Consider the following 57,671-nt stretch of genomic DNA (forward strand, 5'->3'; position numbering starts at 1 on the left):
GGTTTGTTTTCATGGTTATTTGGGTTTTTAGTTTAGTTCCTTTTTCAATAGGTGGATCAAGGCTGCGCAGTTACAAATAGCACGCGTTTGTCCCGGGCTTTAACAAGTTCAAAACGTAGTCCCCCCTCGGCAAGTACCTCCAGCACTTCCCCTAGCGGCTTGTCACGCTTTATGCGACCATAAAAATGAGTTTGTGGTACAGAAGAACTGTATTTCACCTCAACATCGTACCAAAGTCCGATTTGCCGCAATGCTTCGGCCAGCGGTGTTTCATCAAAATAAAATAGTCCCTCTTTCCAGGCGGTAAAAGCAGCGGGATCCACCTGTGCGACCCGAATGATACCGGTGGCGTTGGTGCTGGACTGCTGCCCTGGCTGTAGGTAGACCGCCGCGATGGCCGGATTCTCATTGGATAATTTAATCCGTCCGTTGACTAGGGTCGTTTTGATCAGTTTATTATCTGGATAAGCATTGACGTTGAAAGCAGTCCCAAGTACCTGCACTTCCTGTCCCTGACTCAACACCTTAAAGGGTCGTGCGATATCTTTCCTTACCTCAAAGAAAGCTTCACCTTTCAACGTCACTTTGCGTTCATGCTGTGCAAATCGCGCTGGATAGTGCAACGAGGATGCCGCGTTGAGCCAGACCTTCGTTCCATCGGGCAATGTAATCTGGTACATTCCCCCGACTGGCGTGCTCAGTTCCAACATCACCTTGCTCAGGTCATTTGTTTCTTGATTTCGCCCCATCTTTCCGCTCTGCAACGGTTGACCATTGGCATATGTAATTTCATCGCCCATAATGATACCGGATTGCTGATCGTTGAGTTGAACGAGAGAACCATCCGCCAAACGTAATGTTGCCCGATTACCGCCCGGCGGCAGTTCTTCAGGCAATATCTGTTGCCGTACAGTATGCTTGGTGAGCTGCTGCACCGTATCTGGGTATTGATTCCGGATCAATAGGGTGAAGAGCGAAAGGAAAAGAATCCCTGCAGCTGCCCAATAGGGCCATCGCATGAGGCGCAGCGATCTTTTTTTCACCTGCTGCCCAGCGATCTGCCTTTTAATATTCTCAAGCGTTTTTTCCAAGTGGGATTCACTTGCATTCAGCCCGTCGACAGGCTGTAGCAGGCTCTCGATGATAGCCTGGTCCACATCGGCTTCGGGATCGGCTTCGGCTAAAGCCGTCCGCAGCCAGGTCATTTCCTCGACCGTACAATTTCCCGCTTTATACTTTTGAAGTAATTGGTCTATTTTAGATTTACGATTATCCACCGTGCTGTAATTTTAGGTAAATACACACGAGATAAAATTAAGGTCTGCTCGATCGGCAATTTTTTTTATTTTCCTGAAAAAAGCAGTAAGGCAAACATGAATGCAGAAAAACCATTGTCCTGTAAGGCAGCATTGCGGATAAATTTGTTGGCTTTGACGATATGGTCACGGACTGTGGAAACCGAAATCCCCATTTCCTGGGCGATCTCCTGATAGCTCTTTCCCTCTAGTTTAGAAAGTCGAAATATTTTTTGCCGCTGCTGCGGTAATTTGTGCAGGAGTTGTTCGACCCATTGCTGCGCTTCCTTTGAATCCAACATCCGGTCGATGGAATTTTCCCCTTCCACTGCCTCCTGCGCCAGCTGAATGGCTGACTCCAGCTCCAATTTTAGCCTTCTTCTAAAATTAAAGGTGATATTGCGCGAACAGGTGTATAAAAAAGCGGCAAATGACTGTTCGGGATCTATTTTTAACCTATTCTCCCATATCCGGACAAACACATCCTGAAGCAGATCTTCGGCAACAGTTTTATCCTTGATGAATTTAAGGATATTGGCGTAAATGGTATGGCTGTAACGATGGTACAAGACATCAAAGGCCTGCATATCCCCACAACGGAGTAGGCGCAAGAGTTCATTCTCAGGCATGCAGTGATAGGTGTCCATAATTGATTATTTCAACATGAAGTTAGCGACTTCAGCGCAATAATTCAAATCATTTTATGAAACGTTTCCTATACACTATTTTCTGAGAGCCTTTCTGATTACGCAGAAAGGCTCATTAAGTTACAACGCTTATTTATCCTTAAATGCCGCGATGTCTATATCCTGGAAGATTAAGTTATCCTCTCCTACAATACGTAGCCGGGTCATTGGCTCCTGCGGAAAAAACAAGCCGGTCATTGCCGTTAATCCACCATCAGCAAAGAGCTCTACAGAACTAACGTCAATATATAGACTTAAGGATAATGATTCATTATTGGATAATCTTTTCGCCGTACTTGTTTTTGGGAAATCGGCATTGAAAGCAATTTCTCCGGATTTTGAGCGGTCAATATAATATGCTTTTTGATCTTTGTCATACCCTACAACAAGCTCATTTCCAATAGTATTTGACAAAATCACCTTAAAATTCTGTTGTTTTAACTTATTGATGTCCAACCGAAAAGCTTGCGGCAACTGTTCCTGTATACTGAGCTCTTTGGATTGATTTGCCCGATATTTTTTTACCGGCCGAAATGCTTTGGCCAACTCCGGTGCCGCTGAGCTGCTCACATAATATTTCTGATCTACTTTTTGCAAAGCTAGATCACGCGGAATTGTGGAAGATGAACGCCAACGTGTCGTCGGCACCACATTGGCATATTGCCAATTACTCATCCAGCCGATCATCAGCTGCCGCCCGCCGAGATTACTCCAGGTTACTCCCGCATAGTTATCAGGTCCCCAATCTAACCATTTAATTGATGTGTCTGCCGGCTGAAATTGATGCCCATCAAAATCACCTACAAAATACTGTGTCACCGAACCACCATTGGGACCTCCCGGATTGATGCTCACCAATAGTACCCATTTCGTCTCCCCTTTGTATTTCATTGGAATCAGGTCAGGACATTCCCAGACTCCGCCATGTGCGCCCACTTCCTTGCCGAATTCGCTCTCCTTTTTCCACTCTTTTAAGTTTTTGGACGAATAAAAGGTAATGCAATCTTTGGTTGCCAGCGTCATAATCCAGCTTTTTGATTTTTCGAACCACATCACCTTGGGATCGCGAAAATCCCAAATCCCGGGATTTGGTAGCACTGGGTTACCTTTGTATTTGGTCCAGGTTGCGCCCTGATCCAGGCTATAGGCCAAACTCTGATTTTGGTGCAGGCCGGTTTTCCGCTCTTCCTCCTGATGATTGTGGTGTGTAAAAATAGCGACCATAGCCCCCTTTCCAAAACCAGCGGTATTATTTTTATCAATCACCGAACTTCCCGAAAAGATCGTCCCCAAACTATCGGGATACAAAGCAATTTTTTGCTCGTCCCAATGAATCAGATCTTTGCTGATAGCGTGCCCCCAGTGCATTGGCCCCCAAACTGATTTTTCAGGGTTATGCTGAAAAAAGAGGTGATAATTTCCATTGAGATATACCATGCCATTGGGATCATTCATCCAACCCTGTTTGGGTGTAAAATGGTAGCTCGGCCGGTATTTTTCCAGCTGGTCATTACTGCCCTGCTGTCCTACCTGCGCAAAAGCTGAGCTCAGCATGCCCGCAAAAAGCATGGCGGCTCCGTATTTCTTCATTCTATTCATAGCTTAATTAGTTTAATATCATTTATCCCATTTCACCTGAGTTCTTAAAATAATGATAATTCTTATGATTTTTCGATTTTCATCGCATTGACTTTAATTGTTCCCTGATCGGCATAAATGGTTTAAGAAAACCTTATTGGAAGGCACAATCAGCGGAGTAAAATTAAGTTCTGTTATAAACAGGACTATGGGTCCCAATCCGATCGTATATTTTAATGTTCCCATTGGTATAAATTGGTTATTGTGTTAGTTAATATCCCGGATTCTGTTTGTAGAGGTACTTACTCAGTCTTATCTGCGCTTCCGGGATCGGCAGATATTCATTCTTATCTGCTGTAAAATGAGCTGATGCGTAATAAGAACGACGTGATTTCTCAGTTTCATAATATGCATTCATATTCTTATCCGCTATTCCCCATCTGACCAGGTCAAAGAAGCGGCCGTTTTCCATCGCCAGCTCCAGGCGACGTTCCCATCGCAAAGCCTTACGGGCGTTTTCCTCGTTCCATATGATGTTGTCCCCATTTTTATAGGTTTCTATCAGCATCTTATCCGTAGCGTAACCGGTCATTGAAGCGCTATTTTTTGCACGCAAACGTACCTGGTTGATCAGTGGTAAAGCTTCGGCCGACCGGTGCAGTTCAATCAGCGCCTCCGCGCGCATCAATATGAGGTCAGCAACACGCAAGACAATACGGTTTTTTGTATTCGCAAAGAATGGAGCCATTGGGACAAAGCAATCGCAATCCGGATCAACATTCTCCTTCAACGAAGCATACACCGAATAATCCGCAGGATTACGGTTCCAGCTCTCCTCATAGATACGTTTGCTGTTATATTTATAAGGCAGCCCCGGAATTGCCACCGTATGGAATAACCTGGGATCATATTTTTCCGATGCATTGAAGGCATTCAAGCTATTGTAATTATCGAGTGGCACTCCCTTTCCTGTTGTGCGGAATGCATTCACGAGGTTCTGGCTGGGTTTGTTGAAATCACAACAGCCCAAGCCCATTGGTACAGAAAGCAGATCCGAGAAATTCACACGTCCGAATTTTGTTCCGTCATCTTTTGAAAACTGGATGGAAAAGAGTGCTTCCGTACCATTCTCATATTTTCCGGGTAGAAAGTTGAATGCAAAATCTGCTTCAAGGGCATGGTTCGAGGCAAGTACGATCTCTGTATTTTGTAAGACTTTTTCGAGATCGCCCGAGTTGATCCCGGTTACGGTATGCCGTTCTTCGTTGTCCTGGCGATAGGCTTTGTACAGGTATGTTTTCGCCAGATAGGCTGCTGCGGCAATCCGGTTGGCACGGCCGACTTCAGCTTGTACAGCAGGCAAATGTTCTACTGCATATTGAAAATCATCAACAATCTTTTGCCAGAGCATGTCATTGTTCAATGCCCTGTTCGATACGGTTTCATAACTATCTACTGGTACAGTTTCATCGATATAAGGGACATACTTAAAAAGCGTTTTGAGCATGAAATAGAAATGGCCTCTTAGGAATCTTGCTTCGGCCAATTTGCTTTCTTTACCCTCAAAATTATCCATTTCCTGGATTGTTTTTATTGTCGTATTGGCACGCGAAATGGCTACATACAACTGAAACCATAACTTATCTATCTCTGCGAAATTGGTCATCACATTGCTGGAAACTTCCAAAAAATGGAATGTCTGGATATCCTGTGGTCCCGAACCGCCTTTATAGGCATCATCGGACCGTACCGTACCATAGGGCCATAAGCTAAAAGGCACATCATAATGGTCATTGCCTAAAGCTGCATAGGTGGCTGTGAGTAATCGTTCCGGTTCCTTGACCTGATCGGAGCTCAGAACGCCATTCGGTGTCTGGTCCAAGAACTTGGTACATCCGGACAGCATACCGGCAAGTACCATCATTATCGCTATTTTATTGGTTATTTTTTTCATTGGAATTCTATTTTTTAATAGTCTATATTTCCATGGATTTATTGTTTTCGTTCCGCTTCTTATCCTTTAAGATTTTCGATCCTTTCTATTCGATCCCACTATTAAAAGCCGATATTTACACCTGCAGTCCATGTCGTCGGAATCGGGTATCCCCAGCCTACATTCTCAGGATCCACACCTGTGAAATTCTTCGATTTTACCGTAAACAGGTTCTGTCCGGTCACATACACGCGTAAGCGGCTCATCCGCAAACGGGAAGCTGTAGCCGTTGGCAAAGTATAGCCAAGAGACAGGTTGCGAAGTTTCATATAGGATCCATTTTCTATAAAGTAATTGGATAGACGTCCTTCATCATTATTGTTTGTTGTCTGCAAAGCTGGGATGGTCGAAGCGGGATTCTGTGGTGTCCAGGCATTGAGCAGACGTACACCTTTATTGGAATTTACATCATCGACACTCCAGAAATCAGTCTGTTTTTTCAGCCAGTTTTCAACATCTATCCCCTGTACCCCCTGAAAATAGGCCGACAGATCAAATCCTCTGTATTTCAAGGCAATATTCAAACTATAAGAAAAATCAGGATGCGGGTTGCCGATCCAAGTGCGGTCCATGTCCGTGATCTGCTGATCTGCGGCATACACGTTGACATAACGCAAACGGCCAATACCTTTACCGGCCTGATTGACGTGATCGTCAACTTCCTTTTGATTCTGAAAGATGCCATCTGTTACATAACCGTAAAATGAACCCAATGGTCGGCCGATAATATTATCACCCTGGCGGCCTCCGTAAGAGTTTTCCACGGCTTCAGGCAGGTGGGTTACCTTATTTTTATACGACGAAAGGACAGCAGTTATATCATAATCCAGTCCAAAAGAAGTCTTATTGCGGTAACCCGCGGTAATATCCAGACCCTTATTTTCCATGGAAGCTCCATTGGCCCAGCGGTAACCACCCTCACCTAACACGCCGATATAAGCCGGATTGATCAGCATATCTTTTGTCGCTTTAATATACCAGTCTACGGATCCGTAAAGGCTTTGGCCAAATAGCGTAAAGTCCAGACCGATATTGGTCTGTGTCGTTGTTTCCCACTTTAGGTCGTTATTTTCAGTTTGGATTTTTCGGTATCCTGAAGGAAGCGTCCCTGTTCCTGCGCCCGAAAGATCATAAGCGGTACCATCCACAATATTCCATGTAGGATCGCCGACGCCATATTCAGGAACGTAAAGAGCATAGGTTGCCAGATTGCCGATCCCCTGGTTACCGGTCTGCCCCCAACCTGCACGCAGTTTAAGATCAGTGATAAAGTCTTTGGTACCGGCCATAAAACGTTCGGATGAAATCCGCCATCCAGCCGTTACCGCCGGAAAAGTGGCAAAGCGATTGTTTTTCCCAAAACGGGAAGAACCATCATGTCTCACGGTGAAGGAGGCCAGGTAGCGTTCATCGTAGGCGTAGTTAGCCTTTCCAAAATAGGAAAGGAGTGAAAATCCGGTGGAGCCACCGCCCACAGCAGCCGTCCCCGTACTTACACCGGGCCACATATATTCCGGTGTTTCAATGGAAAAAGCGCCATCACCGGCTGTATATGCGTTAAAATTGATGTCGTTCTGACGATTCATTTCTATTCCAGCCAGTAGGTCTATGGTATGTTTTTCAATCTCTTTTCTATACGTCGCAGTATTCGACCAGGTCCATTTTAACCCTTGGGTCTGTTCCATATTCACAGCGCTTCTACTGCTGCTCATAAAACCCGAACGATAGGAAACTTCAAGGTTGCGTTTGTAGAAATTACTGTAATCTATACCGTAACTCGTGCGCAGGTGCAGGTCTTTGATCAGCTGCAAATCAGCGTAAGCATTTCCAAATAAGCGCCAGTAATTGTTTTTATTATTTCTGTTATCATGCAACAGGCGCATTGGATTATGACGGTCATTCATTCCTAGGGCAGGTCCGCCCCAGCCTATTCCGTCTACGGTATGTACCGGTATGATCGGTAATGCCTTCAACGATAGATCGAGCACATCTCCGGGAACCTGTACCTCCCCCGTGTTGTTCACCGTAAAATTCTCACCGACGATGAGTTTCCCGTCAAACAGTTTATAATCGGCATTCATCCGGGCCGATATACGTCGGAAATCGGTATACCGCAGTGTTCCACTATTGTCCAGATAACCCAAAGAAAAATAAGAACTTGACTTTTCTGTCGCCGAACTTAAGGTTGCATTGTACGATTGAAGCAAGCCCGGTTTAGATACTTCATCAAACCAATCGGTATCCGCTGCATACATGGTATGTTCGCGATCAATATATTTCGATACAGACACATTGTTAAGCTGTGGCAGACCATTGGCATCATTGTTCCATTCAAATTGATAGCCGATATTATTGCTGTTCGGATTACCGCCACTATTGATTGTCGCCCGCCAAAGTGCCTGACCATATTGCTGTGCATTGAGCACTTTCATGCGATTATTAAAATGCGTGCTGGTCACATAGGCGTCGACCGTAAGCTTCGGAGCACCAAGTTTTCCTCTTTTTGTTGTGATCACAATAACGCCATTTGCCGCACGCGAACCGTATATACTTGCCGAAGAGGCGTCTTTTAGCACCTGAATGCTTTCGATATCATTGGAATTGAGCTCATGCATGCCCCCTTGGGTGGGGATACCATCGATGACATAGAGCGGATCCTGGCTGCTGTTGATCGAACTGATACCGCGCATGCGTACTGTGGCCGCACCGCTTGGGCTACCATCGGAAGTCACCGTCATGCCCGCTACGCGGCCCTGAAGGGCTTTCATTGGGTTATTTTCCGGAGCTTTCATCATTTCGCTTACATTCACGACACTGACGGCACCGGTCAGATCCTTCTTACGCTCGCGCTGATAACCCGTGACAACCACCTCATCAAGTCCTTTTTCGGTACTGACCAGCCGGATATCCAAAAACTTTCTGTTCCCCAAAAGTACCGTTTGGGATTCGTAGCCAACATTAGAGATTTCTAAGGTACCGTTACTGCCGGATAACTGCAGCACAAATTCCCCTTTTTCATTTGTCTTTGTTGCCTGGCTGGTTCCCTTGACCATCAACGATGCCCCCACAACTGGGGTTGCTGTCGCACTGTCCGTGATCCGCCCCCGAATTTCTGTCTGCTGCGCAAAAGCAACAACCGAAAAGAGAGCCAAAGACGGAAGCAACATAGCTTGCTGTCTTGTAAACATAATTGGTTATTATAAGTAGATTATTAATTGATTATTTTTCCTCTTTTTGCCTATACCGCATTTTCCCTCTTTGCGGTACAGGCAGCTATAACTTCATCTTCTGTTCGTTATCGCGGAAGATGGGGTTCAGCCAATGGAAGCGGTTGATATCCGCTTCATTATAAGCGGGACATGCCCCCCTGCTCTGTGTCACAAAACCACTTAAGGTAGCCGCAAACTCAAGCACCTCCTCCAAGGCGATCCCTTCTGCCATCTGAAAGCGTTTGGTCAAAAAAGCCGCTAAAAACGAATCACCACTTCCGATGGTATCTTCCACCTGTACTTTCAATGCAGGAAAATGATAACTGATATTTGCTTTTTTATGATGGTACACTGCTCCAGCCGCGCCATAGGTAACAATAGCTTCCTGAATGGCAAAGCAATCCAACAGCAGATCCACCCGCTGCTGGTCGGTATAGGTTGCCGGCGCACCGCTCCATTCGGCAATGATATGCAATTCCTCTGCATTCATTTTAACGAGATCCGCATAACGCAATAATTCATGCAAGCGATTCGGATCAAAAAAAGGAGCGCGCAAATTAACGTCCATCACCCGAAAAGGGGCTGCCTTTAACAAGGTCAACAGACTTTGGAAGCTCACATCATCGCGACAGGCCAGACTGCCATACACCAAAAAATCCGCTTTGGAAACCGCTTCCAGTACGGCTGGTCCTACTTCAATTTTGTCCCATGCCACAGGATATACAATGTCGTATTGTACATTACGGTCTGCATCAATCGTCACTTCAACCGTGGAGGTTGGTAAACTGTCGTCATACTGAAAAAATGTGGTCGGAACTCCCAACTGTTGACATACTGCCAGCAATTCTTTACCATTTTCATCTCTTCCGATACGGGTTAGCATCTGTGTAACAACACCCAGCTTATTGAGATGATAAGCAACATTTAGCGGAGCACCGCCCAATTTCTTTCCGGTTGGCAGATTATCCCAAAGAACCTCTCCGAAACAAACTCCCTGTATTGATTTATTCAGATTTTTCATTGTCATCTTTATTTGTTCACCGAAGTGATTGGATCTATAATAGCGCTATTTTAATGCAGATTGATTGTCTGCCCCATATCCTCCAGTGAGCGCCCTTTCGTTTCAGGCATAAATTTCAGGACATAAATAAGTTGCAATACCATAAATAGCGCAAAGATCAGAAAGGTACCACCACCGCCGACCATTTCTGTCAGTGCGGGAAAGCAAAAAGTAATAATTGCAGCCATTACCCAATGTGTCAAACTGCCAAATGTCTGCCCTTTGGCACGCACATCATTGGGAAAAATTTCGGAAATAAATACCCAGATCACTGCCCCTTGAGAGAATGCGAAGAAGGCGATAAAACTCATCAGATAGATCGTAATGGCAAAACCTGTTGTCTGCCCTGTATAGAAAGCCTGTGAAACCAGTGCGAGCGATACGATCAAACCGATCGAACCTACGAGCATTAGTTTTTTGCGGCCTATTTTATCTATAAAATTAATGGCCACCAGCGTGAAAATAAAATTGATCACACCGATCCCTACTGTCGAAAGCAGGGAGCTCTGTGAACCTAGGCCGGCCATTTCAAAAACACGCGGTGCGTAATAGATAATCGCATTAATACCCGAAAGCTGATTGAACAGCGCAAAACAGAGGGCCAGTAAAATTGGCCGGGCATTTTCCCGAATAAATAATTTACCCTCACCCGCCAACTTATCTTTTGATTCCTGAATTTTCTGGATTTCAAGTTCGTAGCCTTCCGAATTGATTCGTTGCATGATCTTTGTCGCTTCAGGTAGGTTATTCTTGTGCAATAACAACCATCTGGGACTTTCTGGAATAAAGAAGATCAGCACAAAAAACAGCAAAGACGGAAAGCACTGCACTCCCAGCATCCAGCGCCAGGATTCCTCCCCGCCCTGTCCGATAAAGTAATTGGATAAATAAGCGATCAGAATGCCCAATACCACATTAAACTGAAAGAGACCCACCAGCTTGCCGCGTGAAGCTGCGGGTGAAATCTCCGAAATATAGATAGGTGCTGTCACGGATGATACACCGACGCCAATACCACCCAAAAAACGAAATAGAATAAATACTGTCCAGTCACTGGCCAACGCACTTCCGATCGCTGAAATAAAATATAAGGCTGCGACAACGAATAATGTGTTCTTTCGGCCCAGTTTATCGGATGGCCAAGCGCCCAATGCTGCACCAACGACCGTACCTATTAATGCAATGGCCATCGTAAGCCCATGCTGAAACTCGCTCAAATGCCAATGTTCCTGCACGGCTTTTTCAGCGCCTGAAATAACAGCTGTATCAAAGCCAAATAAAAATCCGCCTAATGCTACTACAAAAGACCATGCTAATACTGTGTTTTTGTTCATCTTATGATCTACAATTGATTAACTCAAATTTAACCCTAGCTTCACGCTTACTTAAATTTGGAGAGCGCAAAAACATTTATTTATGTAACATTTTTAGAAATAGCACAAACATTTATATACCAACCACTTAAGCGAAATCAAAATTTTCAAACTTTCAGTTTTTAGACATATCTTATAGAAAATGATACATATTTCATCGATCTGTTTTTAGTGTAAAGAATACACTAACAGGGTGCTTATTATCTAAAAAAAACGAAATAATGTATATTCGGAATGTAAAGGGGAAAAAAACATGGGAAAATATACCGTTTATGGCATGTTGGTCCTGCTGCTTTTATGGGGTTGTCAATCGGCAAGCCAGAAAAAGAAGCGGGTCATTGCTTTTTCACAGTGCATCGGAAATGACGCATGGCGGCAAACTATGCTCGAGGAAATGAAACGGGAACTCTCCTTTAATCCTGATATTGAGTTCTTGTACCGCGATGCCCAGGGCAATAATGCGAAACAGATTGATCAAATACGCGAACTGACCAAAGCGGGTATCGACCTGTTGATAGTTTCACCCAATGAAGCCGAACCGCTTACACCGATTGTTGACTCTGTATTCCAGCGCAAAATACCCGTAATTGTTACCGATCGTAAAACCTCTTCAGGCCAATACAACGCTTATGTTGGGGCCGACAACCTGGCCATTGGAAAACTTGCTGGTCAATATAGCCAGACTATCCTCCAAGGTAAAGGAAAGATCGGATTAGTGACAGGATTATCGGGCACCTCTGCGTCAATCGAACGTGAAAAGGGATTTATGCAAAGTATAGCAGCCGTAAGCGGTATGCAGGTCAACGCCATTATCCATGGTGGATGGGAAAAGAATACAGCATACACTGAAATGCGCAAACATATCGCTCAAATGGCACAAAGTGATGTTATCTTTACCTTCAATGATCAGATGGCCATGGGCGTAAAAAAGGCCCTGGACGAGGTGCAACTTCAAAAAGAGATTAAAATCATCGGAGTAGATGCGCTTCCCGGACGGGGTAATGGTCTTGAGCAGATTATGCAAGGTCATATGTACGCCTCTATGCTCTATCCTACCGGTGGAACTGAAGCCATCCGAACCGCACTGGCAATTATTAACAATCAGCATTATAAACGCGAAAACATTCTCGCTACCGCCGTTATCGACCGGACAAATGCCGAACTATTGGCCCTACAGTCACAAAAGATCCAACAGCAACAGGCCGACATTGACAAAAGGCAGGAATTTATCACCGAGCAGAACCGGATTTACCAAAATCAAAAATCTGTCCTCAATGTGCTCGTTGTCAGTTTGGTGCTCGCCGTGGTATTTGGGGGCATTTCCATTATCGTTATCAAAAGCAACTGGGAGAAAAACAAACATCTCGAAATCCAGAACGGAGAGATCCTTTCCCAGCAAAAGCAGATCGTGGAGATGAACAGCCAGATTCAGCAGGCTGCAGAAATCAAAAACAATTTTTTCACCAATATCTCCCACGAGTTTAAAACCCCGCTAACGCTTATCCTGGCCCCTATCGAGGAGCTCGAAATACGGAAAGATCTATCAGAAGATGTCCGAGAGCAGTTGTCGCGTGTCAAAAGAAGTGCGAAAAAATTGCAGCGGCTTGTCAGCGACCTGATCGATATCCATCGGATCAGCAAATCGAAAATCAAGCTCCAGGTATCGGCCGTACATATCGATCCTTTTATACAGCAGGTTATCAACAGCTTTAAACCCTTGCTCAAAAAAAGTAGGATATCAATCAGCTACATCAATAAAAGTATGCTCAAAGAGGTCTGGATCGACGAATATCTGATGGAACAGGTCCTCTCCAATCTTCTTTCCAATGCCATAAAGCACACCGCAACCAGTGGCCGGATTGAAATTTCACTCGAAGAAAATAGTTTCAAAGATTATTTCTATTTGCGCGTACTGGACAATGGTCTTGGGATAGCACCGATTGATATCGAGCATATATTTGATCCTTTCTATCAAGGAACAGGCAGCCGTAGTGGATCCGGAATTGGCCTGGCCTATGTCAAACAGATTGTCGAACTGCACCATGGACAGATCACGGCCAGCAGTAAATTGGGCCATGGTTCGATCTTCACCCTAAGGATGCCTATCGGTAATACCCATTATGAACAGGAGGAGATCCTAACGGCTATATCCGATGTAAAACCTGTGTTCCGGCAACACGAGTTATTGGATACTGAAGTAAAATCTCCTGATAGGAATCTCTCTTTTCATTCCAATAAATCGAAGAGCATTATGATTGTTGAAGATGACGATGAAATCAGAGATTACCTCAGATCCATTCTGGAAAACGATTATAATCTCTTCTTAGCAAGAGATTCGGGGCAGGCCAGCGCTTTGATGAAAACACATTTTCCGGATCTGGTGCTCACCGACATCATGCTCCCTGACGGCAGTGGTCTGGATATACTCAAGGACATCAAGACATTTTACCAAACGGCCCATATTCCAGTCATTCTGTTGAGTGCATTAGCGAACGAAGAGACCATCCTTGAAGGAAATCTACTGAAAGCAGATGACTACATGACCAAACCATTCAATGCCGCAGTCCTTCGGGCAAGGATTGCCAATATTCTACAATCACGGCATCAGCTTAAAGAAAAATATAGTAGTAATGTCGAGCAATTTGAAGCACAGCAATCGGATTCCATCAACGAGAGCAACAGAAGGTTTCTCAATAGCTTTTCGGCTATAGTCGAATCGAAGCTGTCCGATCAGCGGCTGAGCGTGGACGATATCGCCGGTGAACTCAACTTATCGCGCGTACAGCTGTATCGCAAAGTCAAACAGTTGCTCGATTGCAGCATCAGTGAGTATATTGTTGAGAGAAGACTCAAAAAGGCAAAAAGCCTGATGGCTGACGGACTCCATATCAATGAGATCTACAGCCATGTCGGTTTCTCTTCGGCCTCCTATTTTGCCTCAGCGTTTAAAAAGAAATACGGCCAGTCACCGAGCGCATATAAAAAAGAACTGGACAAGAAATAACCGATCGACTATCTAAAAAGTCCTTTCTGCCTAAAAATGTAAAAACTGAGCAGCATAAATAAGAAGATCATGGCGATATTACTATAATCAAGTCGTCCAAAGTCATCGTTTTCATTCATTATATCCAGAAAGGCTTTATAAGTACCTGTATAAGGAATAAAGTCCGAGAAGCTCTTTTGCGCTACAAATACCGAAAACACCAGCATGAACATGCTTATTCCAATGGGATAAATAAAGCTTTTGAAGAGCAGGCTTAAGGCCAATTGGATCATCGAAATAGCCGATAGCGTAATCAAAAGCTTCAGAAAGCTGAAGAAAATCACCAGCCTATAATCGTGATTCTGAAAGCCAAGCACCGGGTAAATCAAACCCAGTATATAGCCGCTGATTAAGAATGCTGCGTAAGCAAACAAGATAGAAAACAGTATGGTTAGCAGGATAAACACGGCCTTTGAAAAGAATATCTTTGACTTATCAAGCGGCAATGTAAATAGTACCTTATAATTGTTATTCCTATACTCCACATCACAACAGGCATAAACAAACAGTGCGATCAGAATAGGGTACAACAAATAAAAAAACTGAAATACATACCTTCCCAACAATACCTTCCAGGGGTTAGGTACTCCAGTTGCTCCTCCCGACCTGATGATATCGTAGATAATATAAGCATCGATCGCGAAAATGAGCAATACCGGAGCGATAAGGACGCCAAAAATCTGCCGGTTTCGAAGCAGTTTAAATTTTTCAGACAAGAAGGCGGTATAAAATGTATTAGTCATTTGATCGGGCAATTAAGTTTATAAAAATCTGTTCAAGATCTGCATTATGGGACTCTAGTCCATAAATTTCAATCTGCTGTTGTACCAAGCATTTAATCATCTGATCAAAGTGGTTGTCACCTGATATTTTCACTACGACCGTCTGTCCCTCAGTTCTTAATACCGAAAATTCGGCATTATTTAAAACCATGGCCGCTCGTGTAGCATCAGAAGTCCGCAGTCGTGCCTCCCTTTCCACCTGACCCAGCAGCTCATTTTTGGTGCCCTGAAATATCATTTTTCCACCCTCAATAATGCCTATATGCGTGGCTATTTTTTCGAGCTCGCTTAGTATGTGACTTGACAGAAATATCGTCTTCCCCTGCTCATTGAGCATGCGAAACAAATTTCTCATTTCTACAATTCCCTGCGGATCGAGTCCATTTAGCGGTTCATCCAAGATCAATAATTGGGGATCGTGAAATATAGCCATGGCAATTCCCAGCCGCTGCTTCATCCCCATAGATAGGGTACTGGCTTTTTTCCTTTTCTCCTTCCGGAGGTCTACCATTTCGAGCACGGCATCGATCCGTTTATTTCCCTTTTTGTGGATGATATCCAAATATTTTAAATTCTCAAAAACCGTTAATTTGGTATAATAGCATGGCGCTTCAACGAGGTTGCCCACATTTGCATAAATAGCGCTTCGATCGGCTTTTAAACTTTTCCCACGAATAAAAATAGCATCAGCACGATCCTCCAGAAGCCCTAGCAGGAGTTTGATGGTGGTAGACTTTCCGGCACCATTCCGCCCAAGATAACCATAGACACTTTTGTCCGGAACATGGAGGTCTATGTGATCTAGAATGGTTTTTGGACCTATTTTAAAGCTAAGCTGATGTGTTAGGATACTTTCCATTAGCGTTTGAGATTTGTTGGTCTTTTATTTAAATCGATATAAAAAATGCCATCAATATAGTCAGCCCATTTTCTTTCCTCCGCAATACCCTGGTTAATGACTGAAACAAATGAACGTTTGAGCGGGGCGGTATCAGGTAGTCCCCGTAGATCCAAAAAGAAATAAGGTACTCCTGTTTGATGGAAAATATTTTCAATGGCTAATTTACCGGCTTTACCCACTATTTGACCTACATCATTTTTCTTTCCATAGGAACTAAAGTCAAGCATATAAGCCTGAGGGCCATATTTCTTTTTAATATAGGTGCCCAAAGGAATGTATTCTTTGTTATAAGCAGTTGAAAAGGTATGGATATTGGCACACCATACAATGATTTTTTTTCCGGCATATAAGGAATCTATTTGATATTGGAGATTTTGGGCCATCAGTGAGTCGCGAAGATGCATACTCGCCATGGATCCAGCTGCATACGACCAGGATTTTTCATAATTAGCTTTTATATCCGCTAGGTATCGACTATAAATCCGGTGTTCCTCACCTCTGCCAGAGGCCCATAAAGCATATTTCAATTTCCCGATTTCATGTAATAACTGGTTTTTAGCTGTAGAATCAAGCTTTCTATTGGCATATCGAGCTAGGGTCAGATACGCTAGATTATTAAGTTCTTTTTTTAATAAGGGATAATTTTTTAGATCGATCTCATTTTTAAGGCAAAATTCCTCCAGCAGCTTTGCACGATTATCGCCAAGTAAACGACCGGAAAACTGAATATCAAATCCACCGAGTGTGATTGGCTTGTCTGATAATTTGGACTTTTGATAGTAAGTTATCAAAGGAGCCGTTTCTTTATTCCGCCACCAGAAATCAAATAATCCCAGGCCAGCCAATGACTGTTTAGGAAGTTGCAACGTCGGGCGATCCATTTCCTTATTCATGACCCACATATCATATTGTCCAGCTTCATACAGCACAATATGATAATCCAACTTCTCATGGAGATAACGGATCAATCGGGATTTGGCCCGAAAAGTCTCTCCATCGTCGTGCGTCATTTCCCCCAACATCAGTATCCTATTATCCTTTAAAATACGGTCGAATACTTGAAGATCGGAAAAGTTACTATCCATGATGGAAATACTATTGATTACCGCTTTATTGCGATTTACATCTACTCGCAGGGCTTGATAATTCGGCGGAAGCCGATCATTGTAAATAAGCTTATTAAAAACTAAAATAATAACAATAAGAGCCGTTAATGCGAAAAGTATACGCTTCATTCTGCACGATTAATTCGGTTTATATTTCCGGAAATAGGTAATTAAAGATACACTATTCCGAACAGTTTCAATTATAAGATGATAATTTTTGTCATTTCCATAAAAATCACCTATGATTTCGAAAATAAAAAACGGTTAAGCATTTACTGCTTAACCGTTTTTACCGAGCCTTGTTATCGTGCATTACGCCTGGATTGTGCTTATTACGCGATTAGTAACCAGGATTTTGTTTCAGGGTTCCTTTGCTGTTGTCGATAACAGCTTGTGGAATTGGCCATAATTCATTTTTTCCGGCTTTGAATGTTCTGTTCTCGGAGAAAAAGCGGTCAGTCAAAGACGTGTAGGTTACTTTTCCTGTTTTGGGATCGACCGTTCCTTTTGACAAAGCACCATTTACCGGACCGTTCATCACATCTTTGGCAATCCCCCAACGGATGATGTCAAAACGACGGCGTCCTTCACCAGCTAGTTCCACACGGAGTTCACGACGTACCAGTTCGCGTAATTTATTCTGTGCAGCATAAACAACTTTATCCACTTTTGGCATTTTTGCACGCTGGCGTACCAGATCGATATTTTCATATACGCTATTATCAACCTTGCCCAGCTCAATTTTTGCTTCAGCATTTAATAACAAGATCTCCGCATAACGCATCACAATAATATTGGTTCCTACATTCCATATATTCGTGTAACTGCTCGGGTCTTGAATGTATTTCCTATAATTGTATGCTGTGCTGGAAGCATTATCAGCAGCAGAAGGATAATCTTTTGAATCTGGATTTAGTGGATCAAAATACTTTCCTTTATATAATGCTCCCGGATAAACGATCGTTGCTGCTAGACGTGGGTCCCTATTTTCATAAGGATTTGCCGGATTATAATTTGTCGACTCTCCGATTGTTTTTCCTTCAGCCGTTTCGTAAGCATCAACTAAACTTTGGGTAGGCACAATTGATCCCCAGCCTCCCATAGAATTTGGTATCATGATGCCCAACATCGTATATGGCTGATCATTCGCTAGATATTCGATGTTCATCATTACTTCACTATTATTTTCATTTGCCTCTTCAAATAAAGTCGCATAGTCCTTAAAAAGCTTATACGTTCCTGAAGAAATAATTTCCTGTGTCGTATTAATAACGTCCTGATGTCTCTTTTGGAAGGCATAACAGCGCGCCAATAAACCCAAGGCAGCCCCCTTGGACATTCTAGTTCCCCCAGTTACAAAGCTTAAATCAGCAGCAGCTTCCTTTAGTTCTTTTTCAACAAAATCCAACACCTCTTTTTGAGTATTTGCCGGAACATAAGCATCCTCTTTCGCCAATGTTTTAGTGATAATTGGCACTCCGCCAAATAAGGTTGCCATATCAAAGTATCGATAAGCGCGAATCACACGAACCTCAGCAATCAATTTCTTTCTTTTCTCCGTCGCCATAGGAGCTTTGTCAATATTCTCTAGTATATAGTTCGCCCGACGAATATGTTCATAAGTATACCTTGAATCAGCATTTCCAGAATTTGTTGGCGTTGCTGTACCATTTCCTAAGGCCTGGAAACCCTCCCATGGAAAATCGCTGTTGGAGTTATCCGAGGTGCAATCCATATAAAAAATCTGTGTTCCATCTTCCCAGGCGGATCCCTCGTTAATTTTTCCATCCGAATTGCTTGTACCACTATACAGACCAGTTACAGCGAAATCTGCTTCCGCTTCTGTTTTCCAAAAATTATCGGCATTAAAAGCATCTAAAGGTTCCTGATCAAGTTTTTGACAGGAAGCCATGAATGCAACTACAGCCAATGCGATTGTTATATTTCTAAGTTTCATGATTTACAATTAAAAGTTTACGTTAAGACCAAAGACATTTGTTTTTACCTGCGGATAGTAATTACCACGCGAATCTGCCGGCGCTTCCGGATCAAATCCTTTTGCAAAGCCCGTAAACGTCAGTAGGTTTTGGCCGCTGTAATATAGTTTTGCGCCCTTGATTCCGATTCTATCTGTAAACGTTTTTGGTAGCGTATAGCCAAAAGTGATATTTTTTAAACGTACATAACTCGCATTTTGAATCCAGAAGTCCGAAGGAGTACCCGAAGGGCTATTTTGTGCCCAGCTGGTCAATGCACGTGGCATAGATCCATTTGGATTTGTTTCGGCATTAAAGCGATCCGCATAGATGGTTGTTGGCTTATCTGACCCAGAGATTCCACCGATAGCTTCGCCCCATAGGTAGCCACTCACTTTGGCTGCACCTTGGAAAAATAGGCTTAGATCAAAATTTTTATAACTCATATTTGACGTCAAGCCAAAGATGAATTTTGGATCTGGCGAACCTAAATACACCCGATCATTACCGTCAATTTTCTTATCACCATTTTGATCTTTGTAAATAATATCCCCGGCACCTATTTCCTCATTTACACCTTTTATTCCACTATTTTTATACTCTTCATTTGAACGATAGATTCCAGCAGATTCATAACCATAAAACGAACGGATCGGTCTCCCTTGTTCATAGACATAAAATGTTCCATTCACCTGTGGTTCATCGCTTGCCCATTTTTTAATCTGGTTATTGATGTAGGAACCATTGGCAGCAATACTGTATTTAAAGTCACCAACGCTATTTTGATAATTGATCTGTAATTCAACCCCATTATTTTGTACTTTACCTGCATTTTGGTATGGAGAAGGAAGGCCGTATAGCTCTGATACAGGTAGTTTTAGCAATACACCATCTGTACGGCGATCAAAATATTCAAAGACAAAACCTAAATTATTCTTTAAGTTCAGATCCAAACCGATATTTGTGCTTGTGGTCGCTTCCCAGCGCAATAACGGATTGGCAGATTGTACGGTTGCCCCACCAGAAACAGGTTTGGTCCCAAACGGATAATTAAATCCAGGAGAAATGGTGAATATGCCTGGATAGAAAGCATCGCCCGTCGGGTATAAATTGTCCGAGGTTGCAGACAACTGCTGATTACCCAATTTACCCCAGCCCCCTCTTAATTTCAATTCTGATATTCCATCAGCTAACGCAGATTCTTTGAAAAAATCTTCCTGTGAAATACGCCATCCTGCCGAAAACGAAGGGAAGGTACTCCAGCGATTATTTCCCAGGAAACGCGAGGTTCCGTCACGTCTTACATTGGCTTCCAGAAGATATTTATCCGCAAAAGCATAATTGATCCGCCCAAAGAAAGAACGCAAAATTAATTTCTTTGCACCGCCATCCACCTTCATGCCGTCTCTGCTTCCTAAATTAAGTTCTGGAAATTCTTGATTCAAAAAACCTTGCGCGTAGGCACTGGAATAGTCAGCCTTGAACGTCTCATCCATAAATCCACCTAAGACATTAAATTGATGATCAGCAATTTTTTTATCATAAGTCAGCAAAGTCTGAAAAGTTAACCGCTCCGATTGGAAATTATAGACTGTTAAGTTATTCATTCCTTGTTTAGGCCCTAGACCACCATTTTGGTCCTGGTATTGAATTTCTTTAACAAATTTGGAAGACATATTATCGATGGGTTGAAATCCAATGACTTGTTTAATTTTCAAACCTTCCAAGATTTTAAATTCCCCCGAAAAATTGACCTGCGTATGCTTATAGATCATATTGTCTTTCGATTCCATATCCATCCAGGCGATAGGGTTACCATCACTACCACGACCGTATACACCATTGCTATATTTGTATGGAATAAAGCTTGGAATCCGATTGACCTGTCTAAAGATCTGCGCCATATCACCTGTATATGGATTTACCGCTTCGGTGATCCGTTGGTAATTATAGGCCAATCCCAGATCAAAGCGCAATCTTTCTGATACTTTAGCACCTACATTGGTCCGTAAGTTATACCGATCAGAGCTCGCTACTTTAATCACACCTTTCTGGCCCAAGTATCCACCGGAAGCCATATATTGTACATCCTCCGTTCCGCCTGTTACCTGCATGTTATGGGACTGTTGAAATCCCGAGCCTTTATACAACAAACCTAACCAATCTGTATTGGGATGCCCATCCGGATCGGAGCCATTTTTGAAAAGCTCGAGATCTTGAGCTGAAAAACGAATATCTTTTCCCTCGTTCTTTAGCGCTTCATTTAAGATTACAGCATGATCATAGGAATTCATATATTCCGGCAGACGCGTTGGATCCTGAATACCGGCGTATCCTGTATAATTTAATTGCGGTTTGCCACTACCGCCTTTTTTTGTTGTAATTAAAATCACGCCATTGGCTGCCTTCGAACCATAGATTGCAGCACTCGGACCATCTTTCAATACGGATACACTTTCAATATCATTTGGATTGATATTATTCATCGAACTTTCGATCCCATCCACAATCACCAAAGGATTGGCGTTGTTGATAGTCCCTAGACCACGAATGCGTATAGTACCATTGTCTTTACCCGGCTGACCGGAATTCTGCGTGATGGTTACACCGGAAAATTTACCTTGAATAGCTGATGATACGTTCGTCACGGGGCGATCTTGTAAGTCTTTTGAACTAATTGCCTGTACCGCACCCGTTAGATTCACTTTCTTTTGCTTGGCGAATCCGACCACGACGACCTCTTCCAACGCCGAATTGTCACTTTCCAATTGAATGGAAACCGTATTCCCGCTGACGGTCACTTCTTTGGATTTATAGCCCACACTGCTTACGACCAAAATATCACCGGTTTTTGCCTTAATTGAAAATGCACCTTTCGCATCCGTGGATGTTGATACCGAGCTACCCTTCACCGAAACCGTCGCTCCTACCAATGGCCCATCCGCTGCCGTGACCTTACCTCCAATCGGATTTTGTTCAACGACAAGCCCGGCATTTATCAATACAGCTGGCCGATCTGCCGCAAATGTCTGTTGCGAAGACGCCACAAGAAGAGCAATAGCAAGTAGGCTTACCTTTTGGTTACTTGTAAATTTTGAAATCATAATTAAATAGTTAGTTATTATTGTGTCAATCAGTTTTTCAGTTTAAGATTGACAGGTTTAGTCCCTTAAATTAGAGGGATAATCTTTGGGAACAAAGTATTGGACAAACGAAATCGATTGCGTGAATAGCGCAATCGATTGTGTTGATAATAAAAAATATGCTTATGTCACCTTCTTATTCAAAAATCGCATGCAACCGATAGCATAAACTAATGTCAAAAAAAGGGGATCTCAAAATACAACAAGGTCCGTTAGTCGATAGACTAACGGACCTTGTTTTTGTTAAAATCAAACAGGAGATCTTATAATTTAAAAGTGTATCTTCAAAATTTAAAGGCGTATCGTCCCACTGTAAGATAAACAATTATCACGCTAATTTCCCCAATTTTTATTGGCCTTATCTCCCATCACAAACTCAAGCGTGCCACCTTTCAGGATATCGGCATGGTTTAATTGTGTGCTATTCAACGGTTTTCCATTAAGGGTAGCCGACTGAATATATTTATTTTTGGACGAAGCGTTCTTTCCGATAATTACAAAAGATTTTCCATTTGGCAGGCTTAACGTTGTTTTCTCGAAAAATGGAGATCCGATACTATAGGAAGCCAGCCCCGGAGTAACCGGATAGAAACCCATCTGAGAGAAAACGACGAAGGCCGACATACCACCGCCATCCTCATCCCCGGGTACCCCCATCAGGTCATTTCTGAACCACTCCCCAATCAGCTTATGGATACGTTTTTGCGTCATCCAAGGTTGTCCAGCGTAGTTGTATAGGTAAGGAATATGCAGCGCCGGCTCGTTTGCCATTGAAAACTGACCTACATTGCCGGTATGATCTGGCAGCTGCGCATAGAAATCAAATTTAGAGCGACCGAGTGACTGCTGGAACATTTCATCCAGATACTGTACAAACAACTGGTTACCCCCCATCAATTTGATCAGATCCGGAATATTGTGCTGCACATCCCAACGGTATATCCAGGCATTATTTTCGCCATAATATTCACGGGCACCCTGTCCCCCGGAAAAAACATAATCAAAAGGCATGATAAAATTACCTTTTTCATCCTTCGGGTGGAAAAATTTGGTCTGCTCATTGAATAGGTTTCTATAATTGAAAGATTGCTTCATAAACAGGTCATAATCTGCTTTTATGCCCAATTCATTGGCCAGTTGCGCCAGACACCAGAGGTCATAGGATGTGCCCAGTGTAACAGCCACCGGTTGGCGTCTTTCAAAGCCATGTACTTCGGGATACGTTTCCTTTTCGCCCGGATGCAAGGCCGGGATATAGCCTTTTTCTTTGAAAAAATCATCCATTTTTCCAGCAGGTTTATCCGACCATGGTGCCAAAGTCTTTTCGGTGATCGCTCCTTTTGCCGCTAGATAAGCCTTCTGAATATCAAAGCCACGGATGCCCTTACGATAGGCATCCAGCAAGGTTGCAACCCCGTGGTTGGAATTCATCCTTCTGCTATCTCCGGTAATTTCTGGAAAGGTCGGCAACCAAGGTTTGTCCATCTGCTCTGACATCCGTACAAAAGAATTGAGGATATTGGATTCCGTCCCCGGCTCCAACAGTACGCGTAAGGGATGGTGCGCACGGTAGGAGTCCCAGATCCAGTCATCTGTAAAAAATGGCTTTCCTTCGTCCGAATGAACCTTGCCATCAAATGCGCTAAAATAACGTCCGCCTTCGGAAATGTTTACCGGACGCTCATAAGTTCTGTATAAGGAAGTATAAAACACGTTTTTGTCGGATTCATTGCCTCCTTCAACAGCGATTTTTCCCAAGGCCTGATTCCAGATTTTACGTCCATTTTCCGCTAGTTTCTTTTGATCGAAATCAGCAATCTCACGGTTCAGGTTTGCTTTGGCCTGCGCGGCATCAATAAATGAAACTCCGTATTTCATTTTTAAATTAGCTCCCGGCTGGTCAAAGTGTAGTACCAGGCAAGCATTCCGTCCTTTGGCCTCTGTTCCTTTTTCCAGCTGTTGCCCCTGCAATTTGCTTACTGCACTAGGCTTGATCTCCGGAACCGCATAGATATATACACGTGTTCCATTGCCAATTTCCTGTATTCCCGAAAGTGCCTGACCATCCCATTGCAGTTCCCCTTCACGTGAATTGAATTGCAGATATTTTGTGGATGTATTCGGGAAAGTGAAAGTATACATACCCGACTGGTGCGATAGTGCATAATCCACTTTAATATCTTCCTGATCCAAAATAACGGAATAACGATAAGGCTTGATTTCCTCCTGATCATAACTATACAATTGTACCGGACTGAGTTGATTTGGCAAACGCAACATTGGACTTAGGTTGAAGGCCGACGAGCCACGGTGGCTCGTTACGATAAGCGGCAGACCATACAAACGGTCCGAGGTAAAATCCCCTCTTTCGGGGTATACCCGTAATATACTGTTGGGCAGGTGGACCGTCGGATAAGTCGGCACCAGTAAATGACTGATATTTCCCATGTATGGATTGACATAATCCACGAGTTCTTTCGCGTTTTTGGCCTGGGAAAAACCTTTTAGCACAAAAATCGAAAAAAAAGTACAGCAACAGATCGTGCGTACAATTGCCTTAGATTTCAATTTAAGATTCTTATTTAGCATTATAATTAATTAAGTAATCAATGGTTTATGAGGAAACTGAAGTTTCGCCTCTAAAGTTAGTTTTTTTTGATGAAATAAAAGGCGGTAAATTTGGAACTTACCCGATAATGCCTATATTCGATAAGCTAAATTCCAATACGAGCAGTAAACCTTTAATATAACCCTATGTTAATTTCAAAAAACAATAGTCCCTTTGTTTTAGCGCTATTATTCAGTTGCCTAGGATCTTGGCTTCATGCCCAAAGCGTCGACAAGGCGCAGCAGCTCAGCCCGAACGATCGGCCCAATATTGTGGTATTCTTTGTCGATGACCTCGGTTGGCAGGACATGTCTGAACCCTTTTATAAAGTCAAAACAGCAATTAACAAAAAGTTTCATACGCCCCATCTGGAACTGCTGGCCAACGATGCAACCAAATTCACGAATGCTTATGCGACTCCGGTGTGCACACCTTCTCGGGTGAGCTTTCTAACAGGGCTGAATGCAGCACATCACCGGGTCACCAACTGGACAAACCCCAAAGCCAATACCGCTACGGATAGTAAGGATGAACTGCTCAATCCACCGGACTGGAATATCAATGGCTTGAGCCCCGTACCCAATATTCCCCATACGATCTATGCGACGCCATTTCCAAGCATACTCAAGGCCAATGGGTATTACACCATTCATATTGGTAAAGCGCACTGGGGTTCTGCCGGCACTCCGGGTGCCAGTCCACTCAATCTGGGCTTTATGGTCAACGTTGCCGGACATTCCGCCGGACATCCTCAGAACTACTATGGGGAGCAAAACTATGGCAACCTGCCCGGCAAGGCAAGTTACCAAGCCGTTCCAGATCTAATGGAGTATCATGGTACATCCACTTTTCTAACCGAAGCACTGACGCAGGAAGCATTGAAAGCGCTTGAGGAGCCCATCCGCCGTAAGGAACCTTTCTTCCTTCATTTCTCCAATTATGCCGTGCATGTACCTATTCAGCCTGATCCCCGGTTTGTACAAAAATACCTTGACCGTGGCCTGGACTCAACAGAAGCGGCATACGCCTCGCTGGTCGAAGGCTATGACAAAAGCATGGGCGATATCGTCCAGTTCCTCAAAGACAAAAAACTCTACGACAACACCGTAATTATCTTTTTGAGCGATAATGGTGGGCTAAGTCTCAGTCCCCCACGGTCAGGCGAACCTCATACCCAGAATCTCCCACTCAAGGCAGGCAAAGGCTCCCTCTATGAAGGAGGCATCCGCATTCCGTTATTGATTAAACAGGCTAACATCCACCAAGCAAGCAACAACCCCATTCCGGTCATCGTCGAAGACCTGTTCCCGACTATACTCCAGATGGCCAAAGTAACAGATTATCAGCTCGTGCAGCAACAGCCTGATGGCAAGGATCTAACTCCGCTAATGGCGCACAAAGCAGACAACAGCTGGAACCAGCGTCCTCTCGTCTGGAATGTTCCCAACAAATGGACCGTTCCCGATGGGCCCGGTATCAATTTCTTTTCGGCCATACGCCAAGGTGACTATAAACTGCTTTACGATATGAAGCAAGGCAAATTGGAACTTTATAACCTGCGGGAGGATATTGGTGAGCTGAATAACCTTGCACCTCAGATGAAAGAAAAAACCAGTGCGCTTAGCAAGCTCCTTTCCGATCAGCTGCGAACATGGAAAGCCCAGTTGCCTACCTACAAGACTACCGGACAACAGATCCCCTACCCTGATCAGATAAAATCTGTTGACCAATAGCTTTTATTTTCAACAAAACTGTTTTTTATGTTGGCCTCAACTTGTATAGAAAGCCTTTGCGATTTGACCGCAAAGGCTTTTATTTTAAACCTTATAAAACTGATACCCCATTAATACGGATAAAGATACCGGACAGTCAGAAAAACCTATTACCTCTAGTCAGTCAGCTTCTGTAATCAGCTGAATAGGTCTACAGCGACGTTATCTCGAACAAGGCCCTGCCCTTGTGTAGGGACGTGAGCCGTACAGCACATAAAAATTGAGCTTTACACAAAAACAATAGGTAGCTGAGCGAGCTATTTTTGTATCGTAAAACAAGTAAGATGAAAACAAAACACCAAGCCAGAAGCTTCTTCCGATTTTTGAAATGGTCAGCCCTAACGCTTGTTGTTCTCATCGGATTAATCACAAGCTTTATGATGCATCCCCAATTTGGCAAAAGGCCCTCAGGAGAAAGACTTAAACGTATCGAGCAATCGAAGCAATTCAAGGACGGAAAATTTCGCAACAGCAGCCCAACACCACAGCTAACGCAAAGTTGGACGGTAGCCCTTTCCGATTACCTTTTCAAAAAATCAACCGAAACCAGCCCCAAGCACAAGATACCTTCGGTACCTGTCGATTGGGACAGTCTCTTTACCAAATCCCATGGTTTGGTCTGGTTGGGGCATTCCTCCTATCTGTTGCGTGCAGACGGGAAAACTATTCTTGTCGATCCGGTATTGAGCGGCAGCATATCGCCTATACCGGGCAGCGGCAAAGCCTTTGCGGGCGCTGATGTAACAACAGCGGATGCGCTTCCAGCCATCGATTACCTATTTATTTCCCATGATCATTACGATCATATGGATTACAAAACACTCAAAGCACTGCAGCCCCGAGTCGGCAAAATAATCGTTGGACTTGGTGTGGGTGAACATTTGGAATATTGGGGTTACCGTCAGGATCAGATTATAGAAAAAGATTGGTGGGATCAAGTAGATCTAGGAAATGGATTTCATGTAACGGTCACACCGGCACGACACTTTTCAGGGCGTAGCATTTGGTCGGCCAATACACTCTGGGCCTCCTATGTCCTGGAGACGCCAAGCCGGAAGCTGTACCTGGGCGGAGACAGTGGTTATGACAGCCATTTTAAAGAAATCGGCGATAAACTTGGCCCTTTTGATTTGGCGGTACTCGAAAATGGACAATATGACTTGAGCTGGAAATACATCCACATGATGCCCGAAGAGGTAGTGCAGGCCGCAAAAGATTTACGCGCAACAAAATTATTACCCGTACACTCCTCCAAATTTGTTCTTGCTAATCATGCATGGTACGAGCCTTTGGAACGTATTTCCAAAGAAGCATCCCTACAGCAACAAACCTTGCTCACCCCTCGCATCGGTGAAGTGGTTGATCTGGATGAGCTCCACAACAGCCCGAGTTACTGGTGGAAAAACTGATTAGGCGATTGAATTAATTGTCGCCGGAGTTATTCCAAATTTCTCTTTGAAGGAAGCGTAAAAATGAGAGAGGTTTTCAAAGCCAAGGTCAAGGTAAATGTCCACGGGTCTTTTCCGCTTGTTTTCAATCAGGTAGTAGGCCTCGGAAAGACGCTTCTCCTGCAGCCATTTCCGGGGTGAGGTGCGGAATATTTTTTCAAAATCACGTTTAAAGCTCGCCAGGCTACGACCAGATAATTTGGCAAAATTCTCCAAAGGAACATTATACTTATAATTTTTCAGCATAAACTCCTCTAGGTCAATCTTAAATGGTTCGGAGAAATCAAATAGCAAATTTTTTAAATCGGGGTATCTCTCCAATAGTAAAGTGATTAGTTCGTATATTTTAATGGTCTCCATCTTCGGGCTGACCCGCTCCGAAGCCTCAGCATAGGGCGTGAGCGACTCAAAATAACTTTTGATAAAGGCATCACCTTCCAAAATGATATTGGTATCGGCAGACTGTTTTTTATCCGAAGAGAGCTGATGATCCAACGCAAACTTCTTGAGTCGGTCGGTGTGCAGCAAGATTGAGATCGACTGATAGTCCTTATTTTGTGAGGGGTATTTAAATGCCTTTGCCAATTGATTTCTTCGGGCAAGCAGTAGCTGGCCCTCCTTGGTCACCAGCTTTCCCTTTTCATGGTCAATGTGTGTTTCACCGGATAGCTGGAACATGACTACATGTTCGGGAATAAATTGTTCATGACCAAAAGCCTTATCGACATAACACGAATATAGAAAGGCCTTCCCAAAATCTTTTTCATCGATACTCATAAAAATTTTCTTTAAACTGTGTTGACAACTATTTTTTTGCCGCGAGCCGCTTGCGGATGATGCTGACAAATTCGGGCGAAACACCGAGGTAAGACGCGATATAATATTGCGGCACCCGCTGTGATATCGTGGGATATAGGTCAATAAATTCAAGATAGCGTTCGGCAGCAGGTTTGGCCATGGTATGGATCAACCTATTTTGTAGCACGGCAAGCCGGCGCTGTACCAACATGCGAAAGACACGTTCAAACTTTGGAACAGTATCCAGCAGTTTTTCTTTCGTCTCCGGAGTCAGCATCAGAAATTCAGATTCTTCCAATGTCTCCATATACAGGCTCGATGCTGTATGATAATGGAAGGACGCAATGTCACTGATCCACCAGTCTTCGACCGCAAAGGCCAAAGTCACCTCAAAACCATTTTCGTCAAGATAATAAATACGGACACAGCCTTTCTGAAGGTATCCTTCAAATTGACAGATTTCTCCTTCCTGCAGGAGCATCGTCTTCTTGGGTACCTTCCGTACGGTCAGTAGACTGGTGAAGCGTTCGGTTTCTCCGTCCGTCAGCGTGATGCACTTTGATACATTCTTGAGGATATTTTCGTATAGCATACTATTGCATTAAGTCTGTTTTCGTGTAAAATTTATGCCAAAGCTAAATGAGCTATGACTTCGCTGAAGAAAACAGCATCCTGATATCAGCATGATATAGGGTTATTGAATTCGCTATTTTCACAGCAGCAAGTTAAAGATAAATGTAAATATAAAGCATACAGTCCACAAACTCCAGCATGAAATTCTTCTCCTGCTGTTTATCATACTTTTATTTCAGTACAGAGTTCTATAACAAAAAAAGCACCTCATTACGAGATGCTTTTTTTGGTAGGCAAAAAAACGCTTATTTTGCCCAGCCCGGGTTTTGAGCAAGATTGGGATTTTTGACAATTGCAGTAGCGGGTATCGGATAAAGGTATTGTTTATCTTCCCAGCTTCTTGGTACAGCCTTATACCATTCGAGGTGATTATCTGTTGTCATCGTCTGGAAATTTTTGCTACCCCCGCCGATCGCAACTTTGGCTACCCCGCTTGGTGCAGTAATGGAAGAAGCCGGTTTACTACCATCATAGAAAATCACATCCGGTTTGCCATCGTGATCCAAGTCCATCAGTTTTTCCAATGCTGGTACATAGATACCTGTCCAGGAAAGGTTGGCCATCAGAGAGCCCAGTTTCCATCTTTTCAGGTCATTGAAACGGAAACCCTCCAATGCCAGCTCAACCTGCCTTTCACGGCGGATTTCCAATAACACAGGATCATTGATATCCGGGAAGAATGTATTTTTCAAATAGCTGTCCACCTTGGTCGGCAGGCTATTGTTTCCTGAAGTAATTCCTGCTCTTGCGCGCAAGGCACCAATGGTTTTGGTCCAATCCGTTAGATCCAAAAGGCCAAGTTCCTGTCTTGCCTCTGCGTAGTTCAGTAAAATTTCGGCATACCGCATCAGGGGAACGGCATTGGTGTTATAAGCGCCGTTGTCGTAATAAGGGTCATCCAAGGTGTATTTAATCGGTTGATAACCCGTATACGTATAACTGGCAAAATTTGGAGGGGCAGCCTCTCCCGCGCGTTTATATCCTGGTGTGCGGATCAGTTGTGCCAATCGATAGTCACGGTTTTGACATTCTTCATAAAATTCTTCCGTCTGATAACCTGGACGATCCGTATAAGGTGTTCCGTCAAGGTTCAGAAAACTGTTAATAAAAGGTCTTACCAAACTCAGTCGAGGCCCATAGGTCGCCGAAGTCCACCACCAGTTGGCATCGTTCATCAAGGCTTGATCTTTGCTGAAAGCAAGCCCCAGCATAACCTCCTGCTTCAGCGGTTGGTTGCTCACAAATAATTGACGCTGCGACATCTTGGGATCGTTCGCTACATATAGACTATATGGGCCGGTTTCCATCAGGATTTTTCCGGCGTCAGCGGCCATTTTAAAGAAATCTGCCGCTGTTGTCGCCAGGTTCAATTTGTGGTATTTTCTAAATGTGCCCTCAAATAATGCGATACGTGTTTTTAGTCCCAGTGCCGTCCATTTATTGATCAGGGTGCCATCAGCGCCATCCCCGGTAATATTTGCATAGGCAAAATCCAGGTCTTCCATAATATGTTTCATCACGAGTTCACGGGAATCCCTCGGTGCGAGGAGGATATCTTTCTCATCCACGGTCAAGGGATGATCTACCCAGGGTACATCACCAAAGCGGACCACCTTATCGTAATAAAACCAGGCCCTAAAGAAACGGGCTATACCGATATAATTGTTTTTGACTGCATCGCTCAATTGCGGACTTGTGCATTTGGCAATCATTTGATTGATATTGCGTAAAGCTGTCCAGCTCCACCCAGTACTGATTTCGGCAGAGTATGCACCTTTTACCATGAAGTCATTCAAGCTGTTTACCGCAGCATAATCAGCCATAGCGTCCCCCTTAAAGGCATCACTTCTAGAGGTAATATCGCGGTAAAAGGAATTGCTATAATTTTTCAGGCCATTCTCCGTTCCGAAGATATCCTCTTCGGTTGCCGATGCTTTAGGGAGCTCGTTCAATTCACATGAACTGAATAAGAGCGCTATGATAGGTATAAATAAGATCTTTTTCATTTTGAATACAATTATAATCCAATCGATAAATTAAAACTGATGCTCTTCATCACGGGATAGTTAAACCCGTCACCACTATTGGAATCACTTATATCCGGGTCAGACTTCATAAGGTTGCCCACATCGAGGTCCTTTGTTTTTTTGTATAAAGGTGACCAGGTCCATAAATTCTCACCGGACAATCCCGCACGCAGGCTACTGATTTTGAGCTTAGTCGTGACAGATTTTGGAAAATTATAGCCAATCTGGATATTTTTCATGCGGATATAGGCGATATTTTGCAGGTATCGTGTCTGCGGTGTTGCCTTAATGGATTCATTGTAACCTGCATAACGTGGAAAATAGCCATTGGGATTATCCTCTGTCCAATAGTTATTGAGGTGCCATTCGGGCAAATTATTGTACGGCCTATTGTACTGTCCCCAAAAGATGGACTCATTGCTCGGATACCAGTTCTGCTTTCCTACACCCTGGAAAAAGGTAGAAAAATAGACATTTTTCCAGTCCATATTGATATTGAAACTGTAGATATAGCGTGGTTCGTAATTGCCGATAATGGTTTTGTCACCATGGTTATTGATTGTATTGGTTCCATAGTCGATAACGCCATCGCCATTGAGATCCGCAAAGCGCACATCACCCGGGTAGATAATTCCGGAATTGGAGGATCTAATGACTTTTTGTGTTGGCGCAGCATCGATTTCCGCCTGATTTTGGAAAAGCCCCTGAGTGACATACCCCCAGATCTCACCGAGCCGCTGTCCTTCATAGTAGCGATCCGTTTGATAGCGGTCAGTCTGTAGCAGACCAGCCTTATTTTCGTAACGGTCTATGTCCGAGCGATAGTCTGCCAAAGTCGCTTTTACCGACCAGTTAAATGGGCTATTGTTCCAGTCGAAACGGTCTTTATAGGCAATACTCAGTTCATAGCCTTTTGTTGTCATATCCGCATAGTTACCTTTGGGCGACTGTGCCCCGAAGATATCCGGCAGCTCCACGCTGAAGGTATACATATTCAAGGTCTTGCGCTGGTAAAGATCGCCTGTAAAGGTCAACTTTCCGTTTAGTGATGAAAAATCCATTCCAAAATTGGCGGTGCGGGCAGTTTCCCAGGTTAAGTTATCAGGGATAACCTTAGGTACCGAGGTATAGGAAGGTTTCTGTCCGTTCAAAAGGCGGTCCATGATCCTGATCTCATAGAGATCCATATAGGTATAAGGATCCACGTTACCATTTCCCAGTGAACCGTAAGAAGCCCGGAATTTCAGGTCAGAAATAATCTTTTTGTCAACGGTAAAGAAGGGCTCCTCAGAAATGCGCCAGCCCGCAGAAGCAGAAGGGAAAAATGCCCATTGCTGGTTGGTTGGAAATTTGGAAGAACCATCGTAGCGCCCATTGAATTCAAATAAGTACCGATCCTTGAAAATATAATTGGCGCGCATAAATACACCAACATTACGATACTTATTATAACCAGCGGTAGCGGTTGTATTTTGCCCGAGAGCCAGATTGATATTATCCACATTTTCGGTCAATAAGCCCGTTTTCGTGATATAGGAAGAATTATAGACACGTTGTTCGTAATTATAGCCCAGCAAACCTTTGACATAGTGATCACCTATTGTTTTTTCGTATTCGCCGTACAGGTTTCCAAATAGATATTTCCAATTTTGGTCCACCTGGTAAATATTGTTGTTCATATCTGTTTCCAGCTTCAGCATCTTACCCTCCTGCGTACTATAAGGGACCGGTACGCGTACCCGGATCGAGTTAAAATCGCGGTTTCTAAAAGTCAGATCCCCTTTGATGCGCAAGCTGTTGTTCAGGAATTTGGTTTCAAAAGAGGTCGTATTACGGAGATCCCGGTTTTCAGTTTCTGTTCTATTTTTACCATAGATAAAGTCACCTACAGAGTAAGCAGCCGAAAAACTTAGTGAACCGTCTGGATTGAATATCGGTGAAGATGGGTGGCCCTCATCTGCAATATTACGCCAGATATTTCCTCCTTCACCAGCTGTAGTCGGGTCGCGGTATTTCGCATAGTTATAGTCAATATTATTGGCGATACGCAACCAATCGTTTACCTGTAGACCGGCTTTTGCCCTTGTGTTGTAAGTTTTGTATTTATCACTATTATAACGGTACATACCATTGTAGCCATAGGCACGTCCGGAGAGGTAGTAATCCAGTTTTTCGGTATTGCCGCTTACAGAGAGATTATGATCCTGTACAAAGGTGTTGTCTTTGATCAGGACATCGTAATAATCTTCATTACCATAATAAACGTAATTTCCTTTATCATCCACCGTCACTTCATCCGTAATTCCCTGCTCTTTGCGACGTTTGAATTCGTTGAGCCAATCCGTTGTAAAGATCTGCGTTTTGTTCAGTTTACTTGGGATAGACGAATAGTTATTCCAGGCATTATAGGCCGTAAAGAAATGAGAGGCATATTCGTAGCCATCTGTTACGAATTTGGGTCTTGCAATTGGCTTTTGAAATGATCCGCTTCCAGAATAGTTGATGGAAGATTTTCCAGATTTAGCTCTTTTGGTCGTAATCAGAACCACCCCGAAAGTTCCCCTTGCACCATATATTGCTGCGGAAGAAGCATCCTTCAATACGGAGACATTTTCGATATCGTTTGGGTTGAGTGAAGCGGGGTCCCCTTCGACGCCATCGATCAAAATCAAGGCACTTCCCCCCTGTCCGATCGAAGTGGCACCACGGATATTAAAACTCGGTGCGCGATTGGGTTTACCATCCGCCGGAACAATGTTTAAGTTAGGCACAACCCCCTGTAACATCTGACTGGCATTTGCTAGTACGCGGCCCTCAAATACTTCCGACCCGACCTGATCGACTGCTCCAGTCAGGTTAGCTTTCTTCTGGGTACCATAACCTACAACGACTACCTCTTCCAATTCGGTATCCTTGGACTCCATTACAATTTGTAACTGAGCGGAATTGATGGTCAGCACCTGTTCATTGTACCCCACTTGGGTCAGCCTAAGCTTTTGGCCGATAGCAGCCTCCATGTTAAACTTTCCTGCGGCATCAGTAGATGTTGTTTTCTGGGTGGATAAATTGGTGATGGTCACTCCGGGCATAGCTGCACCGTTTTTGTCTTTTACCACACCTTTTACGGTAGACTGGATTGCAATAGCTTGCGTCTCTCTGTTCAATTTGGCATAATTACGCTCTACATTTGCCCAGGTGGGATATGAGAGACCCAACGCCATACTGATTAGTAATGTTTTCTGCATTTTTAGTCTGGTTTAGAATTCAGCCCCAAAGTTGGCGCTTTCACTTGGTTTATAATTTACCTTAATATTAATAAATATTTAATTAATAACCATACTCTTCCGAACTAAACAGGTTTAGCAGACCTATATTTAATAGAAATTTAACTTATAAACAACACGAATCACATAAGCAATCAAAGAGCTTCCCTCGACTTCGAAGGTCAAATGGCCTTTGCTACCGAAACAACGATATTTCGTTATTTGCTTACCAGTTTGTAGCTTTATGGTTCTCCGATGGGCAGGATTATACCAATCAATTTTCATGTAGCATCTGAACAAGACCTTCCGCGCCGCCGTCAAATTTTTGACCATTAACAAAAAATGTAGGTGTTCCATTGACACCGCTCATCATGCCGCTTTCAAAATCTCCTTCCACTTTTTCCTCCAGACTTTCTTTTTGCATATCGCTCTTAAATTGATCGACATCCAAATTTAGCCGTTCGGCAAGGTCCATTAAGAAACGTGTGCTTAGGCTCTGCTGGTTATCATAGATCGCATCGTGCATCTCCCAAAATTTCCCTTGCAGTGCTGCAGCTTCTGCGGCGAGCGCCGCCGGACGTGCATATTCATGCATTTCTGAAAGCGGAAAATTGCGGAATACAAATCTGATCTGGGATCCCAATTCAGCCATCATCTCTTTCAATATCGGATGTGCAGCCCCGCAATGTGGGCATTGATAATCGCCATATTCGACGATCGTTAAATCCGCACTGCTATTTCCTTGGATATGGTCCCTATCGCTGACTTTTGGTTTTAATGACATAATTTCGCTATTTAAGGTTTTCTAATGCTTCTATGATACCATCCGCGCCTGGATTTACTGCTGTTGGCGATAAGTAGCTCCATTGGATAACACCCTCTTTATCAATCACGAAAAGTGCGCGCTTACATTCGCCTTCATCCTCATCATATACCCCGTATTTTCTGGCGACCTCACCCTTCGCTTCAAAATCCGCAAGCAGCGGAAAATGTAATTTTCTGGACTGCGCAAAGGCCATATGGCACCATTTGCTATCTACCGATATACCCATAATCTCGGCATCATATTTCTTAAAATATTTTAGCATTTCATTATAAAGGGCCATCTGGTCACTGCATACTGGGCTCCAGTCAGCAGGATAAAAAGCAAGGATCACATTATACCCTTTAAATTCGGACAATTTGATTTTCTGATCGGGAGTCGCATACAAAGTAAAATCCGGTGCAACATCGTTTTTCTGTAACATACAAACGTATTTAAATTTAACCATTATCCAGAGCCTCAATTTGGTTTAACCGATTCTCACCAAAGACTCTTCCTATAAAACAAAGTGTTGTCATGGAAGAATTGTTTTATCACGAACGATTAAAATTGCCTTCTTTAGTGCCTTATCAGCTCTCCCCAAGTTGTCAACCGAACAGTTGATTATTTATTTAACCATTTGCGAATGAGTTTGGTATAATTAGGCATTACCAGATAAACCATTAGAAAAACGATACAACCTGAGATCAGCAATCCATCGGACATACGATTTTGAGAAATATGAAAATATCGGAGAACAGGTAGCAGGATCATAGGCATAACCAATGATAAGGGGTAAATGGCAGACCAGGTAACAAGATATTGCTTCCAGCGTCGGGGTATCTTATTAACCTGCTCTGGCGTTTCAAAAAGGAACTCTAGGCCTGACTTGATCTGATAACGGTCCTGCTTTCGAAATAAGGGACTGGCCTGTTCAATCATTCTTTTGCGCGTATCGGACTCCATCCAGATTTTTAGGTTGTCCACTGTATCAAACCTGATAATTACAGTATAGACAAATGTTAAATTGGGGATAGGTCGAATGACCTGGAGATCAATAAACCCTTTCGCATGTTTCGTGAGCGGTACAATTTCCGCTAACCACTGGTCGTATTCGAGTTGCTTATCATCCAAAATGTGATGTGTTATTACGACGGACGCGCCCTGGTTTTCCATAATTATCTTTTGTTTAAATTGCGCATTCTTATCAAGTGGTCATCCACTTCCTGGCTTTCTTTTTTCTCCACTCGTTGATAAGGTGAAATAAGGATTACACTTCGAAAATACAATTATCGTTAAAAACATCAAAACCACGATTTGACTACAAGATCCGTCGATCTGCCTACATCCAAAACACCGCAATTCATCACTTTTGTAACATCAATTTATTTTAAACTAAAAACACAATGAAATCACAAAAAGTATGGTTTGTTACCGGTGCTTCAAAAGGACTTGGTTTAAACTTGGTAAAGGAACTGTTGGCACAAGGTTATCATGTTGTCGCAACTTCACGAACAAAACGCGCATTGGAAGATGAAATCGGTGAGAACGAAAATTTTCTTCCACTTGAAGTAGACATCACCGACAATGCAGATGTCAGCCGGGCAGTACTGTCGGCGATTGATTATTTCGGGCGTATCGATGTCCTCGTCAACAACGCCGGATACGGGCAAACAGGCGCTATTGAGGAACTCAGCGATTCAGAAACCCGGCGCAATTTTGACGTGAATGTCTTTGGCTCACTCAATGCTATCCGACATATCGCGCCACATATGCGTCATCAACAATCGGGTCATATTTTCAACATTGCGTCCATCGGTGGTCTTGCAGGTAATTTCCCAGGTTTTGGGATCTATTGCTCCACAAAATTTGCCGTGGCAGGATTTACAGAAGCGCTTGCAGTCGAAATGCAACCCTTCGGCGTACACACAACCTTGGTTTACCCCGGCTATTTCAGGACGGATTTTTTATCCGACGGATCTATACAAACTGCTGCCAACCCTATTCCAGCTTACGTCACGGCGAGGGAAAATGAGACCGCACATCTTCAGCAGATCCATGGCAATCAGGCAAACGATCCGCAGAAAGCTGCTACTTTACTGATTGAGCTAAGTACATTGGAGCATCCACCAGTACATTTTTTAATGGGTGAAGATGCCTATACGCTCGCCAAAAATAAAATCGATACCTTGACCGCCGAGATTGAAAAATGGAAAAGTTATACCGTATCCACAGGTTTTGAACAGCCTGTTAAATAGCCGGGAGAAAGTAAATGGTATAAAAAGTAGACAATATAAAAAGAAGAAAATAAGTAAATTTACACCTATGGAGAATACATTTCGCTTTCATTCCCTTTCGGAATTTCATCGCTTTTGTGGACTGCCCCAGCCAGAACATCCATTGATTAGTCTGGTCGACTATAGCCAGGTGCACTACCCCATCAGTGATACCAAGTTAAATTGGATCCAGCATTTTTACTCCATCGGGTTAAAGCGAAATGTAAACGCCAAATTTAACTATGGGCAACAACAGTATGATTTTGATTCGGGGGTACTCACCTTTGTGTCCCCCTTACAGTTTCTAAAAGTGGAGATCAATCAGGAGGTCCAAACTGAACCCAGTGGCTGGCTCCTCCTGATACATCCTGATTTTTTGTGGAACAGCGAACTGGCAAAGCATATCCATACCTACGATTTCTTTCAATATGAAGTTAACGAAGCCCTTTTTCTTTCGGACAAAGAGGAAGCAATTATTGTGGATATCCTTCAGAACATCGAAAAAGAGTATCAGTCCAATATCGATAAATTCAGCCGCGAACTGATCCTCAAGCAGATCGAACGTTTGCTGATCTATGCCGAGCGCTTTTATGAGCGTCAATTTATCACGCGAAAAAAATCCACTCAGGAACTTGTAACCCGATTTGAACAGCTCCTTTCAGCACAGTTTGACCGGGATAAACTGCTGGAGAAAGGTGTCCCGACGGTCAGTTTTCTAGCGCAGCAGCTGAACCTATCCCCCAATTATCTGGGCAGCGTTCTCCGTGTTTACACGCAACAAAATACCCAGCAGCATATCCAGCATAAAATGATTGAATATGCCAAAGTACGCCTGAGCACCAGCTCCCTTTCTATCAGCGAAATTGCTTATGAACTTGGATTTGAACATCCACAATCTTTCAGTAAGGTATTTAAGAAAACCACCCAACAGAGTCCTGTTGAATTCAGGCAACTATTTCAATAAACTCCCACTTTCAAAGACAGGCATTCATCATATGCCCCGCAACAATACTAGTCCGCTGTGTAATACCCCTTCACGCCGATACCGATTGTCCAGAAGAATTTGGATTTTTCCAGATCTTCGAGTAGCATATCCACATTATCTTCGTATTCGCCCTCAGCTTTTATGGCTTCGATATCTTCCTGGATATCTTCTTCGGTCATCTGTCGCCAGACCCCGACCGAGCTATTCAGAAAAGCGTAACAGTACCCCGCTTCCGAATCGTCTACAGGGCCATTGTTCTTTTCACTTAGGATATTGAGCAGTTCCTCAGCCTCTACTTTAAATGGGTTAAGTCCATAGATACTGATCTCCGTTTTTTCGGGTGTGGGGCCATTGATGCTTTCGATAAATTCGAGTTGCCCAAGATCATTGAAATCCAGTCGCAATTCGAGCTCATCGTAGTAATACTGACCATCCAACGCATCCGAAGGCGGCCCGAGAATAGCTTGTACCTCCGCCTGTGCCATGCCCAAAGACACCGATCCTATATTTTCAATGTCTATTCCGACAAGTGGAATAAGTTCGATCTTTTTCATAAATACCAAGCTCGTTTGTGTTTATATTATACAGAACAAGAACTGTTACCCTAAAGTTAGGTAAAAATTATAACCCAAACCAAGAAAGGGAATATCATCCCCCCTTCCACACTTGCTGCCATTTTTCAAATTCGGATGGTCTGACACGAAAACGGGCAAAATTCCCTTCGTGCAGCGACAGCAATTCCATATCCACTACAGCTACAAATTTCTCCCGGTCGCTTTCGGCAATGCGCTCAGCATACCGGGCAATAGCGCTAACAGCCTGTGGATGTGCCATAGCAGCAAGAATGACCTCTCGGATCACCTCCCGGATATCATCGCGATAACGCATCCGCCACAGATCGGGCTTCCCAAGAGATTGTTTGATGGCGGCATAACGCAGAGCCGAACGCTCATAGGACCAAATAAAAACATCTCTTAACAGGTCAATACGATTGAGTTCGTAAACTCCGAGCAATCCCTTAACATACAATTCTTCGGGTACATCCACAAAGACCAATGGCGACAGATTATGTTTGTTGAAAGGGATGTTTGCTGCCAGACGGGAGACGCGTTTATTGACGTCATCAAAAGGCTGCAGATACGGCAGATGTACCATGATAAAGAAGGCTTGCTCGAATGGATCATCAATGGCCAGGGCTTTACTTAGTAGCGTTCTGAACAAATCATCAAGGAGCTGAGGTATAGCCAATGGCGTAAAAACTGATCTTGTGATACCAACTCCAAATGTACGCAGCCGACCGGCAGCAGCGGGATCCGGCAGCAGATTATCGGCTAATAGCGCGTGTAGATTGGTAATCGTGTAAATATTGAAATCGATCTCCTCCCCCGCCTGTACAAGAAATTCAATGGCCTCCTTGTGATTTAGAATCATCTGTGCATCCGCATCATTCTTCTGCTCAGCCTTTTTACCTAAAGAAATCAGATACTGGGTATCCAATAGACTATAGGTATTTCCTTCTAGCCGACTTGAGTTCCACGAAAGATCGATCAGCAGCCGTTCAAGTACCGATCTCGCATATGTTCCTGCTGGTTGATTGGGGGTATTTGTCTGACCGATCGCAGCAAGCTTCCGTTTTTCGTCCTCAGTTAGATAACTATCAATATTGGGCCGGTAGTTCAGCAGAAAATCAGCCTTATAGCCGACCGGCACCCGTTCGGCCAACGGCCGACCAACAAGTTTCTCAATTTCCTTCCCTTCAAAAGACAGTGAAATCTCCGTTGACTTTTCAAATGGAAATGCGGGTTCTTCAAGAACAACGTTTCCTTCCATTGGGGATGAAAGATGATAAAGCGTGGAACGCATGTTGCCGGAAAGATATACAGCGCCCTCCACTTTCAATTTCTCCAGCCGCCTTTGCAATGATCTCGTCTCAATAAGCAATCCGGATGCTTCCTTGATCTCCTTCAATGAAGCTCCATGCTTAAATTTGCCTAAAGTTTGTAAGATCCTATTGATCTGCTGTTCGATTTCCCGTTGTTTTCCCATGACACAGTTTCGTTATTTGCGACAGTTATTACGACAAAAATATTAAAAAAATGTCGCAATTCGGACCAGCCATGACATTTACCACTAAATTATGTCGCAATAAAAATGTATTGCGACAAAAAAGAGCCTCCATCGGGAGGCTCTCTTATATATTATTTGGTGGTTTTTCTAACGGTCATCATGGGATATCGCTTCCTTGTTACCGTTAAGTCGATACACTTCGCTATTGCAACAGATATTATGCCAAATATTCGTATTACAGTTATAATTAACATATTAATCCATTATTTTATAAAAAATAGCGATCAGTCAAGCTTGACGGGCGGAGCCATGCAACGATCTAGGTTTTTATTTTGGGATCGATCCAGAACATCGTAGCCTCCGTGTGACTAAAAAACTCCATGGGTGTCAGGTGGCAATCCATGGTATCCTGCAATCCTCCATCCGTGTAGCTAACCACTTCTTCGGAGGGAATCACCATTCCGGTCAGGATCGCATCCTCGTCAAGACAATTTAAATCGGACAACAGCACATTAATATGGTTGGCCACCACCCATTGCTCCAGTTCCTCTTTGTTTACCTGCTGTACACGTCCGGCAAGAAATTTCGCCTCCTCCACTTCTTTTTCGACGCTATTCGGGTAAAATAAGCGTAAAAAGGCTTCGTATTTATCAAATGACTTCAACCGGATGGCCTCATTGCGCAGAAACTGTTTCTCACCCAATTGCCCGTATTCCTGAGCATATTTGCGCAATTCGATCTGCTGCAATTCATGATCGCTACATTTCGCCAGTTCGGATAAAGCATAGACGTCTGTTCCGTGCCCATCGTGGTTATTCAAATATTCCCAGATATCGCCCGGAACGACTTTGGGTCTCTTATGTTCCAGGACATTATATCCTTCTGCAATCCATTGTTCTATTTGTTCCCTTCTCATCGCATTACCTTTTTTTAAAATCTTCAAAAATCTATACGCTTTCCAGGCTCGACTCGATTTAAATTCAATAGCAGCGTTGCCCTGTGCTAATTGAACAAGTGCACAAGGAGGAAAGTTTTCCAAATAAACGTTCTATTTTAATTACCTACACGCTTAGGCATACTGTCGGGTGGACAACATAACCTGTTCTTTATTCTGCTTATTTATATAAAGCGTATCATTTATCCGCTCAAATCCAGCAGCGGGTAGATAGATCGGATTTAATATGGCAACCTCATTTTTTGATATACCCTCGTCGGTATATGCAGACGCCAGGTATTACGCTCAATAAGGAGCTGTTCATCCTTGCAGAACTACCGACGGCCAACGAACCGGAAATAGCATTCGACTGCATCAACTCGCAAAAGAGCCGCGAGCAAACCAGGGGACCTAGTGATCAATGTCAAGAACCACCTGAATGTAATCTGGCAATACTGTCAATTTATCAGTAAAAATTGACAGTCTACGTGCAAAAAATTCAGTTTTTTAAGCTCGGTATTTTTTTTGCGGGATATTTTATACAGTCGGCCGACTGACAGATTGAATTTATTGTTATACTTCATTAAAAGGAGGTTACTATGAAACTTGCAAAAAGAAACTGGAACAATTTTTCACTTTTTTCGCCCATGTTTGATAATTTTAACCGCGAACTTTTAAACTGGGACAACAGAAATTATTCATCCACAAGCACCACAGTGCCTGCGGTCAATATCAAGGAAAATGGAGATACATTTGAAGTTGAAGTTGCAGCGCCGGGCATGGCCAAAGAGGACTTCAAGGTATCGCTCGACGGCAACCTATTGACCATATCCTCTGCCAAAGAGGAAAAAAAAGAAGAACAAACAGACAATTATACCCGTCGCGAGTTTAGCTACCAGTCCTTCCAGCGTAGCTTTGAACTTCAAAGGGAGGTGGTCGATCAGGACAATATCCAGGCGCGCTACGAAAATGGTATGCTGCGATTGACGATACCAAAAAAAGAGGAAGCCAAACAAAAAGAACCTCGGCTTATCGAAATATCCTAAAGATCCAAATTGCACCTTTAACCTGGTTAGTCTCCCCGGGAGGCTAACCTATTTTTAGTTAAGCAAGATATGGAACGCTCAAATTACTATATCGAATTACAGATGTACTGCCGTGGACGCTATTTGACCATCGCCAGTTTTGACCGCAATAGCTGCGAAAAGATTGTTCATGAACTATTTGATGAACTGCGTGGCGATCATCAGGCCTCCGACCTCCGAAGGCTGCGTATCAATCTTCTCCTCAATGATACCGAAAATTCCAGAACACAACTGAGATCGATCCACTGTACACTGGATGAACTGGCAGAAAACACCAAGATCATCATCAAGAAGACTTTCAGGGCCGTGAACTTCGAATGATGCCTGACAGGCCGATCGTTTTTTATTTTACCCTTGACATTTATCAAATTGATTTTTAATTTGGACGCGGTTTTCGAAAAGGTAACCGATACCAAAACCGACATTTTTTAAAAGCTAATATTCTATTTAAATATAAATTTTAGTTATTGGATCATGTTAACAGAATTACTAATTACAAACACAAACCGACGTTTTTCTTTCCGGCCATTTTTCACTGCACTTCTCGTGCTGGCAACCTCGCTCTCACTTCCGGCACAGACCGTGAAACCGCTCAAATCCAATTTTGAAGCGCGGCTAATGAATATCGAGTCGCCCAGTAATGAGCCCTTTCGGTATACCGCTACCCTCAGCAATGGGTCTGCACAACCGGTCAATTACAACTTTAACGCACAGCTGCCAGACGGCTGGCAGATCAGCTACCGCGTGGAAGGCTCACAGGTGACCTCGCTGATGATGCAAGCAAATAAATCACAGGAAATCAGCATTGAAATCAGCTGCCCTATTTCCGCCAAACCCGATAAATATAAAATTCCTGTAAAGGCGATATCCGCGCAGGATACGCTGGCATTGGATCTGGAGGCCGTGGTCAAAGGCTCCTATGCACTTGAGCTGACCACACCCAGCGGCAGACTCAGCGACGAAGTCGTCTCTGGAAGCAGCAAAGAAATCCTGCTCAAAGTCAAAAATACCGGTACACTCCCCCTCAATGCGTTGGAACTAAGTTCCCAGTTGCCCAGCCGATGGGAGGCAACCTTTGATCCTGCGAATATCAAACAGCTCGAAGCAGGAAAATCCATCGACGTCAAAGTCAATCTAAAAGTTCCCGACAAAACCATTGCCGGAGACTATGCAAGCAAATTTGAGATCAAATCCGCCAATAGCAATGCCGACATCTCATTCCGCATGATCGTCAAGACCTCTTTGCTTTCAGGCTGGGTCGGCCTATTGGTCATCGTACTGGCTATTGGACTGGTGTATTATCTCATCCGCAAATACGGCCGTAGATAAAGGTAGGACAAAAAAGATAATTACAATGAAGGATCCTATCATTCAATTGACAGGCCTGACCAAAACCTATGGCAAATTTACCGCCGTAGACAAGTTGGACCTGCATATTTATCCCGGCGAAATTTTTGGCCTGCTGGGGCCCAATGGTGCCGGAAAGACCACCAGCATCCTGATGATGCTCGGCCTGACCGAACCAAGTGCCGGCACAGCCTATGTCTGTGGCCATAATGCCACCCGTAACCCCATAGCCGTGAAACGCAAAGTCGGTTACCTGCCCGATAATGTGGGCTTCTACCCGGATATGACGGCACTGGAAAACCTATGCTTCATAGCCGAACTCAATGGGCTGACTAAATCCCTAGCACAGACTTCAGCCAAAGACATGTTGCATGTTGTGGGGCTCGAACAGGAAATGCATAAAAAAACGGGTTCTTTTTCCCGTGGGATGAAACAGCGTCTAGGGCTGGCCGAAGTGCTGATCAAAGCACCTGAAGTTGCTATCCTTGACGAGCCCACACTGGGCATAGATCCCAAAGGTGTTGACGAATTTTTGGAGCTGATCAAGCAGCTCAGCAGGGAGCATAAGCTGACCGTACTGCTTTCCTCCCATCATCTCCATCAGGTACAGCGCGTCTGTGACCGCGTCGGCATTTTTGTGGGCGGCAAGCTGCTGACCCAAGGCTCAATCGAAAGCCTGGCGCAGAACCTTCAACAACAGGAAGGTGTCAGCACCGTCATTACGCTCGAAAGGGCGCCGGATACCCAGCGGTTTAAAGAAGCCTTAAAGGTGCTGCCGGGACTCCGCAAGGTGAGCATAAACGAGCTTTCGGTCGAATTGAAAACCGACAGTGATGCCACCGCCGCCGCTGTCCGTATTTTGGTCAACAATGGCGCTGACATTGTCGCCGTAAGCCGTAATGGTTACCAGCTCGACGATATTTACAATACATATTTTGAGAATAGCATAACAACACATACTGCCTATGAAAAATCCAGGGGTTTCTTCAAAAGATTTCAATAGCAAGCGCTCCACGCCCATGCAGGTACTGGTACGCAAAGAGATCGCCGCACATATCCGCAGCTGGCGGTTTATTATACTGATCCTGCTTATCGTGCTGACCTTCGGTGCTGCCCTTTATGTTTCATCCATGGGGCTGAAAGATGCTGTCAGCAATATGCGTGATCCCGACCAGTCATTTTTGTACCTCAAGCTGTTGACCACGACGGATAATTCCATTCCGCCGTTTCATGTTTTTTTAAACTTTCTGGCCCCATTATTGGGCATTGCGCTGGGCTTTGACGCGGTCAATGCGGAGTACAACAACGGCACACTTACGCGGTTGCTGGCGCAGCCAATCTACCGCGACAATCTACTGTTCGCCAAATTTCTGGCGCCATTGATCGTTGTGGGAACATTGTTTGTTGCATTGGTGATGCTGATGATCGGTGGCGGACTGATGGGCACCGGTGTACGGATAGAACCGCAGGAACTGCTACGCATTCTCGGATTCACCTTGATCAGTGTGCTGTATGTGGCTTTCTGGCTGAGCCTTTCCATCCTACTGTCGATCCGCTTTCGTCAGCCAGCTACCTCAGCACTTACCGCAATCGGTATCTGGTTATTTTTTACCGTGTTCTTCCCTATTCTGGTAAATCTGGCCATCCGCCCCTTCCTACCCAATCCCAATTACATCTCGGAGCAAGAGTACATTGGCTACAATGAGCTGATCTTAAATCTACTTCGATTATCACCGAGCCAGCTCTACACCGACGCCACCACCACACTACTGATGCCTTCGGTACGCAGCCTCGGCCCGATCACCATGGAACAGATGGTGGGCGCTATTCCGTCCCCCCTCTCCTTTCGTGAAAGTTTTCTGATGGTCTGGCCACAGATCAGTGGGCTCACCGCCGCCATGATGATCTGTTTTGCCTGGTCCTATTACATCTTTATGCGGCGGGAGATACGGAGTTAAATAGCGCCGCGGGATCCGACTGATTGCATAACATGCATAAGCCAACCATGCTAGGATCCTGCTCTAAGAAAAAATAACAGAGGTCGCCTGTCCGATCGGACAGGCGACCTCTGTAAAGTGTATCATGAATAAAAAATGGCTGCTTAATCGCTATTTTCCTTTTTATAAGCATAGTAGAAAACAATTCCGTCGATTGTGGCGACAGCAAAGAGAATAATAAAACACAGGGATACAAACCCACCGATAAATGCAAAGCAAGCGTCAGGGAGGAGATACTCGGGCAGCACTGATCTGGGATCAATTTCTAGCTGAGATCTTAACAGGACCAGAAAGCCAAAGTGGAATCATTCGTAACCAACCTTTATTTCAGACAACGGGAAGTGACCAGTAGCTGGCCGACATGACGCTGTGCATGCTCAGCCGCATGAAATAAGAGACCGATCAGGGTCGTTGGAATCTGCTTTCTCCCCAGGAAACGTTCATCAGTCAACGTTGCGGGATCAGTCATCGATAAGACTTCTAAAGCCTGTCCGATCTGCAGCTGTAGGTTTCCGACTAGTGTAGCGACGCTGAGCGTTATATCCACGACACCTTCTTTCTGGAGATAATCAAACTGCTCGGCAGACAAGGATTTACCTGCTGCATAGGTAAACATGCGATCAATCACTCCTCGGATATGCAACAGATGAAATCCAATACTAGCATTACCACAGGGACTTGCCCAGAGCTGCTCCGGCGACAGCTGGGCTGTATATTTTGTGCTATCCTCTACCACTTGCAGCAGCGCATGTGCTACCGGCTGCAAAAGAGCTGGAATCCCCTTGATTGGTCCCCGCATCCATACTTCTAAATTGTCCATACCTGACTTAATAAGCTATATTCGTTTACTCGTACTCTTTAATGCCCATAGTACCAGTATCGGTTGAAAAAATAAACGGGCAAGCCTTTTCCCATCGCTGTCCAGTCCGAAACCATCCCGATGTTCTTTATATTGGGCGATATTGCCCGGGAACACCGCAACAAAAAACAGCGCTGCAATTTTTCCGACAGTAGCACGCTGTTTGCCCCTAGCCAATAGCAGCGCAGTGCCCAGTGCAATTTCAGCAAATCCCGAATACAGGACAGTATCATCTTTAGGGATCGGCACCCAATCAGGTACCTGTGCCTGAAATTCCTTTCGGGCAAAGGTCAGATGTCCGATTCCCGCTACCGTTAAAAAAGCACCTAAGCTATAGCGTGCAATCTTTTGAAGGCAAGATTTTTCCATACTATTTTTTAATAGAAGACAGTATACAGCGAAAATAGTTTACTGAGGACAGATAAGATCTGATAAATAATCCCGATAGGGTATAAAAACGTTACTAATAAATTCAATCAGATCGATTTGTAGATTTATCTGCTGGATATTAAGCTTCCAAGTTTCTTTCCCAAATGTTTCCAGAATCTATATAGAACTTTATCTTATGGTATTTTCTATTTCCCCGCTAAAGGTGGCTTTAAAAACAGCCCCCGATAAGATGAGTAATAGAATTAAAAAAATAGCGCGTATGAAGAAATTAACTTGGTTTGCAGCTGCAATGATAACAGGCAGTGCATTGACATTTATGGCTTGTGACAAAGATGATCCGATCGAAAGCGGCATCACTTATGCAGAACTCCCCCAGCTGGGCAAAACGATGATTGAAACTCATTTTGAAGCAAACACGGTAGTCAGTGTTACACGAAAAAACAATTCAGATACAGACGGCGGCCTCTATGAAGTCAGATTGAACAATGGTATAGAGATCGATTTAGACAAAGATGGCAATTGGACCGACATTGAAGGGAATCGTCAAAAACTACCCTACGCCTTAATTCCGTCACCTATATTGAGTTATGTCGTTAAGCAATATCCAGCACCTTTATTTATCGAAGGTATTGACAAAGAACCTTATGGTTACCAGATAGATCTGTCTAATGATCTGGATATAAAATTTAATGCTGATGGCAGCTTCATCGGTCTTGATGATTAATAACCAACAATTCTTAGAACCTGCCAGATAAAGCCCTGAGGCCAAAAGTAGGTCTCATGGCTTTATTTGAAAGTCAATCTATTGCCCTACCTGGCACAGCGACAAAACCATTGCAGAAAGCAGGGGCGTACCTATTCGACTCCAGTGGGTCAGTATCCAAATGTCACCCGCTGTTGTTCTTATTTTTTGTCGACAAAGTATTCTTCCATTCTGCCATCTTCTGATTTTAGATTAATCAGATAACCCGCCTGTTCCGTAATTTTCAGCGGAATACCCTTGATTTTCGGGCTGGATAGGGATGTTGATCTGGAAGAATTTTTAAGGAGTCTTTCCCCATAATGTTTGAGGATTATCCTAATTTAACTGCTCAGCAACAGTACGTATATCATCCCATTCATTTCTTAGTAATTCAGTTAATTCTTTGACTTCTTGCCTATACATTTTAATTTTACTTCTTTAATGATATCTAATCGCATTTTTAATTATTTTATAATCCCAAAATCAGATCCATCCGGTTCATTATCGTTGTCTTCCATTTCATCGAGGTAAACCTCCTATCTGATCTTAGCCATCATTTTAGTATATTCCCAAATCTAAACATTCGGAAAATTAATCCACGTCAGAATTTATATCCGCAGGAAAAGAATAACAATTCGTTATCTGATCCCTCAATAGACCGAAAATCTTCGGGGGTTTGCCTCTCCGATGTAGTTCACCTTATCCCCGATTCAAAAGTTAGCATATTTTCCTATATTTATGCCATGCTCCAAGAGCTCCTGTTATGTCAATTGCTTAATACATATTAAATCACTTGGAAAATTTGCAGACATCTCTACCTTATGATATAGAATCGCTTTTTCAACGGTATTACAAACAGCTCTGTCTGTTTGCCAACAATATACTGCATGACGAAGCATTGGCTGAAGATATTGTCCAGAGCTTTTTCGCCGGTCTCTGTGAAGGGCGGAATGCCTTGCCCGAAGATGAAAGTGCACGCAAGGGCTATCTTTTTATTGCCGTCCGAAATAACTGCCTCAAACAGATCCGAAGTGAAAAAGTAAAAAGCAAGTACTTCGATCAGCTCGATAAGGACATGATCGAAGAACAGACGATCATGGATGCCATGATGCAGGCTGAAGTGATCAACCAATTGATGGAAGCGATCAATGAATTGCCACAGGGCTGTAAGCAGGTGCTGCACATGGCCATTTTTGAAAAGCTCTCCAACGATGAAATTGCCACTAACCTGACCATCTCCATTAATACCGTCAAAAGTCAGAAAAAAAGAGCGATACAACTTCTACGCACGCGTCTGGATAGCCGGATGCTCGCGTTACTGTTATTTTTACTACCTGACTAACAGCATTTTACACTTTTTCCAATTTTTCCTTCCATCCTTTTACATCTCTTGTGGCTCCTTTAATTAAACAACCGATTGAAGAACATGAAGGATCAGCAATTTATACTAGTAGATTACTTAGTAAAGCACTTTAGCGGGACACTGAGTCAGACCGATATACAGTCCCTTCAAAAGATTTTTAAAGATGATCCTAGCTTGCGCGATCAATGGGAGAAATATACCAGCCAGGGTCTCAAATCCAGCGATGCCCAGTTTTGGAGTAGCCTGGACCTCGATCGGGCAAGAACAAACATCCTAAATTATCCAACTGCCAAACCCATAATCCAAGCTACCGGCAATGCCCGCATCCGAAACCTTAAAATCCTTGTGGGCCTAGCCGCCAGCCTGCTCGTCATTATCGGCGCCGCACTGTTCCTGAATACGGTACATCGGGATAAGCAGATTGTCGCCGACCAAGTGTATAATTATAAAAATGACGTTTTGCCGGGTGGACAGAAAGCCACACTCACACTTTCTAATGGTAAAACCGTGGAACTAAGCCAGCAACAGGCGACACTGAACGAACAGCATGGCGAACAGCTCCAGATTAGCAATGGACAATTGCAGTATAAGACAAACAGCTCCCAGGCAGAACTGGCGAACTTAAAAAATACCCTAACTGTGCCCGCGGCAGGATTCTACCGGATGGTACTACCCGATGGCACCAGGGTCTGGGTCAATTCAGCTTCGGAGCTGAGCTATCCATTGGCCTTCGGCAAATCAATCCGAAAGGTTGAACTGCGCGGTGAGGCCTATTTTGAAGTTGCCCATGAAAAAAACAGACCGTTTATTGTCAGTACCGCCCATGGGGATATAAAAGTCCTGGGCACAGCTTTCAACCTACGGGCATACAGCAATGCTTCCTCCAATGTCACCCTGATCAATGGCAGCATCCAGCTGACCAATACCAATAAAACAACAAAACAGGTCATTCCGGGGCAAAAAGTTGAATTCAATGGCAGCGATATGCGTGTCAGTCAAGCAAATGTTGAAAAGGAAATCGCATGGCAGCAGGGCTACTTTTATTTCGAGCACGACAAGATTCAGAACATTATGGATCAACTGGCAAGATGGTATGCTATTGATGTCATTTACCAGGGCCCGATCAGCAAGAAAACCTTTGGGGGAAGCATCAGCCGGGATGTCAGTCTGGCCGAGGCCCTAGAGCTGATAAAACGTGGTGCCGGAGTGGAATTCGTTATTGACCGAAAGACCGTCACCGTAAAAAATAAGCATTAACAAAACAAGCAACTATTAAAGGAGGACCTATCTATGCTATAGAGATTTACTTAACCAAACTTAGCGGTACCGCGTCAGGCTACACTAACCAACGGCACCTAAGTACCTGAATTAAAACCAAAAAAAACCAACCCTATTGCTGAATATATGAATTACTTTATCAAATGTAAAGATTACGTGTTCGGGAGTCGAATGACCGAACCCAGCTTTACACCCCTTATTTCAAAAAAAGTCAAAGCCACTTTGTTTCTAGGATTACTATTTACCTATGGCGTATACGGTAAATCAGAAGCCCAGCAGGTCACCATGCATGTCAACAAAGGTGACCTGAAATCCATCTTTCAGGAAATCAAGAAACAGACCGGCTACCATTTCTTTTATGACGAAAGTCTCTTTAACGGGCTAAGGACTGTCAGCGTCGATGCCAACAACCAAAAGCTGGAAACTGTGCTTAAAGAACTTTCGGACGAACTGCCGGTGGCGTTTGAGATCCACAAAAAACATGTTGTCGTCCTCCCCAGTGCTCCAAAAAATACCGCTCCGATACAACAACAATATACCATTAAAGGCAGATTGACTGCCGCCAAAGATGGAACCCCCATTGAAAACGCAACGATAAGTTTAAATGGAACTACGATCAGAACATCCTCGGATAGCAAGGGCAACTTCTCACTTAAATCTGCGACTGCGGAAGGTAGCCTGACAATTTCCCACCTTTCTTTTAAGCCGCAGACCGTAAAATTCAGCAGTGCTACTGCCAGCAATTTAACGATAGCACTGGAAGAAAACGACAGTGCACTGGAAGAAGCCGTTGTCGTGGGTTATGGTACACAAAAGCGTGTGAATCTGACCGGCGCTGTGGGTAACGTCAGTGGCGATGTGCTGAAGAACAGGCCTATTAATAATGTTGCGCAAGGCCTGCAGGGCGCTATCCCCAATTTGACCATAACACCATCCAGTGGCAATCCGGCCGCTAATCCGGGCATTAATGTCCGTGGAACCACCTCCATCAATGGTGGCGGTCCACTCGTGCTCGTGGATGGTGTGGAGATGAATATGAACCTGGTCAATCCCAATGACATTGCCAATATCACGGTACTTAAAGATGCCTCATCGGCCGCAATATATGGGGTACGGGGTGCTTTTGGTGTTATCTTGATTACAACAAAAAATGCTTCAAACGTCGATAAGACGACAGTATCTTACAATAATAATTTTGGATTTTCACAGCCCAGTGTTTTCCCCGAGATCGTTAAGACAAATTATGAACATGCCGAGTACATCAACCAAGCGATGGCAAATGCCGGCCTGGCCCCCATGTATGATGAAGGTACAGTGGCTGGTATGAAAGCATGGACAGCGGATCCAGTCAATAATCCTTTGTATGAAGTCGTTGGCGGTAGCTACCGTTTCTATGGCTACAATGATTGGCAAAAGATGCTGATGAAAGACTTTGCTTTTTCGCAACGGCATAATATTTCCCTCGCGGGCGGAACCGAAAAAACAAAATTCTTCAGCTCTGTAGGCTACAACAATCAAACCGGACTGCTCAAGATCAAAAGTGATGAATTCAAAAGATTGAATACGCGTCTGAGTGTCGAAAACCAGACAACCGACTGGTTGAAATTAGGACTTCGTGCGCTCTACAACCATACGGACAATGATGAGCCATTCAATTACGGGAATTCAATCTGGCACCAGTTTGTCTTTACCAGCCCCGTACGTCCTTACCAGTGGAATGGTGACCCGGCTTATCCACAATACGACAAATTCAATGGTATGTATTTCGATGATCAAAATCCTATTCCACTGCTGGAAAAGGGAGGAAGAAGCCGTTCCATGAATGAAGATATCTGGACTTCTTTCAATGCGGATCTCAAGTTTATGCCGGGCTGGACAGGACATATCGATTTCAATTACAATCTCAATCTGGATAAAAACACCGACCAGCGCAAAAAAGTGGAAATGGTCCGCTCAAATTTTGTGCTGACGGAGGGAAATTCAACGAATAACTCCTATAGCGTCCAAAACAACCGCAGGGATTACTATTCCTTCAACGCCTATACCCAATACGAGAAAACATTGGGCAAACATTATATCAAAGGAATGGTCGGTTACAACCAGGAATTGACCAAATATAGCTCAAACAAAGGGACGCGCCTGGGGATCTTAAACCAGGAGCAACCCACCTTGACCCTGGGCTCCGGCGAACATCGTGTGGAGGAGACCGGCTATGAATGGGCTTTACGCGGTGGCTTTTTCAGGTTAAATTACATCTATGCCGACAAGTACCTGCTTGAGGTCAACGGGCGATATGACGGGACCTCCCGTTTTCCGAAGGACAACAGATTTGTATTCCTGCCCTCGGTATCAGCAGGATGGCGGATCTCTGAGGAGAACTTTATGGACTGGTCGCGCAGTGTCCTCAACAATTTCAAAGTGCGGGGTTCGTATGGCGAGCTGGGAAATCAGCTCCTGACCGCCAGCAGTTGGTCAGGTAACACCCGATATTATCCATTTGTACCCTTTATGTCAGCTGGCATTTCAAACAACTATATCTTTGGCAGTCAGACCCAGGTGATTGTCAATCCGCCGACGCTGGTTTCCAATAATCTGACCTGGGAGAAAGTAGCGACATTCAACCTCGGAGCCGATCTTGCATTTTTCAGGAACAGATTGGATGCTTCCTTCGACTGGTACCGGCGTACCACTTCCGACATGCTCACCAGTGTCGTCTATCCGGAGCTATTGGGGGCTACCTCTCCGGTAGAAAATAGGGCTGAACTGCGTACCAAGGGCTGGGAACTGGCCGTTAACTGGAAAGATAAAGTAAATGAAAAACTCTCCTATTCCGTTGGTTTCAACCTCGGGGATTCCCAGGCAGAGATTAGCAAATTTGACAATCCTACCCGTTCATTGACAAACTATTATGTAGGTCAAAAAATAGGCGAAGTATGGGGTTACACCACCGAAGGATTTTTTGTGGATGCCGACGATGTGGCCAATCATTCAGACCAATCCCGTCTGGGCAGCAACTGGGCTGCAGGTGATATCAAATATATGGAACGCGATAATGTGCAGAAAAATGGACGGAACGAGATTTCCCCGGGCGACAATACCGTTGATAATCCGGGCGACCGTTCGATCATTGGAAATACGACACCGCGTTATACCTATGGATTTAATGGTGGTATCAATTATGCAAATTTTTCCTTAGATCTTTTTGTTCAAGGTGTAGGCAAGCGCGATTTTTGGCCTACGGGACAAGCGTTCTGGCCCGTCGCTACACAGTATTTTGCGACGCAGCAATGGTGGCTGGAGGATACCTGGTCACCAGGCAATACCTATGCCTATTTCCCACGGGCAGTGGCACGCAGTACAAAAAACCAGCAGCAACAGACCAAATACCTGCAGGATGCATCGTACCTGCGGCTGAAAAATGTGACCTTAGGCTATTCTTTTCAGCCTAACATCTTACGTAAATTGAAACTATCCAATGCACAAGTATTCTTGAGTGGTGAAAATCTATTTTTCTTTTCACCGATCAAAGGTAGCTATGATCCTGAAGCCGCAGCAGGCAATGGAGCAATGATCTACCCTTTCTCCAGAACCTATTCATTTGGTATCACTTTAACCTATTAAATCCACAGCAATGAAAAAATATTCTATTCCCATTCTTTTCTCTCTGGCGATCGCTTTCCAATCGTGCAATAATGGCTTTTTAGACCGTTTGCCTACGACAGATTTAAATGATGGCCTTTATTGGAATTCCGAAGATGACCTGAAAGCTTATGCAAATGGAATCTATAATATGGCAGGAGATAACGGCAGCTATATGTTTTTCCTGGGCTTTACGAATACTGCCTTTGGCAGTGCCACCCACGCTGTGGTACCAGTGGAGGCCCAAACGGACAATCATGGTTCGCGGGCGTCCGAACACGAAGCTTTTATCCGTCGGGCAGCAGGGCAGCAACCCGTGCCGAATGATGCCGGTCAGGGCGGATGGCTGTGGTCCTTCTTGCGTGTCTGCAATGTGATGCTGGCCAATTATCAGAAAGTACCCGTTGCAGAGTCCATTAAAAATCAATATGCCGGCGAAGCCCTATTCTTCAGGGCTTGGTTCTATCTGGATAAAGTACAAAACTATGGGGATGTACCTTATGTATCCACACCCCTCAATACAGATTCACCGCAGCTATTCGACAAGCGGATGCCGCGCAAGCAAGTGATGGATTCTGTGCTCCGTGATATCAATCTCGCCATCGAATACTTACCGACGAGCTGGACAAATGGTGCCGGCCGTGTCACCAAGTATACCGCATTGGCTTTAAAATCCAGATTGGCACTTTACGAGGGAACCTATCGGAAATACCATGGACTGGGCGATGCCGAAGGTTACCTACGCGAGTCACTCGATGCATCGGAGAAACTCATGGCCAGCAATGTGTACAAAATCTATACAACCGGGAAGCCAAAATCAGATTACCGCTCGCTCTTTATCAATACCGACCTGGCGAGTAATCCTGAGATTATCATGGCACGAAATTATGTCAAAGGTATCTTGACCCACAATATGAGCGGTTATGTGCAGACACAAAATGCCGGTCCTACACGTGATTTTATCGATGACTTTCTCTGCATTGAATCCGACGGAACAGCCAAACCCATCGGCCTCAGTAGCTCGTACGACGACTCCAGCATCGAAAATGTATTTAACAACCGTGATGCACGGCTTGCCCAGATCGTCCTAGACCCAAGGGAAGAGCAAGCGATATTCCGGTCGAATGCGGGCTATCCGAGATTACAAGGCATGGGCGGAGATATCAGTGCCACAGGGTATCATCTGATCAAGTATTTTGATTATGACCAACGGCAGCTGGCGACCAATTCCGATACCGATGCACCTATTTTTCGCTACGCCGAAATCCTATTGAACTATGCTGAAGCCAAGGCCGAGCTGGGGGCATTATTGCAGTCCGACCTGGACCGTTCGATCAACCTGCTGCGGGATCGGGCCGGTGTTCCCAGATTACAGTTAAACCCGGCGATGGATCCGAAATATGCGGGTGAGGGCATCTCCGCTAATCTGGTAGAGATCCGTCGCGAGCGCAGGATTGAGCTCTGCTATGAGCAGACACGCTATCAAGATCTGATGCGTTGGAAAAAAGGATCCTATCTGGCCAAAAAAGTATTAGGTATGCGATTTGAGGACAGTGACCGCAGCAATCCGCGCTATGCTAAAGTATCGAGCAGCGTTAAGACCGTTGAAGTCGCCGGAAAGAAGTATATTGATGTCTATGCCGGTTCGGATTTTGTGAACCGCGTATTTGACGAAGATAAGCACTATCTAATGCCACTTCCGATCAATGTATTATCCAAAAACCCGGCATTGGGACAGAACCCGAAATGGTAAATCAACAAAAGTAGCATTGCATTGATTACCGGCCTGAGCGTGGGCAGAGATACCGTTACCATCCGGTCCGGTAAACTGAGTGTCTGATATATCGTCAACGTGACGAACTAATAGCCGGCAGTCGGTCAAAAAAATGGTAGAGGTGACCATCGCGTTCATATAGCGTGTTTAGTGAGACTATCAGGCGAGATCGCCTGGTAGTCTCAATTTAAAGCCAAAGCATATTGGAGAAAGAACTTTCATTTGGCAACCAATAGTAAATTGAAGGTATCAAAACGATTAAGAATGACCGCCTAAAGTTTTTCAATTCGGACTAATCAAATAAAGCAATTCCAAAACATGAAAAGAATAACGATAAAAGATATTGCCAAGGCTTTAGGGTACTCCATAGGTACCGTATCCAAAGCGCTCTCAGATAGTCACGAAATCAGCCCTGTAACGAAGGTTGAGATTCAAAAATTTGCTAATGAACAGGGCTATCAATCCAATCAATATGCTAAACTATTGCGTAAGGGGCGAACAAATATTATTGGTATGATTGTTCCTTCAATTGGCAATCCATTTTTCTCGCAGATTCTCGAAGGTATTGAAAGAGAGATGTCAGAAACGACTTACAACCTCATTATTATGCAGAGCGTAGACGACCCCCAGCTTGAATTGAAACATTTAGAAATGTTATCTAAAAAGGGGGCGGATGCTGTCGTCATTGCAGCTACAGGAAATAACACCTCGTTAAGATATCTCCAGCGGTTAAAAGATGAGGGCATCCCTATTGTCCTTATTGACCGGACCAATTACGATATAAATACGTATAAAATTGGAATAGATAATTTTAAAGTGGTCTACCAGGGTATTTCTCAGTTGATCAATCGGGGCAAAAGAAAAATTCTATTTATTTCCAATCTATCGCCAGGAACATCAACGGAGCGCCGGCGCGGCTATATTCAATGTCTGCGAGATTTTGACATCGCTTTTAATTCGAATTATCTACTATCAATAGGAACTAATAGAAGAAGAAATGATGTGCTGGATGAATTAAAAAAACACCTCACGCAGCTCGTTAATTCAAATATCCCGCCCGAAGCAATTTTTACCGCCTCGGATCAGCTTACCTATTTAACGTTAGAGGCTTTACATGCCATCGGAATAGCCGTACCGGATCGCATGGCCCTGATTGGTTTTGCCAATTTCCAATACAGCAATATTTTTCAGCCGTCATTGTCAAGCATTGTACAGCCTTCGCGTGAAATCGGATCTCAGGCTTTCACTATTCTCCATAAAATTTTGGAAAATTCGGATAATGCGATTGCGCCCCCCTATCAAAACATTGAATTACAAGCTTCTATTCTGACACGCAAGTCCTCTGAATAAAGCACGGCAATTAAAACGTTTTCGTAAGTTACGCAAACGTTTGACTTAAACGTAAATCACTGTAAATCAAAATATATTTTCTACTATAG

General features: G+C 43.9%; 42 protein-coding genes. 17 read left to right on the forward strand and 25 right to left on the reverse strand.

Annotation, left to right across the window (positions count from 1 at the left end; genetic code table 11):
- Positions 1-56: 56 nt before the first annotated feature.
- From BWD42_RS21325 to BWD42_RS21355, 7 genes are all read right to left on the reverse strand, one after another.
- Positions 57-1,277: a FecR family protein gene (locus BWD42_RS21325; protein WP_139351237.1), complete on the reverse strand. Its 1,221-nt coding sequence runs from the start codon at positions 1,275-1,277 to the stop codon at positions 57-59.
- Positions 1,278-1,342: 65 nt separating this feature from the next.
- Entirely contained in the window at positions 1,343-1,942 is a 600-nt protein-coding gene (locus BWD42_RS21330) for an RNA polymerase sigma-70 factor (RefSeq protein ID WP_077438429.1), read from the reverse strand.
- 129 nt (positions 1,943-2,071) lie between these two features.
- Entirely contained in the window at positions 2,072-3,580 is a 1,509-nt protein-coding gene (locus BWD42_RS21335) for a glycoside hydrolase family 32 protein (RefSeq protein WP_077438430.1), read from the reverse strand.
- Between the two features lie 250 nt (positions 3,581-3,830).
- Positions 3,831-5,513 carry a RagB/SusD family nutrient uptake outer membrane protein gene (locus BWD42_RS21340; RefSeq protein WP_077438431.1) on the reverse strand — a complete coding sequence of 561 codons (1,683 nt, stop codon included), beginning with the start codon at positions 5,511-5,513 and terminating at the stop codon, positions 3,831-3,833.
- 101 nt (positions 5,514-5,614) lie between these two features.
- A complete protein-coding gene (locus BWD42_RS21345) occupies positions 5,615-8,740 on the reverse strand; it encodes a SusC/RagA family TonB-linked outer membrane protein (protein ID WP_139351238.1) in 3,126 nt (1,041 codons plus the stop codon).
- An 85-nt stretch (positions 8,741-8,825) separates the two neighbouring features.
- The gene (locus BWD42_RS21350; RefSeq protein WP_175992116.1) at positions 8,826-9,782 is read right to left on the reverse strand and encodes a carbohydrate kinase family protein; all 957 of its coding nucleotides are present in this window, start codon (positions 9,780-9,782) and stop codon (positions 8,826-8,828) included.
- A 50-nt stretch (positions 9,783-9,832) separates the two neighbouring features.
- Positions 9,833-11,155, reverse strand: coding sequence for a sugar porter family MFS transporter (locus BWD42_RS21355; RefSeq protein ID WP_077438434.1), 1,323 nt, complete (start codon positions 11,153-11,155; stop codon positions 9,833-9,835).
- Between the two features lie 292 nt (positions 11,156-11,447).
- Here BWD42_RS21355 and BWD42_RS21360 point away from each other — a divergent pair, with 292 nt between their 5' ends.
- On the forward strand, positions 11,448-14,198 hold the full coding sequence (locus BWD42_RS21360; RefSeq protein ID WP_077438435.1) for a substrate-binding domain-containing protein: 2,751 nt from the start codon (positions 11,448-11,450) through the stop codon (positions 14,196-14,198).
- Between the two features lie 8 nt (positions 14,199-14,206).
- On the opposite strand, the gene BWD42_RS21365 is transcribed toward BWD42_RS21360, so the two are convergent.
- The 6 genes from BWD42_RS21365 to BWD42_RS21390 form a co-directional block, all read right to left on the reverse strand.
- Entirely contained in the window at positions 14,207-14,980 is a 774-nt protein-coding gene (locus BWD42_RS21365; protein ID WP_077438436.1) for an ABC transporter permease, read from the reverse strand.
- Positions 14,973-15,878, reverse strand: a complete 906-nt coding sequence (locus BWD42_RS21370; RefSeq protein WP_077438437.1) for an ABC transporter ATP-binding protein — start codon at positions 15,876-15,878, stop codon at positions 14,973-14,975. The genes BWD42_RS21365 and BWD42_RS21370 overlap by 8 nt, the downstream gene beginning before the upstream one ends.
- Positions 15,878-17,155, reverse strand: a complete 1,278-nt coding sequence (locus tag BWD42_RS21375) for an erythromycin esterase family protein (protein ID WP_077438438.1) — start codon at positions 17,153-17,155, stop codon at positions 15,878-15,880. Before BWD42_RS21375 ends, BWD42_RS21370 begins: the two co-directional genes overlap by 1 nt.
- A 211-nt stretch (positions 17,156-17,366) precedes the next feature.
- The gene (locus BWD42_RS21380) at positions 17,367-18,983 is read right to left on the reverse strand and encodes a RagB/SusD family nutrient uptake outer membrane protein (RefSeq protein ID WP_077438439.1); all 1,617 of its coding nucleotides are present in this window, start codon (positions 18,981-18,983) and stop codon (positions 17,367-17,369) included.
- A 9-nt stretch (positions 18,984-18,992) separates the two neighbouring features.
- A complete protein-coding gene (locus BWD42_RS21385; RefSeq protein WP_077438440.1) occupies positions 18,993-22,106 on the reverse strand; it encodes a SusC/RagA family TonB-linked outer membrane protein in 3,114 nt (1,037 codons plus the stop codon).
- A gap of 372 nt (positions 22,107-22,478) precedes the next feature.
- Positions 22,479-24,734 carry a GH92 family glycosyl hydrolase gene (locus tag BWD42_RS21390; RefSeq protein WP_077438441.1) on the reverse strand — a complete coding sequence of 752 codons (2,256 nt, stop codon included), beginning with the start codon at positions 24,732-24,734 and terminating at the stop codon, positions 22,479-22,481.
- A gap of 165 nt (positions 24,735-24,899) precedes the next feature.
- On the opposite strand from BWD42_RS21390, the gene BWD42_RS21395 reads away from it, so the two are divergent.
- Together BWD42_RS21395 and BWD42_RS21400 are read left to right on the forward strand one after the other, a co-directional pair.
- Entirely contained in the window at positions 24,900-26,486 is a 1,587-nt protein-coding gene (locus BWD42_RS21395; RefSeq protein WP_077438442.1) for a sulfatase, read from the forward strand.
- 323 nt (positions 26,487-26,809) lie between these two features.
- On the forward strand, positions 26,810-27,934 hold the full coding sequence (locus tag BWD42_RS21400; RefSeq protein ID WP_077438443.1) for an MBL fold metallo-hydrolase: 1,125 nt from the start codon (positions 26,810-26,812) through the stop codon (positions 27,932-27,934).
- On the opposite strand, the gene BWD42_RS21405 is transcribed toward BWD42_RS21400, so the two are convergent.
- The 7 genes from BWD42_RS21405 to BWD42_RS21435 form a co-directional block, all read right to left on the reverse strand.
- Positions 27,935-28,750: a helix-turn-helix domain-containing protein gene (locus BWD42_RS21405; protein ID WP_077438444.1), complete on the reverse strand. Its 816-nt coding sequence runs from the start codon at positions 28,748-28,750 to the stop codon at positions 27,935-27,937.
- Between the two features lie 28 nt (positions 28,751-28,778).
- Positions 28,779-29,363: a Crp/Fnr family transcriptional regulator gene (locus tag BWD42_RS21410; protein WP_077438445.1), complete on the reverse strand. Its 585-nt coding sequence runs from the start codon at positions 29,361-29,363 to the stop codon at positions 28,779-28,781.
- 286 nt (positions 29,364-29,649) lie between these two features.
- Positions 29,650-31,410, reverse strand: coding sequence for a RagB/SusD family nutrient uptake outer membrane protein (locus BWD42_RS21415; protein WP_077438446.1), 1,761 nt, complete (start codon positions 31,408-31,410; stop codon positions 29,650-29,652).
- 11 nt (positions 31,411-31,421) lie between these two features.
- Positions 31,422-34,676 carry a SusC/RagA family TonB-linked outer membrane protein gene (locus tag BWD42_RS21420; RefSeq protein WP_077438447.1) on the reverse strand — a complete coding sequence of 1,085 codons (3,255 nt, stop codon included), beginning with the start codon at positions 34,674-34,676 and terminating at the stop codon, positions 31,422-31,424.
- Positions 34,677-34,968: 292 nt separating this feature from the next.
- Positions 34,969-35,478, reverse strand: a complete 510-nt coding sequence (locus BWD42_RS21425) for a DsbA family protein (RefSeq protein WP_077438448.1) — start codon at positions 35,476-35,478, stop codon at positions 34,969-34,971.
- Between the two features lie 7 nt (positions 35,479-35,485).
- Positions 35,486-35,941, reverse strand: coding sequence for a redoxin domain-containing protein (locus BWD42_RS21430; protein WP_077438449.1), 456 nt, complete (start codon positions 35,939-35,941; stop codon positions 35,486-35,488).
- A gap of 179 nt (positions 35,942-36,120) precedes the next feature.
- Positions 36,121-36,672, reverse strand: a complete 552-nt coding sequence (locus BWD42_RS21435; RefSeq protein ID WP_175992117.1) for an antibiotic biosynthesis monooxygenase — start codon at positions 36,670-36,672, stop codon at positions 36,121-36,123.
- A 230-nt stretch (positions 36,673-36,902) separates the two neighbouring features.
- Here BWD42_RS21435 and BWD42_RS21440 point away from each other — a divergent pair, with 230 nt between their 5' ends.
- Together BWD42_RS21440 and BWD42_RS21445 are read left to right on the forward strand one after the other, a co-directional pair.
- Positions 36,903-37,754: an SDR family NAD(P)-dependent oxidoreductase gene (locus BWD42_RS21440; RefSeq protein ID WP_077438451.1), complete on the forward strand. Its 852-nt coding sequence runs from the start codon at positions 36,903-36,905 to the stop codon at positions 37,752-37,754.
- Positions 37,755-37,821: 67 nt separating this feature from the next.
- Positions 37,822-38,736, forward strand: coding sequence for a helix-turn-helix domain-containing protein (locus BWD42_RS21445; protein ID WP_077438452.1), 915 nt, complete (start codon positions 37,822-37,824; stop codon positions 38,734-38,736).
- A 47-nt stretch (positions 38,737-38,783) separates the two neighbouring features.
- Here the strand turns inward: BWD42_RS21445 and BWD42_RS21450 are convergent, their stop codons facing one another.
- The 3 genes from BWD42_RS21450 to BWD42_RS21460 form a co-directional block, all read right to left on the reverse strand.
- A complete protein-coding gene (locus tag BWD42_RS21450; RefSeq protein WP_217700114.1) occupies positions 38,784-39,311 on the reverse strand; it encodes a hypothetical protein in 528 nt (175 codons plus the stop codon).
- 94 nt (positions 39,312-39,405) lie between these two features.
- Positions 39,406-40,803 (reverse strand): Fic family protein, encoded by a 1,398-nt coding sequence (locus tag BWD42_RS21455; protein ID WP_077438454.1) that lies wholly within the window; start codon positions 40,801-40,803, stop codon positions 39,406-39,408.
- Between the two features lie 340 nt (positions 40,804-41,143).
- Complete coding sequence (locus BWD42_RS21460) at positions 41,144-41,740, reverse strand: hypothetical protein (RefSeq protein ID WP_139351239.1); 597 nt, start codon at positions 41,738-41,740, stop codon at positions 41,144-41,146.
- 617 nt (positions 41,741-42,357) lie between these two features.
- Here BWD42_RS21460 and BWD42_RS21470 point away from each other — a divergent pair.
- From BWD42_RS21470 to BWD42_RS24820, 6 genes are all read left to right on the forward strand, one after another.
- Positions 42,358-42,804, forward strand: coding sequence for an Hsp20/alpha crystallin family protein (locus tag BWD42_RS21470; RefSeq protein WP_077438457.1), 447 nt, complete (start codon positions 42,358-42,360; stop codon positions 42,802-42,804).
- A gap of 69 nt (positions 42,805-42,873) precedes the next feature.
- The gene (locus BWD42_RS21475; protein WP_077438458.1) at positions 42,874-43,164 is read left to right on the forward strand and encodes a hypothetical protein; all 291 of its coding nucleotides are present in this window, start codon (positions 42,874-42,876) and stop codon (positions 43,162-43,164) included.
- A 153-nt stretch (positions 43,165-43,317) separates the two neighbouring features.
- Complete coding sequence (locus BWD42_RS21480; RefSeq protein WP_077438459.1) at positions 43,318-44,172, forward strand: NEW3 domain-containing protein; 855 nt, start codon at positions 43,318-43,320, stop codon at positions 44,170-44,172.
- A gap of 25 nt (positions 44,173-44,197) precedes the next feature.
- Complete coding sequence (locus BWD42_RS21485; protein WP_077438460.1) at positions 44,198-45,193, forward strand: ABC transporter ATP-binding protein; 996 nt, start codon at positions 44,198-44,200, stop codon at positions 45,191-45,193.
- On the forward strand, positions 45,156-46,148 hold the full coding sequence (locus BWD42_RS21490) for an ABC transporter permease (RefSeq protein WP_077438461.1): 993 nt from the start codon (positions 45,156-45,158) through the stop codon (positions 46,146-46,148). Before BWD42_RS21485 ends, BWD42_RS21490 begins: the two co-directional genes overlap by 38 nt.
- Before the next feature lie 247 nt (positions 46,149-46,395).
- A complete protein-coding gene (locus BWD42_RS24820; protein WP_175992118.1) occupies positions 46,396-46,539 on the forward strand; it encodes a hypothetical protein in 144 nt (47 codons plus the stop codon).
- Here BWD42_RS24820 and BWD42_RS21495 read toward each other — a convergent pair.
- Together BWD42_RS21495 and BWD42_RS21500 are read right to left on the reverse strand one after the other, a co-directional pair.
- Positions 46,510-47,007 (reverse strand): DinB family protein, encoded by a 498-nt coding sequence (locus BWD42_RS21495; protein ID WP_077438462.1) that lies wholly within the window; start codon positions 47,005-47,007, stop codon positions 46,510-46,512. The two genes, BWD42_RS24820 and BWD42_RS21495, sit on opposite strands and share 30 nt — an antisense overlap.
- Before the next feature lie 15 nt (positions 47,008-47,022).
- Positions 47,023-47,415 carry a hypothetical protein gene (locus tag BWD42_RS21500; protein ID WP_077438463.1) on the reverse strand — a complete coding sequence of 131 codons (393 nt, stop codon included), beginning with the start codon at positions 47,413-47,415 and terminating at the stop codon, positions 47,023-47,025.
- A gap of 280 nt (positions 47,416-47,695) precedes the next feature.
- Here BWD42_RS21500 and BWD42_RS21505 point away from each other — a divergent pair, with 280 nt between their 5' ends.
- The 6 genes from BWD42_RS21505 (at position 47,696) to BWD42_RS21530 (ending at position 57,582) form a co-directional block, all read left to right on the forward strand.
- Positions 47,696-48,160 (forward strand): PepSY-like domain-containing protein, encoded by a 465-nt coding sequence (locus BWD42_RS21505; RefSeq protein WP_175992119.1) that lies wholly within the window; start codon positions 47,696-47,698, stop codon positions 48,158-48,160.
- Positions 48,161-48,980: 820 nt separating this feature from the next.
- Entirely contained in the window at positions 48,981-49,520 is a 540-nt protein-coding gene (locus BWD42_RS21510) for an RNA polymerase sigma-70 factor (protein WP_175992120.1), read from the forward strand.
- A gap of 84 nt (positions 49,521-49,604) precedes the next feature.
- Positions 49,605-50,798: a FecR family protein gene (locus BWD42_RS21515; RefSeq protein ID WP_077438466.1), complete on the forward strand. Its 1,194-nt coding sequence runs from the start codon at positions 49,605-49,607 to the stop codon at positions 50,796-50,798.
- Between the two features lie 147 nt (positions 50,799-50,945).
- Positions 50,946-54,440, forward strand: coding sequence for a TonB-dependent receptor (locus BWD42_RS21520; protein ID WP_077438467.1), 3,495 nt, complete (start codon positions 50,946-50,948; stop codon positions 54,438-54,440).
- Between the two features lie 10 nt (positions 54,441-54,450).
- Positions 54,451-56,211: a RagB/SusD family nutrient uptake outer membrane protein gene (locus BWD42_RS21525; RefSeq protein ID WP_077438468.1), complete on the forward strand. Its 1,761-nt coding sequence runs from the start codon at positions 54,451-54,453 to the stop codon at positions 56,209-56,211.
- Positions 56,212-56,550: 339 nt separating this feature from the next.
- A complete protein-coding gene (locus BWD42_RS21530; RefSeq protein ID WP_077438469.1) occupies positions 56,551-57,582 on the forward strand; it encodes a LacI family DNA-binding transcriptional regulator in 1,032 nt (343 codons plus the stop codon).
- Positions 57,583-57,671 lie beyond the last annotated feature (89 nt).

It is taken from the genome of Sphingobacterium sp. CZ-UAM (genome assembly GCF_002000245.1).
Lineage (GTDB): Bacteria > Bacteroidota > Bacteroidia > Sphingobacteriales > Sphingobacteriaceae > Sphingobacterium.

Excerpts from the sequence above, each read along its gene's own strand:
- BWD42_RS21355 (WP_077438434.1), bottom strand. The coding sequence starts at position 11,155 with ATGAACAAAAACACAGTATTAGCATGGTCTTTTGTAGTAGCATTAGGC.
- BWD42_RS21460 (WP_139351239.1), bottom strand. The coding sequence starts at position 41,740 with ATGAGAAGGGAACAAATAGAACAATGGATTGCAGAAGGATATAATGTC.
- BWD42_RS21525 (WP_077438468.1), top strand. The coding sequence starts at position 54,451 with ATGAAAAAATATTCTATTCCCATTCTTTTCTCTCTGGCGATCGCTTTC.
- BWD42_RS21530 (WP_077438469.1), top strand. The coding sequence starts at position 56,551 with ATGAAAAGAATAACGATAAAAGATATTGCCAAGGCTTTAGGGTACTCC.
- BWD42_RS21485 (WP_077438460.1), top strand. The coding sequence starts at position 44,198 with ATGAAGGATCCTATCATTCAATTGACAGGCCTGACCAAAACCTATGGC.
- BWD42_RS21480 (WP_077438459.1), top strand. The coding sequence starts at position 43,318 with ATGTTAACAGAATTACTAATTACAAACACAAACCGACGTTTTTCTTTC.
- BWD42_RS21505 (WP_175992119.1), top strand. The coding sequence starts at position 47,696 with ATGAAGAAATTAACTTGGTTTGCAGCTGCAATGATAACAGGCAGTGCA.
- BWD42_RS21445 (WP_077438452.1), top strand. The coding sequence starts at position 37,822 with ATGGAGAATACATTTCGCTTTCATTCCCTTTCGGAATTTCATCGCTTT.
- BWD42_RS21425 (WP_077438448.1), bottom strand. The coding sequence starts at position 35,478 with ATGTCATTAAAACCAAAAGTCAGCGATAGGGACCATATCCAAGGAAAT.
- BWD42_RS21395 (WP_077438442.1), top strand. The coding sequence starts at position 24,900 with ATGTTAATTTCAAAAAACAATAGTCCCTTTGTTTTAGCGCTATTATTC.
- BWD42_RS21380 (WP_077438439.1), bottom strand. The coding sequence starts at position 18,983 with ATGAAACTTAGAAATATAACAATCGCATTGGCTGTAGTTGCATTCATG.
- BWD42_RS21500 (WP_077438463.1), bottom strand. The coding sequence starts at position 47,415 with ATGGAAAAATCTTGCCTTCAAAAGATTGCACGCTATAGCTTAGGTGCT.
- BWD42_RS21435 (WP_175992117.1), bottom strand. The coding sequence starts at position 36,672 with ATGGAAAACCAGGGCGCGTCCGTCGTAATAACACATCACATTTTGGAT.
- BWD42_RS21420 (WP_077438447.1), bottom strand. The coding sequence starts at position 34,676 with ATGCAGAAAACATTACTAATCAGTATGGCGTTGGGTCTCTCATATCCC.
- BWD42_RS21330 (WP_077438429.1), bottom strand. The coding sequence starts at position 1,942 with ATGGACACCTATCACTGCATGCCTGAGAATGAACTCTTGCGCCTACTC.
- BWD42_RS21335 (WP_077438430.1), bottom strand. The coding sequence starts at position 3,580 with ATGAATAGAATGAAGAAATACGGAGCCGCCATGCTTTTTGCGGGCATG.
- BWD42_RS21410 (WP_077438445.1), bottom strand. The coding sequence starts at position 29,363 with ATGCTATACGAAAATATCCTCAAGAATGTATCAAAGTGCATCACGCTG.
- BWD42_RS21415 (WP_077438446.1), bottom strand. The coding sequence starts at position 31,410 with ATGAAAAAGATCTTATTTATACCTATCATAGCGCTCTTATTCAGTTCA.
- BWD42_RS21345 (WP_139351238.1), bottom strand. The coding sequence starts at position 8,740 with ATGTTTACAAGACAGCAAGCTATGTTGCTTCCGTCTTTGGCTCTCTTT.
- BWD42_RS21365 (WP_077438436.1), bottom strand. The coding sequence starts at position 14,980 with ATGACTAATACATTTTATACCGCCTTCTTGTCTGAAAAATTTAAACTG.
- BWD42_RS21405 (WP_077438444.1), bottom strand. The coding sequence starts at position 28,750 with ATGAGTATCGATGAAAAAGATTTTGGGAAGGCCTTTCTATATTCGTGT.
- BWD42_RS21470 (WP_077438457.1), top strand. The coding sequence starts at position 42,358 with ATGAAACTTGCAAAAAGAAACTGGAACAATTTTTCACTTTTTTCGCCC.
- BWD42_RS21515 (WP_077438466.1), top strand. The coding sequence starts at position 49,605 with ATGAAGGATCAGCAATTTATACTAGTAGATTACTTAGTAAAGCACTTT.
- BWD42_RS21400 (WP_077438443.1), top strand. The coding sequence starts at position 26,810 with ATGAAAACAAAACACCAAGCCAGAAGCTTCTTCCGATTTTTGAAATGG.
- BWD42_RS21475 (WP_077438458.1), top strand. The coding sequence starts at position 42,874 with ATGGAACGCTCAAATTACTATATCGAATTACAGATGTACTGCCGTGGA.
- BWD42_RS21440 (WP_077438451.1), top strand. The coding sequence starts at position 36,903 with ATGAAATCACAAAAAGTATGGTTTGTTACCGGTGCTTCAAAAGGACTT.
- BWD42_RS21360 (WP_077438435.1), top strand. The coding sequence starts at position 11,448 with ATGGGAAAATATACCGTTTATGGCATGTTGGTCCTGCTGCTTTTATGG.
- BWD42_RS21430 (WP_077438449.1), bottom strand. The coding sequence starts at position 35,941 with ATGTTACAGAAAAACGATGTTGCACCGGATTTTACTTTGTATGCGACT.
- BWD42_RS21375 (WP_077438438.1), bottom strand. The coding sequence starts at position 17,155 with ATGAAGCGTATACTTTTCGCATTAACGGCTCTTATTGTTATTATTTTA.
- BWD42_RS21390 (WP_077438441.1), bottom strand. The coding sequence starts at position 24,734 with ATGCTAAATAAGAATCTTAAATTGAAATCTAAGGCAATTGTACGCACG.
- BWD42_RS21450 (WP_217700114.1), bottom strand. The coding sequence starts at position 39,311 with ATGAAAAAGATCGAACTTATTCCACTTGTCGGAATAGACATTGAAAAT.
- BWD42_RS21495 (WP_077438462.1), bottom strand. The coding sequence starts at position 47,007 with ATGGACAATTTAGAAGTATGGATGCGGGGACCAATCAAGGGGATTCCA.
- BWD42_RS21520 (WP_077438467.1), top strand. The coding sequence starts at position 50,946 with ATGAATTACTTTATCAAATGTAAAGATTACGTGTTCGGGAGTCGAATG.
- BWD42_RS21350 (WP_175992116.1), bottom strand. The coding sequence starts at position 9,782 with ATGAAAAATCTGAATAAATCAATACAGGGAGTTTGTTTCGGAGAGGTT.
- BWD42_RS21370 (WP_077438437.1), bottom strand. The coding sequence starts at position 15,878 with ATGGAAAGTATCCTAACACATCAGCTTAGCTTTAAAATAGGTCCAAAA.
- BWD42_RS21455 (WP_077438454.1), bottom strand. The coding sequence starts at position 40,803 with ATGGGAAAACAACGGGAAATCGAACAGCAGATCAATAGGATCTTACAA.
- BWD42_RS21385 (WP_077438440.1), bottom strand. The coding sequence starts at position 22,106 with ATGATTTCAAAATTTACAAGTAACCAAAAGGTAAGCCTACTTGCTATT.
- BWD42_RS21340 (WP_077438431.1), bottom strand. The coding sequence starts at position 5,513 with ATGAAAAAAATAACCAATAAAATAGCGATAATGATGGTACTTGCCGGT.
- BWD42_RS21490 (WP_077438461.1), top strand. The coding sequence starts at position 45,156 with ATGAAAAATCCAGGGGTTTCTTCAAAAGATTTCAATAGCAAGCGCTCC.
- BWD42_RS24820 (WP_175992118.1), top strand. The coding sequence starts at position 46,396 with ATGCAAAGCAAGCGTCAGGGAGGAGATACTCGGGCAGCACTGATCTGG.